This is a genomic window from Algoriphagus vanfongensis DSM 17529 (assembly GCF_000429465.1).
Taxonomy (GTDB): domain Bacteria; phylum Bacteroidota; class Bacteroidia; order Cytophagales; family Cyclobacteriaceae; genus Algoriphagus; species Algoriphagus vanfongensis.
This window is the reverse complement of sequence record NZ_AUBX01000010.1, coordinates 1-57,671: the sequence shown is the minus strand read 5'-3', so window position 1 is coordinate 57,671 and position 57,671 is coordinate 1. Positions and strand designations below refer to the sequence as shown.

The 57,671-nt window shown below is 42.6% G+C and carries 43 protein-coding genes (1 of these 43 running past the window's edge); 21 read left to right on the top strand and 22 right to left on the bottom strand.

The genetic code is table 11. From position 1 onward, the window contains the following. The 7 genes from sbnA to G460_RS0105405 all read left to right on the top strand — a co-directional run. Nucleotides 1-483: the final stretch of a 2,3-diaminopropionate biosynthesis protein SbnA gene (gene sbnA / locus G460_RS0105435; RefSeq protein WP_026954408.1), read on the top strand. Its footprint begins 504 nt before the window's first position; 483 of the gene's 987 nt are visible here — the last part of the coding sequence; its start codon lies beyond the left edge, outside the window; the stop codon is at nt 481-483. Further along, nucleotides 480-2,285, top strand: coding sequence for an FAD/NAD(P)-binding protein (locus G460_RS0105430; protein WP_026954407.1), 1,806 nt, complete (start codon nt 480-482; stop codon nt 2,283-2,285). The genes sbnA and G460_RS0105430 overlap by 4 nt, the downstream gene beginning before the upstream one ends. 102 nt (nt 2,286-2,387) lie before the next feature. Then, entirely contained in the window at nt 2,388-3,818 is a 1,431-nt protein-coding gene (locus G460_RS0105425; protein WP_084421162.1) for a type III PLP-dependent enzyme domain-containing protein, read from the top strand. 368 nt (nt 3,819-4,186) lie between these two features. Further along, nucleotides 4,187-4,384 carry a CsbD family protein gene (locus tag G460_RS0105420; RefSeq protein ID WP_026954405.1) on the top strand — a complete coding sequence of 66 codons (198 nt, stop codon included), beginning with the start codon at nt 4,187-4,189 and terminating at the stop codon, nt 4,382-4,384. A gap of 193 nt (nt 4,385-4,577) precedes the next feature. Further along, nucleotides 4,578-4,787, top strand: coding sequence for a hypothetical protein (locus G460_RS0105415; protein ID WP_026954404.1), 210 nt, complete (start codon nt 4,578-4,580; stop codon nt 4,785-4,787). A gap of 227 nt (nt 4,788-5,014) precedes the next feature. Then, complete coding sequence (locus G460_RS0105410; protein WP_026954403.1) at nt 5,015-5,524, top strand: lactoylglutathione lyase family protein; 510 nt, start codon at nt 5,015-5,017, stop codon at nt 5,522-5,524. A 140-nt stretch (nt 5,525-5,664) separates the two neighbouring features. Next, a complete protein-coding gene (locus G460_RS0105405) occupies nt 5,665-7,080 on the top strand; it encodes an SDR family oxidoreductase (protein WP_026954402.1) in 1,416 nt (471 codons plus the stop codon). Between the two features lie 227 nt (nt 7,081-7,307). Here the strand turns inward: G460_RS0105405 and G460_RS0105400 are convergent, their stop codons facing one another. The 6 genes from G460_RS0105400 to G460_RS0105375 form a co-directional block, all read right to left on the bottom strand. Next, nucleotides 7,308-8,894, bottom strand: coding sequence for a glucoamylase family protein (locus G460_RS0105400; RefSeq protein WP_051315935.1), 1,587 nt, complete (start codon nt 8,892-8,894; stop codon nt 7,308-7,310). An 88-nt stretch (nt 8,895-8,982) separates the two neighbouring features. Continuing rightward, nucleotides 8,983-10,935 (bottom strand): glucoamylase family protein, encoded by a 1,953-nt coding sequence (locus G460_RS0105395; RefSeq protein ID WP_026954400.1) that lies wholly within the window; start codon nt 10,933-10,935, stop codon nt 8,983-8,985. A gap of 85 nt (nt 10,936-11,020) precedes the next feature. After that, entirely contained in the window at nt 11,021-12,115 is a 1,095-nt protein-coding gene (locus G460_RS0105390; protein ID WP_026954399.1) for a LamG domain-containing protein, read from the bottom strand. Between the two features lie 30 nt (nt 12,116-12,145). Beyond that, nucleotides 12,146-13,678: a RagB/SusD family nutrient uptake outer membrane protein gene (locus G460_RS0105385; protein ID WP_026954398.1), complete on the bottom strand. Its 1,533-nt coding sequence runs from the start codon at nt 13,676-13,678 to the stop codon at nt 12,146-12,148. Nucleotides 13,679-13,696: 18 nt separating this feature from the next. Then, nucleotides 13,697-16,792 (bottom strand): SusC/RagA family TonB-linked outer membrane protein, encoded by a 3,096-nt coding sequence (locus G460_RS0105380; protein WP_026954397.1) that lies wholly within the window; start codon nt 16,790-16,792, stop codon nt 13,697-13,699. Between the two features lie 290 nt (nt 16,793-17,082). Next, nucleotides 17,083-18,966 (bottom strand): 7TM diverse intracellular signaling domain-containing protein, encoded by a 1,884-nt coding sequence (locus G460_RS0105375; RefSeq protein ID WP_026954396.1) that lies wholly within the window; start codon nt 18,964-18,966, stop codon nt 17,083-17,085. 312 nt (nt 18,967-19,278) lie between these two features. Here G460_RS0105375 and G460_RS0105370 point away from each other — a divergent pair, with 312 nt between their 5' ends. Both G460_RS0105370 and G460_RS0105365 read left to right on the top strand, forming a co-directional pair. Next, entirely contained in the window at nt 19,279-19,590 is a 312-nt protein-coding gene (locus G460_RS0105370) for a GNAT family N-acetyltransferase (protein ID WP_245578704.1), read from the top strand. Nucleotides 19,591-19,667: 77 nt separating this feature from the next. Further along, nucleotides 19,668-21,041, top strand: coding sequence for a glycoside hydrolase family 140 protein (locus tag G460_RS0105365; RefSeq protein ID WP_026954394.1), 1,374 nt, complete (start codon nt 19,668-19,670; stop codon nt 21,039-21,041). A gap of 127 nt (nt 21,042-21,168) precedes the next feature. Here the strand turns inward: G460_RS0105365 and G460_RS0105360 are convergent, their stop codons facing one another. The 7 genes from G460_RS0105360 to G460_RS22590 all read right to left on the bottom strand — a co-directional run bounded on the left by G460_RS0105360 (nt 21,169) and on the right by G460_RS22590 (nt 31,022). Continuing rightward, the gene (locus tag G460_RS0105360) at nt 21,169-22,602 is read right to left on the bottom strand and encodes a SusD/RagB family nutrient-binding outer membrane lipoprotein (RefSeq protein WP_026954393.1); all 1,434 of its coding nucleotides are present in this window, start codon (nt 22,600-22,602) and stop codon (nt 21,169-21,171) included. A 12-nt stretch (nt 22,603-22,614) separates the two neighbouring features. Continuing rightward, nucleotides 22,615-26,100 carry a SusC/RagA family TonB-linked outer membrane protein gene (locus G460_RS0105355; RefSeq protein ID WP_026954392.1) on the bottom strand — a complete coding sequence of 1,162 codons (3,486 nt, stop codon included), beginning with the start codon at nt 26,098-26,100 and terminating at the stop codon, nt 22,615-22,617. 83 nt (nt 26,101-26,183) lie between these two features. After that, entirely contained in the window at nt 26,184-27,149 is a 966-nt protein-coding gene (locus G460_RS0105350) for a FecR family protein (RefSeq protein WP_026954391.1), read from the bottom strand. Nucleotides 27,150-27,258: 109 nt separating this feature from the next. Then, the gene (locus G460_RS0105345; protein ID WP_026954390.1) at nt 27,259-27,783 is read right to left on the bottom strand and encodes a sigma-70 family RNA polymerase sigma factor; all 525 of its coding nucleotides are present in this window, start codon (nt 27,781-27,783) and stop codon (nt 27,259-27,261) included. Nucleotides 27,784-28,116: 333 nt separating this feature from the next. After that, nucleotides 28,117-29,082: a metallophosphoesterase family protein gene (locus G460_RS0105335; protein WP_026954389.1), complete on the bottom strand. Its 966-nt coding sequence runs from the start codon at nt 29,080-29,082 to the stop codon at nt 28,117-28,119. 264 nt (nt 29,083-29,346) lie between these two features. Next, entirely contained in the window at nt 29,347-30,540 is a 1,194-nt protein-coding gene (locus G460_RS0105330; RefSeq protein WP_026954388.1) for a GTP-binding protein, read from the bottom strand. Continuing rightward, the gene (locus G460_RS22590) at nt 30,510-31,022 is read right to left on the bottom strand and encodes a MerC domain-containing protein (RefSeq protein ID WP_051315934.1); all 513 of its coding nucleotides are present in this window, start codon (nt 31,020-31,022) and stop codon (nt 30,510-30,512) included. Before G460_RS22590 ends, G460_RS0105330 begins: the two co-directional genes overlap by 31 nt. 116 nt (nt 31,023-31,138) lie before the next feature. Between G460_RS22590 and G460_RS0105320 the strand changes: the two genes are divergently transcribed. From G460_RS0105320 to G460_RS0105310, 3 genes are read left to right on the top strand one after another with little or no spacing between them, the layout of a single operon-like run. Further along, a complete protein-coding gene (locus G460_RS0105320; protein ID WP_026954387.1) occupies nt 31,139-31,795 on the top strand; it encodes an ABC transporter ATP-binding protein in 657 nt (218 codons plus the stop codon). Between the two features lie 5 nt (nt 31,796-31,800). Next, nucleotides 31,801-33,075 carry an ABC transporter permease gene (locus G460_RS0105315; protein WP_026954386.1) on the top strand — a complete coding sequence of 425 codons (1,275 nt, stop codon included), beginning with the start codon at nt 31,801-31,803 and terminating at the stop codon, nt 33,073-33,075. Next, nucleotides 33,068-33,502: a hypothetical protein gene (locus G460_RS0105310; RefSeq protein WP_026954385.1), complete on the top strand. Its 435-nt coding sequence runs from the start codon at nt 33,068-33,070 to the stop codon at nt 33,500-33,502. Before G460_RS0105315 ends, G460_RS0105310 begins: the two co-directional genes overlap by 8 nt. A 207-nt stretch (nt 33,503-33,709) precedes the next feature. On the opposite strand, the gene G460_RS0105305 is transcribed toward G460_RS0105310, so the two are convergent. After that, nucleotides 33,710-34,918 carry a hypothetical protein gene (locus tag G460_RS0105305; protein WP_026954384.1) on the bottom strand — a complete coding sequence of 403 codons (1,209 nt, stop codon included), beginning with the start codon at nt 34,916-34,918 and terminating at the stop codon, nt 33,710-33,712. Nucleotides 34,919-35,373: 455 nt separating this feature from the next. On the opposite strand from G460_RS0105305, the gene G460_RS0105300 reads away from it, so the two are divergent. The 4 genes from G460_RS0105300 (at nt 35,374) to G460_RS0105285 (ending at nt 41,523) form a co-directional block, all read left to right on the top strand. Next, nucleotides 35,374-36,252, top strand: coding sequence for a PD40 domain-containing protein (locus G460_RS0105300; protein ID WP_026954383.1), 879 nt, complete (start codon nt 35,374-35,376; stop codon nt 36,250-36,252). 450 nt (nt 36,253-36,702) lie between these two features. Further along, nucleotides 36,703-38,775: a catalase gene (locus G460_RS0105295; RefSeq protein ID WP_026954382.1), complete on the top strand. Its 2,073-nt coding sequence runs from the start codon at nt 36,703-36,705 to the stop codon at nt 38,773-38,775. A 109-nt stretch (nt 38,776-38,884) separates the two neighbouring features. Continuing rightward, entirely contained in the window at nt 38,885-39,916 is a 1,032-nt protein-coding gene (locus G460_RS0105290) for a ligase-associated DNA damage response exonuclease (protein WP_026954381.1), read from the top strand. Next, the gene (locus tag G460_RS0105285) at nt 39,913-41,523 is read left to right on the top strand and encodes an ATP-dependent DNA ligase (protein ID WP_026954380.1); all 1,611 of its coding nucleotides are present in this window, start codon (nt 39,913-39,915) and stop codon (nt 41,521-41,523) included. Before G460_RS0105290 ends, G460_RS0105285 begins: the two co-directional genes overlap by 4 nt. Before the next feature lie 156 nt (nt 41,524-41,679). Here the strand turns inward: G460_RS0105285 and G460_RS0105280 are convergent, their stop codons facing one another. After that, nucleotides 41,680-43,161, bottom strand: a complete 1,482-nt coding sequence (locus tag G460_RS0105280) for an alpha-amylase (protein ID WP_026954379.1) — start codon at nt 43,159-43,161, stop codon at nt 41,680-41,682. 596 nt (nt 43,162-43,757) lie between these two features. Between G460_RS0105280 and G460_RS0105275 the strand changes: the two genes are divergently transcribed. The 3 genes from G460_RS0105275 to G460_RS0105265 all read left to right on the top strand — a co-directional run bounded on the left by G460_RS0105275 (nt 43,758) and on the right by G460_RS0105265 (nt 47,731). Then, entirely contained in the window at nt 43,758-45,095 is a 1,338-nt protein-coding gene (locus G460_RS0105275; RefSeq protein ID WP_026954378.1) for a cytochrome ubiquinol oxidase subunit I, read from the top strand. A 2-nt stretch (nt 45,096-45,097) separates the two neighbouring features. Then, nucleotides 45,098-46,114 carry a cytochrome d ubiquinol oxidase subunit II gene (locus tag G460_RS0105270; RefSeq protein ID WP_026954377.1) on the top strand — a complete coding sequence of 339 codons (1,017 nt, stop codon included), beginning with the start codon at nt 45,098-45,100 and terminating at the stop codon, nt 46,112-46,114. A 99-nt stretch (nt 46,115-46,213) separates the two neighbouring features. Further along, entirely contained in the window at nt 46,214-47,731 is a 1,518-nt protein-coding gene (locus G460_RS0105265) for a DUF4394 domain-containing protein (RefSeq protein WP_026954376.1), read from the top strand. A gap of 114 nt (nt 47,732-47,845) precedes the next feature. Here G460_RS0105265 and G460_RS0105260 read toward each other — a convergent pair whose 3' ends face one another. After that, nucleotides 47,846-50,155: a type IA DNA topoisomerase gene (locus G460_RS0105260; RefSeq protein ID WP_026954375.1), complete on the bottom strand. Its 2,310-nt coding sequence runs from the start codon at nt 50,153-50,155 to the stop codon at nt 47,846-47,848. A gap of 423 nt (nt 50,156-50,578) precedes the next feature. On the opposite strand from G460_RS0105260, the gene G460_RS0105255 reads away from it, so the two are divergent. Further along, nucleotides 50,579-51,172, top strand: a complete 594-nt coding sequence (locus G460_RS0105255) for a hypothetical protein (protein WP_026954374.1) — start codon at nt 50,579-50,581, stop codon at nt 51,170-51,172. Nucleotides 51,173-51,307: 135 nt separating this feature from the next. On the opposite strand, the gene G460_RS0105250 is transcribed toward G460_RS0105255, so the two are convergent. The 6 genes from G460_RS0105250 to G460_RS21460 form a co-directional block, all read right to left on the bottom strand. Then, nucleotides 51,308-51,655 carry a hypothetical protein gene (locus G460_RS0105250; protein ID WP_026954373.1) on the bottom strand — a complete coding sequence of 116 codons (348 nt, stop codon included), beginning with the start codon at nt 51,653-51,655 and terminating at the stop codon, nt 51,308-51,310. Nucleotides 51,656-51,878: 223 nt separating this feature from the next. Further along, complete coding sequence (locus G460_RS21470; protein ID WP_035464016.1) at nt 51,879-52,274, bottom strand: response regulator; 396 nt, start codon at nt 52,272-52,274, stop codon at nt 51,879-51,881. A 192-nt stretch (nt 52,275-52,466) separates the two neighbouring features. Beyond that, nucleotides 52,467-52,997: a PRC-barrel domain-containing protein gene (locus G460_RS22585; protein ID WP_051315933.1), complete on the bottom strand. Its 531-nt coding sequence runs from the start codon at nt 52,995-52,997 to the stop codon at nt 52,467-52,469. A 240-nt stretch (nt 52,998-53,237) separates the two neighbouring features. Continuing rightward, the gene (locus G460_RS0105230; RefSeq protein ID WP_084421158.1) at nt 53,238-54,536 is read right to left on the bottom strand and encodes a peptidoglycan DD-metalloendopeptidase family protein; all 1,299 of its coding nucleotides are present in this window, start codon (nt 54,534-54,536) and stop codon (nt 53,238-53,240) included. Nucleotides 54,537-54,823: 287 nt separating this feature from the next. Then, the gene (locus tag G460_RS0105225; RefSeq protein ID WP_157366873.1) at nt 54,824-55,198 is read right to left on the bottom strand and encodes a hypothetical protein; all 375 of its coding nucleotides are present in this window, start codon (nt 55,196-55,198) and stop codon (nt 54,824-54,826) included. Between the two features lie 378 nt (nt 55,199-55,576). Further along, nucleotides 55,577-56,746 carry an AI-2E family transporter gene (locus tag G460_RS21460; RefSeq protein WP_084421156.1) on the bottom strand — a complete coding sequence of 390 codons (1,170 nt, stop codon included), beginning with the start codon at nt 56,744-56,746 and terminating at the stop codon, nt 55,577-55,579. A gap of 57 nt (nt 56,747-56,803) precedes the next feature. On the opposite strand from G460_RS21460, the gene G460_RS22575 reads away from it, so the two are divergent. Further along, nucleotides 56,804-56,980 (top strand): hypothetical protein, encoded by a 177-nt coding sequence (locus G460_RS22575; protein ID WP_157366872.1) that lies wholly within the window; start codon nt 56,804-56,806, stop codon nt 56,978-56,980. The last annotated feature ends 691 nt before the right edge of the window (nt 56,981-57,671 follow it).

Genomic DNA, 57,671 nt, shown 5'->3' with positions numbered 1-57,671 from the left:
AAAGAAATAGAAATGGCATTGGGAGAAGCTCCTGATTTCCTTTTTGCTGCTACGAGCACCTGTGGTACGCTGATGGGCTGTATCCAGTACATCCAGGAGAAAGAATTGCCTACTCAGGTAGTTGCGGTGGATGCCATGGGAAGCGTGATTTTTGGTTCAGCTCCTGGAGAAAGAAAAATTCCTGGGCATGGAGCAAGTAGAAAATCCCAGTTTCTCAATCCTGAATTGATCGCTGACGTCGTGCATGTGGACGATAGAGACTGCGTGCGTGGATGTAGGAAATTGTTAGATAGAGAATCTTTGTTGTGTGGAGGCTCTTCTGGAGCAGTAGTAGCTGCTTTGGAAAACTATTTGCCCCTTATTCCCAATGATTCCACTATAGCGATGATTCTCTGCGACAGAGGAGAGAGATATTTGGACACCATTTACAATGACGAATGGGTAGAGCGTGAATTGTATCAGGAGAAAGCTTTAGCTCTATGATTTCCAAAATGGAAATAAAGCTGCGTATCGCTATCGTAGGTTTTGGTCCAAAGGGTCTCTATGGATTGGAGCGCTTATTAGCTCATTATAGGCATTTGGACCTTGACCAACAGGTAGAAATTCACCTATTCAACAAAACCTCCAATTTTGCTACTGGAGACAATTATGATCCCAATCAGCCGGCTTATTTGCTGATGAATTATGAAAATAGCAAAATATCGATGTGGCCTACTTATTCAGTAAGCCCCATAGTCTCACATCCTCAAACATATGAAGAATGGCTTCAGACTCATTCAGAATTTTGCTCAGATACTGATATTTCACCCAGAGCCAAAGTAGGAGAATACCTATTGGATGGGTTTGATCAATTACTGGATTCCTGTCCAGTTTCTATCAACTTATCCTATCATCAAGGCGAAGTGATAGACATCAGGCAAACTGATAAGACTTACTCAATAAGTTATAGAAATAAGGATGGCTACCCCTTGGAGGTAGAAAATATCGACAATCTCTTGATCACAACGGGCCACCCTTGGGGAAAGAGCAATTCTAAACATGAATCGGCTACTAGTATTCATGAAATTTATCCAGTAGAGCAATGTCTGCAACCAGTCAAATCAGGAAGTCAAGTGTTGATAAAAGGGATGGGATTGACTTTCATCGATGCTGTGTTGGCATTGACAGAAGGGCGGGGCGGAACTTTTGACGTGCAAGATGGGCAATGGAGATATCTGGCCTCGGGTCATGAACCTCTCAGAATTACACCTTTCTCCAGGTCCGGCTTAGTACCTTTCCCAAAAAGTCCCGGCGCTAGAGAAAGCGAACTCATACTACATTATTGTACTTCTGAAAAACTTCGTGAAATACAGGCGGAAAACTTAAAAATTAGCTTTGAATCCACAGTTTTACCCTTTCTAGAACAGGAGTACAAATGGCAATATTATGCAGTGCTTTTCTCAACATGCGGAGAACACCTGAGCTATCATGAGGATTTTGAAGCAGTGCAATGGCAGATTGATCAGTTTCATGAGAGGCACCCTCAGCTTAATAAGTTTGATCTAATCCGCTTTTTGAAAGAGCCTTTTGTGAGCGAGGGAGAAGTCAAATCTCAATTTGAGCTTTTGTCCATTTACTTACGGGAATCAGCAAAAGGGATCGGAAATAGTGCCCTTGCTACTGTGGCGGCACTATGGAGGAGGTTAGCTTTTGACTTTGGAGTGCTTTATCGATTTGGAGGACTTGACCCGGAGTCTCATCGGCTGTTTGATACACAATTTTTCGGGGCGTTCAATCGGGTTTCTTATGGTCCTCCGGTAATCAACCTGAAAAAATTACAGGCAATCGCTGAGTGTGGAATTTTGGATTTGACCCGTGGATGGGATGAAGATAAAAACTCTGCATGCAATACTGGAGAAGCTCTGGAAAAGCAATGTGAATGGATGATTCATGCACAGGTTCCCAGATATGAGATAGCTAGCTGTCCGGGGGAATTGTATGGAAACATGATTCAAAATGGGTTGATTGTGCCCTTCCAAAACAGTGACAGTCTTGGAAATACCTATTCACCTGGCTGCCCTTGGATCAATCACCAAGGTCATCCGATCAATCCAAATGAAGAGGTGAATTCTCAGATTACTTTTATGGGAACGCCAACGGAGGGAATCACACTGGACAACGACACGCTATCTCGAGATAAGAATGATTTTCTAGATGACTGGGCTAAGAATGTTTGTGATCAATTGAAAATGATGGATGGGATTCCTACTGAAAGTATTTCGGTCAATGCGACTAGCTTGCTTTAGAAGGTGATACACTTGAGTCGATCCAGTTCGTCCAAAAGTCCTGCTGACACTTTTCATGAATTTGATGTTCACACTTAAGCTTTAACTCTGATACTACTGACAATGAATAAACTACCTAGCCTTACACCAATTACATCCCAATGGATGAAGCAGATCAAAGATGATTTTCACTTATTGAATGATCTGGTTGCAAACTATGGCTCGCCGATTAATCTGATCAATCCTTCGCTCATGAAGGATAATTATCAATCGTATCAGGAAGTATTGGAAAGCTTTGGTTTGAAGTATCAGGTTTTTTTTGCTCGAAAAGCAAACAAATGTCAGGCCTATGTTCTGAAAGCACATCAGGAAGGAATGGGGATTGATACCGCTAGTTTGGAAGAATACATTCAGTGTTTGGAACTGGGGCTCCCTGCAAATCAACTCATCATCACGGCTGCTATCAAAAATGAAAACTTGCTCCGAAGAGCTGTGAAAGAGGGCAGCCTGATCATCATTGACAATGAAGATGAATGTGCTCAAATACAGCGTATCGCCAAAGATCAAAATAAAAAAGCTTTGGTAGCTTTTCGTCTCAGCGGTTTTCAAAGTGCCAATGGAGAGAAGTTGTATAGCCGGTTTGGCTTTGATATTTCTGATTTTATCAGATTTGTGGATGATTCATTGCTTCGGTATGACTCACTAGAATATAGAGGGCTTCACTTTCACTTGGACGGTTACAGTATGGATGACAGAGGGGCAGCGCTGGAGAGTTGTTTGGCTGTGGTGGATGTTTTGGAGGCAAAAGGACTAAAAACTGAATTTATAGATATAGGCGGAGGATTATTGACTCAATATCTTGAAAATGAGCAGGAATGGGAGGTTTTTTGGAGCCAGTTGACAAGGGCTTTACAAGGAGAAATACCTCCAATCACCTTCGGCAATAATGGCTTGGGTTTGCGCTTTGAGCATGATCAAGTAGTTGGAAAGCGCCAAACTTATCCCTTCTGGAATACTTGTGCAAAAGGGAAGTTTCTGCAAAATATCCTCTCTTATCAAACCTCCAAAGGAGAAAGAATAGGAGATGCCATCAGCAAACGAGGGATAGAGCTGAGGCTGGAGCCAGGTCGCTCACTTTTGGATCAAACAGGCATGACAGTCGCCAAAGTAGCTTTTCGAAAAAAAGATTCACGAGGGGATTGGCTGATTGGTTTGGAGATGAATATGAGCCAACTCATGAGTGGTAGTGCTGATTTTCTACTGGATCCTTGGGTGGTCTATCGAGAGAAGCAATCTGACTCAAAATCGGTTGGAGTGTATTTTACAGGAGCCTATTGCTTGGAGAGAGATGTGATTTTGAAGCGAAAAATTGAGCTCCATCAGCTGCCAGAAGTAGGCGATATGGTAGTGTTCCCCAATACAGCGGGCTATATGATGCATTTCTTTGAATCTAGCGCGCATTTATTTCCACTTGCCAGCAATCTGATTTATGATGAAAGCAAAGGCTTGCAGCAAGATGCTTTTGTGGAAGATGACAGTCTCGCCCACAAGTAGACTTGACAGGGCAATCCATTGAATCATGCTATATCCTTATTTCACATTTATATCCTTTCCGACTTTACGTCGGATTTTTTTTTGCAAACCCAATATTGTCGGAAGCCCTTTTGCAAATCATCAGTCGCTTTGCGGGGATTCACCACTTTACTTGTTAATCCTAAGAAAAAGATAGTCTACAAGATGTGAAATTTAAGCCTCACAATGAGGCGCTCTTGCTAATCCATGTGCTTTCAATAATCAAGTTTCGTAGGCTTGAATTTTATGTAATTAACTGTAAAACAGTGTTTTGTGGTTTTTGGGGGATCGGAAGCAGGCTCTGGTATAGTGCTTGGATATATAGTAGTACAACCAAACCAAATTTAACCATGGAAAGTACCACAAACAAAATCAAAGGAAACTGGAATGTGATCAAGGGCAAATTGAAACAACAATATGCAGACTTGACAGATGATGACTTGACCTATGTAGAAGGCAAGGAAGACGAGCTTTTGGGACGCATCCAAAAGAAAACTGGCAAGACGCAAGAAGAGTTGGAGAAGTTTATCGACAAGAACAACTTGTAAAAGCCAAAGGATTTAGTCTATGGCTTAGATGATCAGAAAGTCTATTCTGATTAAAAAATGAAGAGGGCTAAGGAGGGTAGATATAAAGGAAATACGCATAACAGATTCTTTATTTCAATCTTTTCTTTGGCCCTTTTCTCTTATCACTCACCTGGGGTAATTATTAGTATCAAGTTTTCTAATTTTAAACGGAATGGAAACGAATTCATATTCTAAATCTATCGAGAATATCGAGCAAGTACTGGGAGAACTAAAAAGAGGGGAACGGGATGGAAAAAAGATTCTTATGATGACCCGACTTGCTAACAGTGAATTGAAAAACTGCTTCTCCAAATTGAAATTGTTGGAGCAGGAATTGATCAATTCAATAGACAACTCACTCGATTTGGGTGGAAAAATGTAGCAAAATCAGCTCCCAAACTATTACAGGTAGTTTGGGTTTTTTGTTTATTCCTTTCTAGAATCAAAATGCATAGAATGCCAATTTTGACTTATTCAGGACAAGGATGGGTTCGGATATTTTTCATTTCAGTATTCTGAAATTTTTGAACCATCTCGGACCTTTTGGGATTGTAAGCTAAAATTATCGCTAGGCAATCTCCAGCGGGACAATAGAAAAATCTCAAGAATATGAAAGCAATGAACTATCCCAAATCCTTTTCCCACATTGGGATCACCGTGCCCGACATCACCAAGGCAGTGGAATTTTATGAAAATGTCATGGGTTGGTATGTAATCATGCCTCCTTCCGTAGTCAAAAAAGAAACGGATACAGCCATTGGTCAAATGTGCATCGATGTATTTGGGGAGGATTGGGAAGAATTTGAAATCGCCCACATGTCTACGTCAGATGGCATCGGGATTGAGTTGTTTTCTTTTCCACATGGTGTGAAAGAAGCTCCTGAATTTAACCCTTTCAATACAGGCTTGTTTCATTTTTGTGTGCAAGATCCAGACATTGAAGGATTGACTCAGAAAATAGTTGCAGCCGGCGGAAAGCAGAGAATGCCAATTAGAGAATACTATCCGGAAGAAAAACCTTATAAAATGGTGTATGTTCAGGATCCTTTCGGGATTGTATTTGAAATCTATACTCATAGCTACGAATTGACCTATTCCTCTGGAGCCTATCAGAAATAGGATGACTCTGGTCTCGTAGTGTGGGACTGATCCATCTAGGATTTCCAAATACTCCAGCTTGCTCCTGAGGTGATACAAACATTCAGGATTATTTCCGGTTTTCTATGTAGCAATCAGGTTTTGGTGCTCAAAGCAAGCCTATGAAAAGAGTCTTTCTGACCGGAGCAACTGGATATATTGGAAAGAGGCTATTGCCGATATTAGTCGAAAATGGCTTCCATGTGATCTGTTGTGTTCGGGACAAAAATAAATTTCATCTAGTAAACGCCCTCAAGGAAAATGTAGAGGTCGTCGAGCTGGACTTGACGAAAAAAGAGACTTTACATACTATTCCGAGAGATATTGACTATGCTTATTATCTGGTTCATTCGATGTCTACAGCCAGTGATTTCAATGAACTGGAAAAACTATCCGCTGTCAATTTCAGAGAAGAAATAAATCAAACAGATGCCAGACAAGTAATCTATCTAAGCGGCATTGTCAATTCTGACACTTTATCGAAGCATCTACAATCCAGAAAAACAGTCGAGCTGGAACTGCAAAAAGGAAATTTTGCACTGACAACTGTCAGGGCTGGAATCATCATCGGCTCGGGGAGTGCTTCCTTTGAAATCATAAGAGATTTGGTAGAAAAACTACCAATCATGATCGCCCCAAAATGGCTGAAGACCAAATGTCAACCTATTGGTGTGTCAGATGTGATGAAAGTTTTGGTAGGAGTTCTGGGCAATGAAGCAACCTTTAAGCAGAGTTATGATATTGCCGGAAAGGAAATATTAACTTATAAGGAGATGCTCTTGGGTTTTGCGCGCCAGCGAGGTCTCAAGAGAAGCATATTGACAGTTCCTGTCATGACGCCAAAGCTTTCTTCGTATTGGTTGTATTTCATTACCTCGACTTCTTATAAACTTGCCATCTCTTTGGTCGATAGTATGAAAGTCGAAGTGATAGCCAAAGACTCTGAAATCAACCAAATCCTTCACCTGGAGCCCTTGTCGTATCAAGAATGTATTCGACGGGCTTTTAGCAAAATTGAGCAAAACGAGATCGTATCCAGTTGGAAAGACTCTACGATTAGTGGGAGGATGGATTATAGAATTTCCGATTTTATAAAGGTTCCAGCTTATGGCTGCTTCAAAGACGCCCGGAAAGCAAAAGTTGCCAATGTGGCTGAGTCTATAGAAAAGATATGGATGATAGGCGGGGAGCAGGGATGGTATTATGGCAGTTGGCTTTGGAAGCTCAGGGGTTTTCTGGACAAGCTTGTAGGCGGAGTGGGCCTGCGGAGAGGTAGAACGAGCAGCATTCACATTCAAGCTGGAGATACGCTGGACTTTTGGAGAGTTTTGTATGCCAATAAATCTGATGGTCGATTGCTTTTGTTTGCTGAAATGAAGCTTCCGGGAGAGGCCTGGTTGGAGTTTCAGGTGAAAGATGGTTTACTGCATCAGACAGCTACATTTCGGCCCAAAGGCTTATTTGGGAGACTCTACTGGTACATGGTGTATCCATTTCATGGATTTATTTTTTCTGGACTGATACGGAAATTGAGCTGAATTTAATCCTGAGGTGAACTGAAAATCTTGCTCTCGAACCGGAATGAATTGGAGCTTTCAAAAGAAGTTTTTCATGGAAAATAGATGGTTCCAGATTAACAAACTAAAAACCCCTTCCAAAGGACTATGGAAGGGGTTTTGATTGAGAACCGAGCTTGTTTTTCAGAGGTCAGCTCATAATTAGGCTTTTGGCTATTGAAATAACCTTGACCTTTGAAAGGACTGCATCAGTCTACCCGAAAATCTAATTTGGCCAGTCCATCTTGGATCTCCTGAGCTCCCATGAATAGTTCCCAGCCTAATCCTGTTCTATGATTTTCGATCATGGCGACGATGGGACCTTGGTCGATGGCTAGGTATCTCTTAGGATAGTAGTTGGCTTCCGGACTCATGGCGTCGTAGAAGCCATATCTACCAAATACTTTTTCTCCATAATTATAGTAGAGATTTTTGAGCACTTTTAGGCTTTCCTCAGGTGTATATGGCATGGATGAAAGGGCCGCTGTGGGGGAGATGACCCCAAGATCTTCTCCCGGACGATGGGCTGAGTAGCCATTGACAGAATAGCTGGCAGTGAGTCCCCAGAGATCTTCACCATACCCTTTGTGCTCCTCTTTGTTGGCAATGCACCAGGCTCGGTTGATCAGCGTATGATTTGTGTTTTCTTGCCAGTAATCTGCATAGCGGTCTTTTAGGCCTTTGGGATTGAGTCCTAAATAAGAATAGTGAGACCAAAACAGCGGTCCTCCCATGGCTTCCGAACCATTATGCTTGAGTTTTAGGGGATATCCAAAAGCTTTGATGTCCGTATTGATTCCACCATTTCTCGCCCACCCCTTGTGATAGACATCCGGCGATATCGTGTGGGTAGGGGAGGATGCTGCAAGAATATAGGTGATCAGGCACTCATTGTAACCTTCCAATGCAAAATTCATCACCCATTCCTTGTCTGGTGACCAATGCCAATAGAGCACCTCTTGCCCGCCTTGCGTGTACCAGTCCCATTCCATTTCTTTCCAGAGTTGATCGATCTTGGAGGCTATACTCCTTTCCTGCTCTGAACCATCTTTGTAATATTCTCTTACAGCCAATAGGCCCTGCATCAGGAAGGCAGATTCTACCAAATCTCCTCCGTTGTCATTCGTGCCAAAAGGCTTTACTTTTCCTGTCTGACCATCCAGCCAGTGCGGCCATACTCCATGGAATCGATCTGCTTTTTCGAGAAAATTGACCATCTTTTCGAAATGATCTGCGCCTTCCTGTCGAGTGATCCAGCCGCGATCTATTCCTGCCAAAAGTCCGAATATCCCGAACCCTGTACCACCTGTGGTGACTACATGTTGATCATTTTGAGGATAGTCTCCGTCGATATGTATTCGCTCTGGGGCCATACCCGAATTAGTTTCGGCACCTTGATAGAAATATCTAAAAGTATAATACTCGACCATATTGATTAACTCCTCATCCGAAAAGTCCCGAGTAGTAGCTGGGCTTGTCCCTAGGTCTTGAGAGCCACCTGTTTCGTCTATTCCGACCACCTTGTATTTCAGGTTTAGGTTTTTACCCAAGTCATTGACAAAATCCATGTAGATCGTGTCTTGAACAGTGGCTCTTTTCGCAAACTTATTGTTTTCGGTACTCACCCAAATCTCATAGGTGGAGACTCCGGTTTGCTTTGGCCAATGTAGCTCCACATGTCGATCGTAGCCTTTGGCTATCACAGGACTTGGCTCCGATGGCTCCTTGGTTCCGCAGCCCGAGCCCATGAGAGCTAAGAAGCAGTAGCTAATAGATAGTTTCAAATATGTTTTCATAATATTCAAAGTTTATAGTTCGGTGATAAGCTGAAACTGCAGCGATGAAACATAAATTTTTCAGGAGGATAGCTTGAGAATTTTCCATTTAGTATGAGAACCCAAGCTTATCCAGACCGGATAGTACCTCAGGTTGTTGCATGAAAAGATCCCAGATTTTCCCGGTTCGGTGATTTTCTAGCATGATGATAATCGGCCCTTGATCGATGGCGAGATAGGAATCTGCGTACCAGTTTTCTGTGATATTAAATGCATCGTGGAATCCATATTCTCCCCAGATACGCTCACCCAATGAATAATAGAAAAACTTCAATGCCTTCATGGATTGGTTAGGAGTGTATGGAAAAGAAGACATTGCCGCACTTGGAGTGATCACGCCTAAATCATTGGTAGGAGAGTGGGCACTATAGCCCGTAGGATTGTCACTAGCAGTAAAACCCCAATTTTCCTCCGAATAGGCTATAAAACTCTTGGGATTGGCTTCAGCATGCGCTTGGTTGATCAGGCTGTGCTGCACGTTTTGCTCCCAATAGTCAGCATATTGATCTTGGAGATTTCTTGGGTCAAGCCCTAGGAAAGAGTAGTGGGAGAAGAACAGTGGACCACCATAATCGTCTCCCAGAGGTAGCAGCTCTCCATAAAAACTAGATCCGTTTTGAATGGCTCCATTTCGCGCCCATCCTTCTTCATAGGTGGTTTTTGAGATAGAATGGGTGGGGGAGCTAGCAGCTAAGACATAGACGATGAGAGATTCATTGTATCCACTTATGGGGAGGTTCATTTCCCACGTGTAGTCCGGTGACCAATGCCAGTAGAGTACGCCACTATCATTTTTGGTATACCAGTCCCACTCGACATCATGCCACAGTTTTGTTATTTGATCGATGAGTTGCTTTTCAGCCACTTCAGCAGGATTGAGATATTGCTGGACAGTCAGTAGCCCTTGGACCAAAAGTGCAGTTTCTACCAAATCTCCTCCATTATCCTTGGTGCTGAATGGGATAGTCGTGCCCGTCTCTCCATGTAGCCAATGAGGCCATGCTCCGTGAAAGCGGTCGGCAGTCTCCAAGAAGCTGATCACTTTGGTCCAGCGCTCGACTGCTTGTGTTCTACTGATGAACCCTCGTTCTACTCCGACGATGAGGGCCATAAGACCAAATCCACTTCCTCCTGTGGTCACGGTATTGCCTGAAGTATATCGCTCTCGTGCCATGCCACTACTAGGATGGGCAAAGTCCCAGAAATAGCGAAAAGTGTGCTCCTGAACTGTGGTCAAAAGCTCCTCGTCTGAAATCATGGGAAATTTGGGAGTGGGATCTACGACAGTATAAAACTCCTGCTGCCAACCAGAAAACGTCTCTCCATTGGCTCCTTTTAAGGTATTAGCCAAGGAAAGCTCAAATGGGTAGAGATCCAACAAAGGCTCCGTGGAATTCAGTTTCAATAGTTTACCATCAGTGGATAGCTCAAAAGCAAGGGAGGAAGCCTCTGGTCCAGCTAAGAGGATGGCGGATTCGATTGTGCTTGGATCTAGTGCAAAGTTGAATTTGATTTGGGCGTCAAGGTCTAATGAGACGTTTTGGATTCTTCCATTCGGGAGCTTTTCTGCTCCTTCGAAATTGAAGGATTCTACAGTCAAATCACCAGCTTGGGTGGAAAATGAAAGTATCTTACCCATGTATGACTTTCCGGCAGTGGTTTGTAGGGTGCTCTTAATTTCCAGTTGATGAACTTGACCGCTGAGAAAACCACCCAAAGCCTGAACGGTAAGAGTTTTGGGAGAAGCAAGGTTCAAGTTGCTGGAAATAGCCTGCCCATTTGCAGTGAGAAGTATCGAACCATTGACGCTGGATGGATCCAGATTTTCTGAAAAATTTAAGCTGATCGTTCTGTCAAGCGGTACATTTTCTACTACCGAACCATCAAGAGGGATCACCAATGAGCCTACTTTAGCTTCCAAAAGCATGAGGTCTGGGCTTTCCTCTTCTCTGCAAGAAATAAGCAGCAGAAAAATACCCAGCAGGAGAAATAGTTGTTTCATGTAGTAAAAAGCAAAGAGCCGAAATCGGCTTGCCCGAATTTCAAAGTTGAAAGCTAGGCAAGCGCGACTTCGGCTGATGAGGTGATTAAGGTTGTTCTTCTGCCATGATTGTGACGATTTCTTCTTGGCTGAGTGCCTTGTTGAAAATCCTCAATTCATCCATGTAGCTCTGGTCGGAAAGGTGGTTCCAACCTGAAAACCTAGGAGCTCCGGACATAATGGATAGTATATCGCATCCAGACCAGTCTACACCCGAAAATTCACCTTGTTTGGCTACTGCCCCATTGATATAGACTACCGCTTCGGTATTGGAAATGGTAAAGGCAATATGAACCCAACCATTGTTGACAGTAGGATCGATAGCTGCGTCATCTCCTCCGTCAAACCAGGAATCTGCAGTGCCATTTCCTACGTTGAGTTTGAAAACCTGGCGGGTCGCAGACCCTTCTCTGAAAAGACGGAAACCTGAAACCCGATTATTTTGGGCAGATGGATTTGCTTCATCTGGAGGTCCGATTACCATGATTCCTGCCCGATCTGGATTTGCGTTGATTTTGTACCAGAAGGCAGCACTGAATTCCTCATTGAGTAGACCAGTGGTAGGGAATGTCAAATAGGCTCCAGTTGCTCCTGCATAGGCATTGGTGCCCGCGACACGGTCTGTCGTGAATCCAGGTGCTCCTGTGACTTCTGCTTCTGTAAGAGTGATCAGTTCCAGGTTTTCACCATCAAATGGAGCATAAAATACCTCGCCCTCATAAACAGGTTGGTAAGGTTCTGCTTTTTGGAAAGCAATGGATTCAGAACTGTTTTTACCAGAAAGGTCAGTTGCAGTGATGCTCAAAGTATGCTCTCCATTACCCAAGGTTTCATAAGGCAGGGTAATGATAGCATTTCTATAATCTCTAAAGTCTGAGTAAGAACCTATCTCAGTCCCGTCCATTTGTACTTTGATATCTCCGATTTCGATGTCATCTGAAACCGAGAATTTGATATCGATGGAGGTGATATCTTCAGTCACTCGTATCATGGTGCCCTCTGAAGGGAAATCCACTGAAATAACTGGTGCTGCCTCATCCGTACCAGCGGCCACGGGTTCAATATCATCTATGTAGCTATCCTTGCAGGCAAAGCTGACTGCCAGTAGTCCTGCAACAATGTACTTGCTGTTGAATTTCATGTTTTTTGGGTTATCTGTTAGGAAATGGCATTAAGGGTTTTCGAATTCTGCCAATTGCGGAAGAATATCCAGCTGCTCCAATGGATAGGGCAGGTATCTGTCACTTTCTGAGAAAGTCCTTCCTTCATAGCTTAAAGCCGAAGTTTTGCCGTGGCGGACCAAGTCAAAAAACCGGATGCCCCATTCCGTACCGAATTCTGCATATTTTTCATCTAAAACCTGATCCAGAGTCACTCCGGAAAGGGCGTTCATACCAGCTCTACTTCTTACCAGATTGACAGCTTCATCTGCGCTCATCACGGAGCTAGCTGCACCGCTAGTCAATGCTTCCGCATGCATCAGGAGGATTTCAGAATATCGGATCACGGAGAAGTTTTTATTTTCTCCATAAGTAAATCTCCCCTCAGTCAATTGATTCGAAGGCAAGTAAAATTTACCACTGAGGAATTTATACCTAGGGTGGTTGTTGAATACATCTCCATCGGGAGAGGTATTGCTCACCCATGAAGGCAAAGTCGCATAATCTGGGTCAGATTGGATGGCGACTATCCCATCTGGAGTGAATAAAACGGTGGTTTCCAGTCGTTCTCTTTCTCCTCTATCCAGCATGAATTTCACATAGGTACTGGACGGTTCCCAGAATCCCCAGCCACCTCCAGCTCCACTGACTGCAGGTGCCCAGCTGGCAGGACCAAAGAAGTCCCATAGGTATCTATTGACCGTACCAGTGGCAGTGCCATAATCTGAATATTGCAATTCCAGCAGGCTTTCATTGCTCAACTTGCCGGGTATTTTGAAAAGCTGATAGTAATCATCCATTAAAGCGAAATTACCATTCGCAATGATCTCTCCGGTAGCATCGGCTACTGCTTGGTAGTTGCCTAGCTCCAGATTGGCCATCGCCTTCACAGCCAGCGCGGTATAGCGGCTGATACCTCCGGGAATATCTGTCCGTTGATTGGGACGGACGGTGGCCAAGTTGGGGATGGCCTCGTCCATTTGCTCGGAAATATGCTGCATGACCTCTTCAAAGCTGGAGACTTCCACATTGTAAAGATCTCTAGGCTGAGAACTCGTCGGAATTAGGATGTTTTCCCAAAGTCTCGCCAAGATGAGAAGTTCGAAAGAGCGCATGACTTTCAATTCAGCGATGTATTGGTTGGTTTGTGCCAAATCAGCTCCTGCTTCTTGGTATTTTAGAATTTCCTCCATCGCTCCATGCCAATAGATGATATCAGAATAGAGATTGAGCCAGGTAGAATTGTACAGCCAGAAATTGCGGTCATATTCGAATAGATCAGTTCGAGTCAACGCTTCCTGATCTCCTGCAGGATTGACATCGTCACCCCTGACAGAGATGGTAGGGAAGCTTTCCCACTGTAGTTCATTCAGTTCTGCATAGGCTCCATAGACGAGGAGCATCATGTTTTCAGTTTGCGTATAGTCCGTTTCCTCTACCCGTTGGACATTCTGTAGAGGTTCGTCCAATAAGTCGGTACAGCCTGTCGGAAGAATGAAAGCCGTGGCTAGTCCCAGTATCGTTAGTTTTTGATGAATTTTCATTTTCTGATTCTTTTGGGTTTAAAACTTCACATTCAGGCCGAAAGTGTAGACAGCTGGAATCGGATAAACCTGGCGGTCAATTCCGTTGGCAACTTCAGGATTGAAGCCATTGTAGCTGAATATCGTCAAGGGACGCTCTGCAGTGAAAGTCATGCGAGTCGCCGGGATATTTCCTCCGAGTATATTTCTGAGAGTATATGCTACTTGGACGTTTTGTACCCGGAAATAGGAGCCGTCCTCTACGAAGTAGGTGCTGAAGTTTTGATTCCAACCTTTGCGGAGTCCGGCAGCTGACGGATACTTGTCCGAAGTGCCTTCACCCCTCCAGAGATTGGTTGCTAGATCCGCATCGATATTGGTATCATTGGTGAAAATGATCTCTCCGCGCTTTCTGTTGAGGATTTTATGACCTGTCTGACCTTGAATCAAAGCTGAAAACTCGAGGTCTTTCCATGAAAACCCAAGGTTGGCGCCATAGGTCAATTTGGGCAGAAAAGATCCCAATACGACTCGGTCCTGATCATTGATGACGCCATCTCCATTTTGATCTTTGAACATCAGATCACCCGGGACAAGATTGTTTTCAGCGATAAATTCAGCTGTATAGCCGCTGTTTGTGATCATCTCCTCATTTTGGAAGACTCCTGTGCTTTCATAGCCGAAAAATGCCTGATAAGGCTGGCCGATAATGGATCTCTGTCTGAATTCAGCCGACCCTGCATCCAGTCCTTCAGGACCACCGAGGCTTTGCACAGTGTTTTTCAGCGTAGCTATATTTCCTCCGATGTAGTAGGAGAAATCTTCAGTGATATTGTCTGCCCAAGTGATATTCAATTCAAGACCTTGATTTCTGATTTCACCGACACTTCGTCTTTCAGTCGATCGGAATACCGGAGGAATGATGCTAACAGCCAGATTTTTGGTGTCTCGGATAAAATAATCAGCGTCTATAGAGAGTCTATTTTCCAATAGTTTGGCATTGATTCCAAAGTTTTTCTCGACGGTAGTTTCCCATTTGTCGATGAGGTCATAGGTCGGGTTCAATACTCGACCGATGTAGCGGACATCTCCCAGTGCAGTGTTGGATTCTTCTAGGGAAGGAGCGCCGATCGAAGGCCTGATTCCATCATTTCCCAGTTGCCCCCATGAAGCTCTAAGTTTCAAAAAGTTGATGGCATCTACCCCAAAGAAGTCTTCTTCAGTGATCACCCATCCACCGCCAATGGTGAAGAAGTCCCCCCATTTTTGCTGAAACTTGTTATTGCCATCCCGACGGTAAGTACCGTAGAGAAGGTATCTTTCATCAAAGTTATAAGCTACTCTTCCAAAGAATGACAAGTAGTAAAGGTTGGAATTGATGGTGTTTCCATTGGCATCTCCTATGCCGTCCAAGTCAAAATTTTGAGAATTGGAAAGGTACCAGTATTGCTCATTTTCCCAAGTAGGATTAGGGCTGAGTCCTGTTCCCCGTGCAAAAAGCACTTCAGCATATTCACTTCTGAAAGACTGGCCAGCAGTGACCGTCAGCATGTGATCACCCCAGATATTAGTATAAGTGAAATAGTTGTCAATGATCTGATTGAAACCAGATTCACTCTGTCTTCTCAAGGCAGATTGAGATTCGGTAATGCCGTCGTTGTAGGCAAAATTCACATTTCTGGAATTGAGCTGGTATAGGCTGTAATTGTAGGAAGTTCTGAAATCCAATCTGTCCGGAATCAAATTCATGTCTGCATAGAAATTCCCCGTCACCTTAGCCACATTGTTTCTATTATCAGTGTACATCAGCGGGTAGAAAGGGTTTTGACTACTTCTGTAGCCTAATTGCTGCGCATTGGATAGATTCAGAGGATTAGCAGCTGTATTCATTTCATCGTAAACCGGGATAGTCGGTACTGCGAAATAGGCTCTAAACCAAGCCGCATCTTCACCGACATACTGTCTTGCGACTGAGAAATTGAAGTTACCACCTACAGTCAGCCAATCTTTGACATCGGTATCGATTTTTGCCCTAAGATTGATTCGTTTGTATTCATTTCTGATCTCCTTCTGTAATCCTTGCTGGTCAAAAAAGCTACCACCGATGGAATATCTGGTTTTGGCAGATCCTCCATTGAATGTAAGGCTATGATTTTGAATCGATGCAGGACTCATGATTTCAGAGTACCAGTCAGTATTGACGTCTGGGATGGTTGGGTCCACACGGCTTCTGCCGTAACGCTGGATGGCATTTTCCAAAAATGCTATGTCAGGCGCGGAGCCGGTTTCACGGATATATTGAGCAAACTGCTGCGTGTTTGCCATTTTCAAAACATTCTGTGGGACCTGGACACCATAATAGCCATCATACACTACCTCCGGCGCCTGCTCATAAGAGCCAGACTTGGTGGTGACCAAGATCACCCCGTTGGAAGCTCTTACACCATAAATAGCTGATGCAGAGGCGTCTTTCAGTACGGAAATGTTTTCGATGTCATTGGGATTGAGGAAGTCTATATTGTCAAAAAACATCCCGTCTACCACGTAGAGTGGAGCGGCATTTCCCTCGAATGATCCCACGCCTCTCACTCTCACAGTCGGAGAAGAACCTGGCGCTCCGTTACTTACGATCTGCACACCTGCTACTCGTCCTTGCAGAGATTGCATTGCATTAGGTGTGGGAGTCTTGGTAATGTCCTCGGTTTTGATCGTGGAGATGGCCGAAGTCAGATCTTTTTCCTTTTGTGTACCATATCCGATGACCAGCACTTCGTCTAGAGAGCCGATGGCTTCTGCGAGTGTCAAATCGATGGTAGTCTGATTTCCGATGAGAATTTCCTGAGTTTCATATCCGACAAATGAGAATACCAGAGTCGACTCAGTAGAAGAGACACTGATGGTGTATTGACCATCGATGTCAGTGATAGTTCCGTTGCTGGTGCCCTTTTCGAGTACGGTGACTCCGGGAAGGGGAAAGCCAGTCGGATCCACAATCGTCCCGGTGATGGGAACAGATTGGGCAAATGCTGGAAGCGTAGCGGCCCATAGCAGCAGAGCCATAATCATGGATAATTTTCCCAGACTCAATGTCTGGTACTTCCATGCCTCCTTACTTTCAAGTAAAGGCATCTTCATACGAAAGGAATTTTGGGTTTAACTAAAGAATTGTGATAGTATGCCGGCTTGTCCGAGATACCCAATATGAAGGTAGAAAGACTAAAAAATCTTGTGATGGTAGTTTTAATTTTAAAGTGAAAATCTACCTAATTCTATTAACAAAATTTAAGGAGTTTGTTCCAGTTTAATCTCAGTAAAAATCTGACCTATGATTAAATGGGGCCATATTTTTTCATCTTTGTCCCCTTTGAATACTAATGCAAAAAAATGCTCGATTTTCATCGTATTAACGCCTGAATGAAGCGAGATTAATCGATTCTCGATGGTTCATGCAGGACCCACAAATCATTCCAGGTTGGTTGGCTGATTCCAGAATCTGCTAGGTTCTGACTTAGTTTTTTGCGAAAGGTCCAGACAGTATTTTTTCTAAGATCTAGTAGCTCTGCCAGTTGATTCAGAGTTTGCTTTTCATGTGAGGTGATGAGATTGTATGCGATGTAAAATGCCTTTTCCAAAGGGAATTTGACACCATGAAAAATAGTGCCTGCTGTCACAGAATCTATATGCCCGCATTTGCTACACCTTCTGGTGAAGGTTTTAGGTCCTTTGGAACTTTTGGTGTTGCCACACTGTCGGCATTCAAAGCCACCGGACCACTTGACCTCCTCGAGATATCTCAGACAAGCAGATTGATCTGGGAATATTTTTCTGAACTCTTCGAAAGTCAGCAATTTATTATTCAATCGTGCTTGAAAAGATTCTCGGATACTACTTTTTAGCTTGTAGTTATCCTTATCCAAAAGTGAATTGATTCGCTTGATCTCTTCATCTCTCTCACTGACTTGCTTTGCAAAATCCTCCAACAACTGATTTTTTTCGGAGAGCTCCCGAGTTCTTTCACTCACTTTGTTTTCGAGTTCGCGATTTACTTTTTCTTTTAGTTCTGCATTGGTCTCCATCTGCCGTATAGTTCGCTGGAAAGCCCTGTCCCGGTTGTCCTTGAGGATCCTGACACGATCTGCAAGTGCGAAAGTCAGCAGCAGCATTTCTAGTAAAAAAGCTATGTGGAGGCTGTAATACAAGAGCGTCTGATGGGGGATAATGGCCGAATTGACGAGGGTTTTGATCGTCACTCCTAGAAACAATACCCCATAGGCAATTACAAAAAAACGGGCGACCTTGTAGCCTTTGCTCCAGATATGAATGCTGGCGGCAAAGATGAAAAAGAAGGGGATAATGTCGTAAAACTTGATTTCGAGAAGTTTGGGGTCTTTGGTCAAGCCTCCGAGAAATAGGATGGTTTTCAGAACCAACATCCCCAAAAGGATCACATGTATCGTATAAGAGCGGTTTTTGGTATTGAGGAATTTGATAGAAAAGAGAATCGCCCACAGGACAATTGAGTAACTGAACACTCCATTTGCCACTTGGTTTAATCCGGGCTGATCAGGCCAGAGATATTGAAATGCGATCCCATCCACGCACATCGCATAGATTCCCACACTCGCTAGATAAAATGTATAATAGAGGTATTTGATCTCGCGGATGGCGGAGTAGATCAGAAGATTATAGAGACCTATGATCAGAATCATCCCATAAAATATCCCATACGCAAAGTATTCGCTGAGTGCATAATGCACGAATCGATTGATCGATCTTACGGCAATCCGGATATCTGCTTTTTGGGAAGATCTGATTTTGAAATAGTAATTGGAGATCCCTTCTGTTTCATTGGCGATCACAATTTCAAAATTTTTGTGTTTGATAGAGCGGACCTCGAACGGGAGTGCGTCGCCAAAGAAGGTTTCATGATAGTGCCCATCCCTATCAGGAGAATAAGCGGTCAGGATATCGATACTTTGATCATAAAATTCGATCAGCCACTTCCTAGTGCTCAAAGGATCATTATCGATGGATAATTTGACCCAGTAAGTATGCTCGATGTCAAAATTACTTTTGTCAAAATCAGGTCGAATTTTGAAATTACCCTGAAAAGAGGGGCGGATGATATCTTCAAATTCCAGAAGATTACTCGTGTCCTCAAAAAACTCCAACTGATCAATGGCAAAGATTCTTTCTTCCAGATCATCTTCAATCCGAAAGGTGGAAGAGCCTGATATCCGCTGGGCAGAGACAATGGCGATAGGTGCAAAAAGCAGGAAAAGCACTATAATGGAAAGCTTTCTGCTCATGGTATTTGGGTTTGTTGGTCTAGTGGACGCTAAGTTACCAAAAAATGAATCAAGACATTGAGCAGAAAGGTGATGGAGTATATCGTGAAGTTGTTTGGAATCTACCTTAATTAGTTGCAGCTGCTGATTTTTTAACTGGAATTGGCGTATTTCAGCTGCTAGAAACGAATACCACAAATCGAAGAAATGTACCAAATATAGTCAATAGCAAAACAGGACTATCAAGAAGTAGTAGAGCTGTGGGAGGCATCTGTCAGAGCGACCCATCATTTTCTAAAAGAAGAGGATATTGAATATTTTAAACCGCTGATTTTGAACACCTATTTAGATGCGGTAGAGTTGAGATGCATTAAAAATGAAACAGGGAAGCTTATTGGTTTTTTGGGAGTTGCTGATCAAAATCTGGAAATGTTATTTATTCATCCTGATTTCAGAGGAATTGGAATAGGAAAAACTCTTTTGGAATATTCTATTGATACTATGGGAGTGAAAAAGGTGGATGTGAATGAGCAAAATGGACAAGCGTTGGAATTTTACCAACATTGCGGGTTTGAAGTCAAAAAGCGTTCTGAATCGGATTCCTCTGGGAAACCTTATCCGATTTTGCATATGGAGTTGAAATAAGTATCCTTAGCATAGCAAATAATTTGATCCAATCCTCGTTCCAAATCAGGCTTTTATATCCTTACTTCATAGTATCCATGAGAAAATTACTAGTGATTTTTGTCCTCTTTCTGATGTGCCAGATGGCTTTTGGACAAGATTTGGCATTGCTGAAAATCAGCAAAGACAGCAGCTACCTCGTGACAGGAGATGATCAGCCATTTTTTTGGCTTGGGGATACAGCGTGGGAATTGATTCATCGCTTGGACAAGCATCAAATTGATGAATATTTGACTGATAGAGCAAATAAGGGTTTCACTGTGATTCAAACGGTGGTTTTGGCTGAACTTGACGGTTTGAATTCCCCGAATGCTTATGGAGAAAGGCCTCTTGTCGACAACGACCCAAATAAATTGAATGAGCAATATTTCACGCTGGTGGACTATGTTTTGCAGAAAGCAAATGAGCTGGGACTCTATGTAGCACTATTGCCAACATGGGGTGATAAATTCAATAAAAAATGGGGTGTTGGACCAGAGATTTTTCAAAAGGAAAATGCAAGAGACTATGGAAAGCTTCTGGCTGAAAGATATCTGAATACGAACAATCTCATATGGATTTTAGGTGGTGATAGAGCATTGGAAACAGATAGCCATTTTGGAGTGATTCATGGAATGGCGACGGGGATTCGGGACGTTGACAAAAGGCATTTGATCAGTTTTCACCCAGTGGGAGCAAAAAAGGCAACGGATTTCATCAATGAGGAATGGCTTGATTTTGATATGTTTCAGAGCGGTCATAGCAGTACTACAAAGGAATATGCTTATGTGAGCGAGAGTAAAATGCTACCAATCAAACGGCCGGTAATCAATGGAGAAGCGAGATATGAAAATATTCCGGATAGATTTTGGGAAGAGAAGGCTTATGGATGGCTGGATGATAGCGATGTCAGAGTTTCGGCCTATTGGACTATGATAGCTGGAGCGGCAGGGTATACCTATGGCTGCAATGATATCTGGCAAATGTATGATGTGAGCAGAATACCTGTCATCAATGCGAGAACTGGCTGGCAAGCCGCACTTGATCTACCGGGGTCCGCACAGATGGGCTATATGAGGCACCTGTTTGAGAAACTGCCTTGGCAAAAAATGAAACTCAATCAGAGTTTAGTTAGGAATACTAATCTGGAGGACGAGTCTTACATTCTTAGCTCAATTGATTCTGAAAAGAAGATAGTCATCGCATATACGCCTGTTGGAAAACCATTTACCATTGATTTGCAAAAGATGGTCGCTGATAGGTTAAATGCTTATTGGTTTAATCCCAGAAGTGGAGCAGTGAAGTTTATTGGCAAATTTGAGACGGACAAAGCTCAGGAGTTCAAACCTTGGGCTAGTGGTAAGGGGAGTGATTTTCTATTGATTCTATCTGATGAAAATCTTCCAGTTGATTTTAGCTCGATGGATCAGTGACACTGTGAAGAGCTTCCCTAGGAACCCATTTTCCAGAATGTTTATAAGGTTGATCACAGTTTGTAAGATAGGTTTATAAAAAAAGGAGACCAACTACTTGGTCTCCTTTTTAGATTTTGAGGATGGGTTATTTTTCCCACCATACTTGTGTATTGATATCATCTGCTCCCATTCGAGCGATTGCTTCTTGGTAATTGTCCGGATTATTGATCATAACAGATACAGGATATCTAAATCTCACCGGAACCTGCTGGTTGTTTTCCATTCCTTCATTTTTTGGAAGAATTGGGAAGCCGGTTCGTCTATATTCATACCATTGTTGGTAGTCATTGAAGTACAGAGCTAAGTATTTCTGCAGGTAAATTTGCTCCAAACTACCATTGAATTTAGCTGATTCATTGTTGAAATAATCCTCCGTGATTGCTACATCCCATTGTTCCATCGCAGCTTTCACACCATTTTCATAATGAAGCTGAGCATCCGATGAAATCACTCCTTTCGCTGCCAGCTCTGCTTTGATAAATTCTACCTCTGCATAGGTCAGAACCAATGAAATCATCGGTGCCTGTACCAAGGCAATGTTGTGATTGCTTGGGATAAACTGAAACTGTGTCTCGGCACCGGCATAGCCACTCGGGACTCCTTTGTACCCAAGTGTTGTCACGCCGTCTAGATCTCTCGCTTGGGTCATAAAGGTGCTTCTTCTGGGGTCGTTGAGTTCATTGAGCTGATTTACAAAAAATTCAGAAATTGACCGGAAGGTGGTAAAATCAATTGCTCTTCCCCATGGAGAAAGGTTGGGTGTCACTCCAGTTATGTCCAAAATTGCAGATTCAGCTGTATTTTCAAAAACAGGATATTGATCTGCATTGGATAGAATGGCTGCCATCTTCTGATCAGCATTCATTTCAGAGCGCTTGGAAACTCGCAACAATAGTCTTAAGTGAAGTGAATTGGTGAATTTTTGCCATTTTTCAACGTCATTTTGAAACAGGATATCTTCTCCATACACCATTGCCATAGTCGGATCGTAGAGTGTATTTGCCTTTTCCAAATCACTGAAGATCTGTGTATATACCTCTTCTTGCGTATTAAATTTGGGTTGGAATATCCCATCTTCTCCTCGGCTCGCTTCATCCATAGGAATATCTCCAAAGCTATCGGTCAATTGGCTGAGCGCATATGCTTTGAGTGTTAAGGCTATTGCCTGGTAGTTTGTAGCGGATGCTTCGATACTTGCATCTTCCATTTCCTTGAGATTGACTAACCATCTATAATAGGTACTCCAGGTGCTATTCCCTGCAGATTCGCTGACATCATAGCGATGCAAGCCACCATTGGGACTCGGAAAAGGAAGTGCCACTTGCATGACCTGGAAGGTAAAAGCATCGGCACGATCAGTCCCAAAGCTGAACATTCCGTAAATCGTAGGATTTAATAGCGTACCGGGACTGATTTGATCTATTCTGTTGGGGTCGGTGTTGACTTCCTGAAAATCCTCAGTACACGCAGATCCAAAAATGATCACCAAGAGGAAAGTATATATGATTGATTTTTTCATGATTTCTGAATGTTAGAATTGAAGAGTCAAATTTGCTCCGAAAGAACGAGGAGTCGGTAACTGTCCGATTTCCACTCCTGGTAGTAGACTGCCTCCGTTTAGTGCGGCTGTTTCCGGGTCAAACATTGGAAACTTAGTCCACATGGCGAGATCTCTTCCATATAGAGATATGGAGGCCCTGCGGATAGCAGACTTTTGGAGTATACTAGCGGGAATGTTGTATTCAATAGATAGCTCTCTCAGCTTGATAAAGGATGCGTCGAACGAATTGGACTCTACATTGGCTCTTCTATAATAGTCTGCATAGTAGGAGGGAAGGGCTACTTCCGTAGTATTTGGAGAGTAGGTGCCGTCAGCATTGAGTATCACTCCATCCCCGATGATATATCCATCCTCTCTGCCCATCAAGGTGTGTTTTAGCTTGCCTTGCTCTGACATTTTATGGTGTGTTTGGGAATATACAATCCCTCCATATTGGCCATCAAACAAAATCCCCAATCTGAAATTCTTATATAGGAATTCATTTCTAAATCCACCTTTCCAGTCCGCATAGGCATTTCCGATATATTGAATCTCATCAGGTCTGGCAGGTAGTCCATTGCTTCCATAGACGATTTCGCCTTCTGGAGATCTCACAAATCCAAATCCGTAAATATCTCCAGTTGTACCTCCTACTTTGGCAATGATGGAGGCGGTACCACCTGTACCGATAGTTTGACTACCATCAAGCTCATCCGGCAAAGAAATCACCTCGTTTGTGTTTTTTGCCCAGGTGATAAAGCTGTTCCACTGAAAGTCCTTGGTTTTGATAGGACTTCCATTGATTACTAGTTCCACCCCCTTGTTTTGCACCAAGCCAGCGTTTAGGATAGCTCTAGAAAAACCTGTAGAAATTTCAACAGGCACTTCCAAAATCTGGTTTTTGGTTTCGGTATGATAATATGTCAGATCAAAACCCAAGCGTCGGTTGAAAAAAATCATTTCTAAGCCTGCTTCATAACTTGTGGTGATTTCTGGTTTGAAATCTACGTTGTAAAGAGTGGTGGGAACGGACGCTGATCCGGGAAAATCACTTTGACCATAGTATTTGGAAGTACGGTAAGGCTCGGTGTCATTTCCTACTTGGGCAGCTGAGAGTCTTGCCTTTGCAAAAGAGATCGGAGTAGGCAAGTTCCAAATGTCGCTCAGGACAAAGCTGGTGCTGATGGCAGGATAGAAGAAACTATTGTTTTGCTCAGGTAGTGTACTAGACCAATCATTTCTTCCGGTGATGTCCACAAAAATCTTTTCATCGTAATCAAAACTTGCCAATGCATAAAGTGAATTGATGATACGATTGTTGTCATTAGTAGCCACAGCCGGGTTATTGATCCCATTAGAAAGTTTAAAAACTCCGGGAATCACCAATCCTTCGACCTCAGCACTGATTGCTCTATACTTTCTGATCATCTGATTCCCACCAGCAGAAGCGGATAGATTGATTTTGTCACTTAGTTTTCCTTTGTAGGTAAATAGGAAGTCAGTATTGGATTCGTAGTTGCTGATGTCTTGCTCCTTGTAGTAGCCTCTTTGATAATTAGCAGAACTAAAAGGTCTTTGAATAGCTCTTTCTTCCTGACTCATGGTCAAGCCGGATCGTAGCATCAATTCAAAGTGCTCATCAAAAGTATAGGTTGCTGAAATGTTGCCAAGGAACGAGTTGTTATTCACAGAGTTCGTCATTTCATAGGCTATCAGGAAAGGGTTGTCTATAAAGCTGGAAAACGGATGTACTTGCTCTACATTCTCCAAGCCTTTTTTCCATATAGGTCTGTACCAATCCAGATCAATACTCGGGTTTTGGAAAATCATGAAATAGGAGATTGACTGGTTGTTATAACCAGTGGCAGGCAGGTTGTCGCTGTTTTTATTCGTGTAGTTTACTTTGGCATTCAATCTCAATTTGCTATTGATGTTTTGAGCTACTGACAAGGCTGCTACGGTTCTTTCAAATCCCGTATTGGGCATGATCCACTCATTTTTTGTATGGGTCAGGGACGCCCGGACAGAACCATTTTCATGACTTCCTTCTAATGAGACTGAGTTGGTCCAAGTGTGACCTGTTCTCCAGAAGTCCTTTACATTGTTTTCGTAAGGTCTCCATAGTTCTCTGTCCAGAGATTGACCTTCCAATTCCGGATCATATTGGTAGTAGTATTGACCATCGAATCGTGGACCGAAAGCAGAGCTAGTACCGCCTGTACTTGCGCCGTCTTCGGATGCGCCATAGGAATAATAGAGATCTCCGTCTGCATTAAAAGCACGTCCGGTGCCTTGTCCATATTCATATTGGGAGTCTGGCCATTGGAGTATATCGTTGAAATTGACATTAGAATTGATGGTCACTCCCAAGCCTTTTTCACGTCTTTTTCCACTTTTTGTGGTAATGATCAATGCTCCGTTTGCTGCTCTACTGCCGTACAATGCCGTAGCACTAGCCCCTTTGAGTACGGAGATACTTTCTATGTCATTGGGGTTGATGTCTGCGATTCCATTTCCAAAATCAACAGGCACATCATTTCCAGATCCTGCGCCATAAGCACTACTTACCCCAGATGAAGTCAGTCCTGAATTCATCGGTACGCCGTCCAAGACGATCAATGCAAAATTGCCATTAGGATTGAGGGAATTGTCCCCGCGCAAGCTGATCTGGGAAGAGTTGAGTGGCCCGGACCCAGAAGAAAGTATATTCAATCCAGCTACTTTACCACGAAGTGCATCTGACCAGTTGTTGGGTCTGGCTTCCACCAATTGTTCAGATTCCACCTTTTGAGTAGCATAGCCCAATGCTTTTTCTTCTCTTTTAATACCCAATGCTGTCACCAAGACCTCACCTAATACTTCGCTGTCATAGGCAAGCTGAATATTCAGTTCGGTTTGGTTTGCTATCGTGACTACTTGGCTGTCATATCCGACATAGGAGAAGACGAGCTTTTCGCCGACGTCTACCATCAAAGTGAAGTTCCCTTGTAGGTCAGTAGTAGTTCCTTGGTTTTTCCCTTCAATGATAATATTCACACCAGGCAAGGTCTCACCGGTTTCGGCATCGGTGACAGTTCCGGTGATTTTCACTTTTTCATCCAAGGATACGACCTCGTTTTTTCCAGGAGTTTTGGCGATGGCAATGGAGTTGTTGACCTGTTTAAAAGATAAACCACTCTGATTGGAAACTTCCTGTAAAAGACTGAGTAAGTCCATGTCTTTAGCAGAAAGCGTGATCCGCTGACTCAGGTCCAAATCGCTTTGGAAAGAAAAGCGAAATGGAGTTTGATTTTGGATCTGCTTAAAGGTGGAGTTGAGGGACAATTCACGAGTAGCAAGCTGTACTTTTGAATCTTCCAGCTTTTGGGCGTGGCTGCTCTCTGCCCACACCATACTTTGCAAAAATGATCCTAAAAGGAGGACAAGAAATAGTCTCATTGCCAGTTTTTTAAAAGGCGGTGGTAATTTTTTTTTCATAATTTTGAATTGTTCTGGTAAAACTTGTTTTGCGATAGGAATTGCTTGAACTATGAGGGTCTGTTGCAGCAGACCCTTTTTTGTTAGAGACAATTTGGGAATTGGATACTTACATTTTTTTCATGGATTTGATAGTGAATTGGAATGGAATAGGAGATGACTTCCAATGTGTTTTCTAAGCTTAATGCTTCATAGATTCCAGAGATTTTGCATGGGCTTGTTTGATTTTGGACTTCAATTGTCACTCCGTACCAGTTTTCCAACTGACTGACCAATATCTGCATGCTGGCAGATTTGAAGACAAGCTTGTTTTCCGTCCAGGCAAAAGTTTCTTCCGGTTTTGTGATGATCGCCTGATTTAACTTGCCTTCAGGGTCTATGTATGCTTTTTCATTGGGCTGAATGTGAGCAGAGATCCCTTCACCTTTGCTGACTTTTACAAATCCTGTTTTGACATAGACGCTTTCAGTGCCTTCAGACTGAGTGTCTATCAGAAAAGAGGTTCCCAACACTCGGGTCTCTAATTGGGCTGTTTTGACGGTGAATGGATGAAGACTGTCTTTTTCTACTTCAAAAAATGCCTGTCCGTCCAAGAGGAGCGTACGGTTTGTTGAGAAATTCTCAGCGAGCTGAATTTTGGTGCGGTGATAAAGTGAAACCAAGGATCCGTCAGAGAGCTTGATTTTTTTGATCATTCCGGTTTCATTTTCGAAAGTGATCCACTTTTCAGTAGCAGGAGATTCGGGTTGAGGTAGTAGCTGGAGATAATATAAGGAACCTAATGACAAGAAAAGGATGATACTTGCTGCTATTTTCCAGTTGGCGTACAGAGATGATTTGGGTTCCTTTTTGAATCCAGCTTTTTCCTTTATCTGAACTAGCAGTTCCTTTTCTTTTAGCTTTGCTCTCTTCTCAGATATGCCTGCAGTAGCAGGGGATACTTCGGCTTGATTGTCATGCCAGGAGTTGATTTTTTTGATTTCCTCTGGATGAGCGAGTCCTCTCAGAAGATTTTTGATTGATTTTACGAGTTGATTTCTGGAATTCATACCATGGGGTTTCATAGATAAGTCCCCAAAGTGACGAGCTTTTACTGCTTCAGCGGATTAACAAAAAGTGAAATAAAAATGTACTTGAATAACGGTTTGGTAACAGGGACTAGGAAAGGCAAAAAATCAATACAGCACCCAGAGAACCCAACTCTCTTCGTAGTATTTTCAGAGAACTGGAGAGAGAATTATGCACAGTTTGAGGGGAAATCTGAAGTCCTTGAGCTATTTCATCTACGGATTTTCCTTCAAATTTGCTCAGCTTGAAGATTTCAGCCGATCTCTGACTGAGCTTATCTACGGCCACCTCTATTTTTTCGAAAACCTCATCCAAACTCAAAATATCTGCTTCCTCGGAGATCTGACCGCATTCTGAATTATCGGTAAGCGAAGCAAATGAAATGCTTCTATCCAAATGTTTCAGAACTTGATACTTGACCGCTGTCAAGAGATATATTTTGGGGTCTTTATCAAAGTGAATTTCTTCCCTTCTCTTCCAGATATCGATAAAAATCTCCTGAATCATATCTTCAACAATCTGATGATCAGGAAGTCTCGTGTATCCTGCTAGATACATCTGTTGCCAGTTTTCTTTGAACAAGGCCTCAAACTGTTTTTCTGTGGTCAGTTTCATGAAGGGGGACGAAAACAAACAAATGTATTTGAAAAGAACCCTTGGAAACTCAGAATCTGTTTTAAGCTTTTATTATCAATTGTATCCAAAATGGAGATGATACATCAAGAAGCAATTGGTTTTAGTGCTTTCTGTTTCGATAGGTGGATTTGAAATGTAGTTGGAGTTTTGGCTATATCAATGAGCCAGTCAATAATAAAAAATCGATTTTTCTTTTCTGGAATTAGACAACCTCACAGACTTTCTTGTATTCCAAAAGAAGAACTGGTGATTTTCTCGAGGAAGGCTAAGTGATTTGGTAGTATGTGTAATTCTAATGTGATTTTAAGAAAACTAAGGGGTTGTACTTTGCTGGATTTTTAACCGTTCATCCTCCCAACCGTGGTCGATATAAGACCATGAAAATTCCTCTCCCTGTACTTTAATCTGAACAAAGCCTTCCTTGGTATTGTGTCGTCTTCCTTTCCACCCGTTTCCGGCGATCGAACCGCCTGTTAGAAAGTCAAAACGGTCATTGACCATACCATATTCTTTCCAGTGAATATGACCTTGTAGGATGAGTTTTAGATTGTGACCTTCCAACATTCGAAGTGCTTCATCGGAGTTTTCTACACCCACTTTTCCACCTTGACCTTTCAGTTGCCAATGACTACTAAGTATGGGAATATGTGTGGTCACTACTATTGGGGTGCTGGGGTCGGTGTTTTTAAGATCGGCAGCCAGCCAATTCAGTTGATCCTGCTGAAAGATCGCCCTATATCTTTGATCCTCTGTTACGTCCAGTGAGTTGAGTACTATAAAATGCCAGCCTTTATGGTCAAAAGAATAGTAGGTCTTCCCAAAGTATCTTTCCCACATGCCATACTTGTAATCTGGATGATCTGAGCCTTCTGGACTCTCTGCATAAATTGCAAATAGATCATGGTTTCCGATACAGTTGTATACTGGCATTTGAAAACCAGCACTCATTTTTCTATAAAGATCAAATAAAAGTTCGCTTCGTGCATAATCACCACGCATGACATCATATACTAGATCTCCTCCGGTGAGTACAAAATCAGGTTTCAGCTGATTGACCTTGTCGATGGCCATTTGGAAACCCAAAGGGGCATTCATTTCCGGTTTGAGGTGAATGTCCGTGAGAAAGGAAAATTCAAATGATTCCTCTGCAGATGCCTTTTGCTGAGTTTTCTTACTAGTTAATGAGGGGATATGGATAAATGGAATAGCCGCCATGGCCATTCCTGAGTTTTGTAGAAACTTCCTCCGATTCAGAAACTGTCCCTTTTCCTTTGTCATGATGATGTGAATAGGTCTTCACATGTAATACTTCCACACAGATAGAAAAGGACCAATTCTTAAATGGTTTTTTAAAGACTGAAATTGATTTTGGTATTTCGATTCTCTTGAATTCTGCTGCTTTCGCACTTTTCTGAGACTGATGTAAGAGCAAGTGTGGCAATAGGAAACTGCTTACAAGCTTGTTTACAGAGCAATTGACACGCTGAAAAATGGCTTGAAAGTGTAAAGGAGGGCAATTATTCTAAATTACTGAACCGAGCTTTACAATGGCCATTCATCTTTCAATTGTCTTGTAAAAGAGAAATTTGAAGTTTCCTCTTCTTTTATCAGACATGCATTGAGTTCTCTGGTGATTTCTTTTTCATCCAAGTCTTGACCGATGATGACCAGCTCATTCATGCGATCTCCATACATCGGATTCCATTTTTCCATGATGAGGTTTTTGTTTGCTACATAGCTAGGATTTCTAAGACGCTCTTTTTCAGAATAGGCAGCCCACCAAGTACCAAATGGCTCTGCCTTGAGAGAACCTCCGGCCTGACTCCAAAGTAAGGCATGATGAGGTCTGGATGCCAACCAGAATAATCCTTTACTTCTGACTACATTAGCTGGCCAGGAATTGCTGATGTAGTTCCAGAATCTGCCCGGATGAAAAGGCCTTCGATTTCTGTAAACAAAGCTGCTAATTCCGTATTCCTCTGTTTCGGGAACATGTTCTTGGTTGAGTTCTTTGAGCCAACCTGCGGATTTTTCGGCTTTGTCATAGTCAAAAAGGCCGGTGTTCATGATCTCCTGAATAGGCACGTTTCCATATGAAGTTCGAATGATTTTGGCCTCAGGATTTAGCTTGATAAGTAGTCCCTCAAGCAATTTTAGATCGCCTTCCGAAACCAAATCTGTCTTGTTCAGAACGATCACATTGGCAAACTCTACCTGATCTGTCAGTAAGTTTACGATGGATTGTATGTCCTCAGGATCATCGGTCATGTCTCTATCCAGAATAGTTTCTGCAGACCCAAAATCCTTAAAGAAATTATAGGCATCGACGACAGTTACCATCGTGTCCAATTGACTGATATGACAAAGGTCCAATAAGCTATCGCCTGTCTCGAATGAAAAAGTTTGGGCCACTGGAATTGGCTCTGAGATTCCTGTACTTTCGATCAGTAGGTAGTCAAATTTTCTCTGCTTGGCTAGTTTTTGTACCTCCTCTATCAGATCCTCCCGCAGTGTACAGCAGATGCAGCCATTGGACATTTCGATGAGTTTTTCTTCTGTCCGGGAGAGTTTGATTTCGTTTTGTATTAGCATGGAGTCTACGTTCACTTCACTCATGTCATTGACGATGACGGCCACTTTGTAGCCTTCGCGATTTTGGAGGACATGGTTGAGCAAGGTGGTTTTACCAGCTCCCAAGAAGCCACTCAGTACGGTGACTGGGATTTTGTTATGCATGTGTTATAGGTTTTTGGTTTCAGGCAAGAGGCAGCCTGTTTTTGATTTTTGATAAAATACCAATTGACATAGTGAGCCAAGGCTACAATCAGTGCTCCTATCGGGGTGATGAAATGTTCCAGAGAATTGTGTTTTTCTTGCAAATGGCCAATGAGAAATGGCCCGGCAGTCTCAATCAAGCCATATGCATGATCATGTCCCCAGGTGAGTCCTATCAGAATGATACTGAAGCCAAGAATGACCAATAGGATCGGGAGAAATCTCTGATGGTGTCTTGTGAAGCCATGGGAGAGGGCAACTACTGCCAGAAGTAAACTCAGGATTATCACTGAATATTCGATCCAATGATTGGCTAAAACTTCCAAACCAAGAAGCGGTAAGGCCGAAATCAAAAAGGGTAGGGCCAAGCAATGAATGGCACATGCTACTGATGCGCTGATACCGATCCAATCCAAATTGATTCCCAAAGAGTGGCTTTTCATTAAAAACAGAGTTTATTGCAATACTGTTGCAAATTTATAATTGCTAAATATTATATGCAACATTATTGCAAATAAAGAGCGCTATTCTTAGGTTTGTGCTTTCTAAATCGATGATTATGTTGATTTCACGCGCAGTTACTTTCGAGTACGATAAGTCCAATCAATTTCATTTTCCGGATATAAACCTGCCTGAAGGAACGAACCTACTAGTCTTAGGCGATTCGGGCATAGGTAAGACGACACTACTTCACTTGACTGCTGGACTCTTAAAACCAAAGTCTGGCTCAATAGAAATTGATAGAACGGACATCATGCAACTGGAAGGGAAGGACCTAGACCGTTTTCGTGGTGCTCACATTGGGATCATTTTTCAAAAGCCCTATTTCATCCAATCACTGACTCTCAGAGAAAATTTGGAGCTGATCCAATACCTGGGAAATAGAGCCAAAGATGGCCATCGTATCAAGTTGGTTTTGGATGATTTAGGGTTGTTGGGTAAAATGAATACCAAACCTCAGTATTTGTCCCAAGGGGAGCAGCAGCGGGCTGGTATTGCCTTGGCAGTGATCAATCAGCCTAAGCTTATTCTTGCTGATGAGCCAACTTCTGCCCTGGATGATAAAAACTGCAGAAGAGTGATTGAGCTCCTGAAGAATCAGACTAAAAAGAATAAATGTAGTCTGATGATCATCACGCATGATCAGCGATTGAAAACTGAGTTTGAGAATTCAATCAAGCTGGCATCCACCAATCAAACGAACAACTTACCCTGAGATTCATGACTATTTTCAAGTTGAGTTTCAAAAATATACTGTCTAAGCCACTTTCTACTGGCTTGAGTTTGCTGTTGTTATCCTTGGGGGTGGGTTTGATCTCTCTCATGCTACAGATGGATAAACATCTAAAAGATCAGATGAGCGCTAACGTTCGAGGGATTGATATGGTAGTGGGAGCAAAGGGCAGTCCGCTTCAATTGATTCTATCTGCTGTATTTCAGGTAGATGTGCCTACTGGGAATATTAAACTTTCTGAAGCAAATAAGCTACTCAGAAACCGACTGATTGACTATGGTATCCCGCTTTCCTATGGGGATTCTTACAATGGCTTTCGCATTGTGGGGACTGATGAACGCTATCCCGAGAATTTTCAGATGAAATTGGCAGAGGGAAGCATTTGGTCCAAGTCTATGGAAGTGACTATCGGTGCGGCGGTAGCCAAGAAGACAGGTTTGAAGTTGGGGGATCAGTTTCAGGGATCCCATGGCTTAAGTGACGGCGGGCATGTCCATGAGGGACAGGATTATACTGTGGTTGGAATTTTCAAAGCTTCGGGATCTGTGGTTGACCAGCTGATTTTGTCCAATATTCAAAGCGTCTGGGATATCCACGATACCCACGCCCATGAAGAGGAAGAGCATGAGTACGAAGAAGGAGAGGTTCACGAACACGAACATGAACATGAAGCTTATGAGCATGCCGAGGGAGAAGGGCACAGGTATGAGGAAGATAATCGAGAGATTACAGCTCTTTTGATCAAGTTCAAAAATCCACTAGGCCTGGTTCAGCTTCCACGTATGGTCAACGAGAATACCAATATGCAGGCAGCCCTTCCAAACTATGAACTGAGCAAACTTTTTTCCCTGATGGGAATAGCCACTACGACCATGAACATCGTAGCCATGATCGTCATCTTGGTCTCAGGTATCAGTGTCTTTATCAGTTTGTATCTCAGTCTGCGGGAGCGTACATATGAAATGGCTCTGCTCCGAACCTATGGAGCTTCTAGAAGGCAATTGCTGGCAATGATCTTTCAGGAAGGGCTCGTGATTTCATTTTTTGGATTTGTGTTGGGCTTTGTCCTTAGCAGAGTGGGTTTGCTGTTGATTTCTGTTTTTGTAAAGTCTGAATATCACTACAATTTCCTCGAAGCTGGACTGATCCCCGAAGAAGGGATATTACTCGTGATTACACTATTGATTGGGTTCTTTTCAGCTTTGATCCCCGCTGTCACGGTTTATAAAATCGATATTTCAAAAAGTCTATCCAATGCTTAGAGTTAGTTTATTAGTTTTCCTGTGCAGTCTTTCCATTTCTTCGTTTTCGCAAACACGAATTACATGGGACACACTTTCGGATGTGAAATTCATTGATAAGTACAGTGAAGAAGTCAAAGCGTATTACTTCTTTCCTGAGTTTGGTCTATCGGTCTTGGCGCTAAACAACAAGGAAGTCATCATCAAAGGATACCTCCTGGAAATAGACCCTGATAAGGATATATTTATTCTTTCTGCCAATCCTTTTTCAGCTTGTTTCTTCTGTGGTGGAGCTGGGCCAGAATCGATCATAGAATTGAAAGTTCCCCGAGATCATCCCAAGTTCAAAATGGATGAAGTTTTGACATTTCGAGGAAGGTTCAAACTCAATGCGGTGGATATCTACCAGTGCAACTATATTCTGGAAAATGCAACTGTGTATAAGTGAGGGATAGTTAGTGTGCCAATTTATCTGATTGATTTTCTCCAAATCAGTTTCCTTTCTTTTATTTCCCATCACCAAAGAGTTCTATCTCATCAAGACAATGTAAGCCTCAAAAGCAAAATGCCCCGTCACAGTGACGGGGCATTTTGTAGTAGAAATTCTAGGCCAAGGAAACTGGGTTAACTTTTTCCTGATACCGAACCATAAATCTTAATCATGACCTTCATCGGTCTCCACACCCAAAATCGTCATTCGATATGGTGTGCTGGAAACTTGGATCTTTTCTATTTTGGTGAAGTCACTGATGCTTACTTTCCACAATTCTCCGGTTTTCGGCTGCGTGATATAAAGGTATTTGCTAGTGGCTTCGATCTGGGGTTTTTGAGTTTCGTCTTTCGCTACACTTTCCAAAATAGAGCCACTTTTGGTTGTTGTATTTGTTGTCAGGTCGTAGATTCTCACCTCACCACTATGAAACAGTGCAATGAGATTATTGCCTGCGTAGTCGATTTTCACTTGGATTAGGTCTGAGCTTTCTACGATTGGAGTTATTGACTTGCTGACTACGTCGATCATGTAGGCGCCCATGGATCCAGTATAGCCCACAAATTTGTTTGTGATGTTTGTTTCATAAATAGAACCAAGCCAAGCTGTTCCGAAGCTGGCAGGGTGAGGGATGAGCGACTGTTGGCCGGAAGGCTCCACCATCAAAACACCATCTATTGAACCAAATAGGGCTACTTTTCCATCACCGGCATTGCCATGGATACCTTGGGTCTGTATCGTGGAGGCAAAAAGTGTCGTACCTGAAGCATCGATTATTTTGACTCTTTCGGGAAGAGTATTGGCAGCCGATCCATCTTTCTCTGTAATAGCATACGACCCGTTGTCAAATTTCGCCATAGCACCATGGTGGGCAACATTTCCAGTGTTGATGGTCTTCATTTTGGCACCTGAAGTGTGGATGTCTGATTCCTTGGCAGAGCTCAATGTCCCATCACCGTCGTTGAACGTTAGGATTTCGTCACCCTTGCTTTTGAAGTGTGTAGGAAGATTGCCTTCACCGACCAGGGAGCCAAATCTTGGTCCTCCCATCACGTCGGCATGATCACCATGTGATTCAAATCCGCTGTCGAAGAACTGAACATTGTTATCTGCGCGGTTCACCAAGCCCGCATATCTACCAGCCTGAGTACCATACAAGGCAGATTTGGGGAAGAGGGCTTGAAATGATTGCGAGCTGAGTTCCACAGGATCGACCAGCGATAGCTCTGTGGTAAGCTCATCATTGACTAAGATTCGAATGTATTCGAATTCATTTTCGGATGGTTGTGGCAAAATTTCATCGTCGTCGTTACAGGAGGCCAATGCCAAGATCGCAACTGGAAAAATGAGTTTTCTAAGTAGGTTTTTTTTCATGGATTTTTGATTGTGCAATAATGTTGCGATTATAGCTAGACTATTTCATTAATTCAATTCCGCTCATCAATTTTTTGCACTAAAGTTGCATTAAGGGGAGCTGAGTATTTAGCCTAGCTTGTATCACCCATAATGGGGTTTCAATTGATCGGGTGATAGGTCTCTAAGAATGGGGCTTTATTCCCCTTAAAGATCTCAGTGAAATTGACGAAGGATGTGTCTAGAGTTGGTGAAAGGTGAGATTGATTGCTGCTCTGGCATCGGTATAAAAAATGAGTTGGAGTGGAAAGCAACTTTTTACACTTTTTTTGGCTAAAAGAAATTATAAGCCATCATCGGCAAGTTCTTAAGCCCTTGCATTAAGAGATGTCTCTTTGACAGGTTATTGTTAAATTACAAAGAGTATTTTCATCTCTAGATAGTTTTACAATCCAAAACCCAATCCCACATTCATCATGCGATATCTGATTGGTCTCATAACTCTTGTAAGCCTCGTAGGGTGTAACAGTAAAGGATATTACCTGGCATTTGCTTCTGATCGAGATGATGCGTTGGATATTTATTTGACTAAAACTGATCATGATGACGTGGTCAATTTGACGAATTCACCGAGTACTGAATACAATATGACGTGGACTAAGGATGGAAGAGAAATATACTATACTAGCTATGAAAAGGATGGGAGAAAGGTCAAACGTGTCAATCTGAAAACAAAAACCGTTGCTACTATTTTAAGTGATTCTACCGTTTTATCCGTCAGTGATGTATCCAAAGACGCTAGAGTACTTATCATATCTACCACGGAAGATCACCCAAAGGGTGAACTCTATCTGTATGATTTGGAGACGGGAATGAAAACGCGTTTGACTCGCAATGAATTTTATGAATCTGGAGCGAAATTTTCAACTAATGAAAAATCAATCATAGCAAGCATTCAGATACAAGCGGGAGACTCCGTCAATCACTCAGGAATAGCAGAGATTTTTGAAATAACCACTTCAAATTTTAATCTGAACAAACTAACAGATCTAAAAGGGTTCAATGCGCTGCCGGAATATTCTCCAAATGGCGAATTTGTAGCTTTCCATCACTGCGACAATGGAATATGCGATATTATGCTGATGAACTCTGATGGTTCGGATCTGATTAATCTGACCAAGGGAATAGATGATAATCGCTGGCCTCGCTGGTCCCCCGACGGGAAATGGATAGCTTTTACAAAAACAATTGAAAAGAATTCAGATATATACTTTATCTCACTTGATGGTGAGGTTTTGATGCCTGTGATTACAAGTGAGTTTAGGGATGAGATAGCAGTTTTTAAACCTAGATAATATATCTCTAGAGAATCTTGATTTTTTAGTCAGTCTACGAATAGATTTTCTTAGAATAGCCTAGTGGCTTTCGGACAGCTGACGCATTTTAAATTCTACGCTTTGAAAAGATCAGCAGACTATCAGGACTCTTAGAGTGTCTTTACCTTCTGTGAATTTTGGCTACAGATATCGGAATAATTTCCACAGGAATTTTTTAAAAAAATGGGACTGATCAGCATTTCAGGCATGGCAGACTTTTGGTTTAGATTTCAGCACTCTCAAAAGTGACAGTCTTGTGTCCTATAGAATAAGGACTCGTCTTCAATCTGAAATATAAATGGATGAGGATTGAGGCCGGAATTAAGTTTCATGTCTGGCTTCCCTATTCGAATAGGGGAAATCAGCAGGAATATTCAAGGACCTCAGCCAAGAAATCATAAAAATTACCACACATAACCAAACTTACAAATGAAACAGTCTGAAAGAAAAACAGCCCCAGGTGGTGAAACACATCAATCAGCGGATCAAGCTCATGCTCAGCTTACGACCAATCATGGTATACCAATTTCTGATAATCAGAATAGTTTAAAGTCTGGAGAGAGAGGACCCGTATTGCTGGAAGATTTTATTCTTAGGGAAAAGATTTTTCATTTTGATCACGAACGTATCCCCGAAAGAATAGTACATGCGCGGGGATCGGCAGCTCATGGTTACTTCGAACTGTATGAGTCTCTTTCGGATATCACGACGGCAGATATCTTCCAACGAAAAGGAGAAAAGACACCAGTATTTGCCAGATTTTCAACTGTAGCTGGAGGTGCAGGTTCAGTGGATACGCCTCGGGATGTTCGAGGTTTTGCGGTGAAGTTTTATACACAGCAGGGTAATTGGGATTTGGTAGGAAACAATATTCCGGTGTTTTTTATTCAGGATGCTATTAAATTCCCCGATTTAATCCATGCTGTAAAAATGGAAGCGAATAGCGGCTATCCCCAAGCTGCCAGCGCGCATGATACTTTCTGGGATTTCATTTCACTCATGCCAGAATCCACGCATATGCTGATGTGGGCAATGAGTGACAGAGCTCTTCCCCGATCTCTACGAATGATGGAAGGTTTTGGCGTACATACGTTTCGATTGGTAAATGCCAAAGGCAAATCCACATTTGTAAAATTTCATTGGAAACCCAAACTAGGCTTGCAATCTACCGTGTGGGATGAAACACTCAAATTGCAAGCAGCGGATAACGATTATCATCGCAGAGATCTCTATGAGGCAATCGAAAGCGGAAAATATCCTGAATGGGAACTTGGGATGCAACTATTTGACCAGAAGACGGCAGATTCATTGCCTTATGATGTATTGGATGCTACCAAATTGATTCCTGAGGAAGTTGTACCTGTTCGAATCGTAGGCCGGATGGTATTGGACAGAAATCCTGATAACTTTTTTGCAGAAACAGAACAGGTCGCATTCCTTCCTTCGAATGTGGTTCCGGGTATAGACTTTACCAATGATCCTCTTTTGCAAGGAAGGCTTTTCAGCTACATGGACACCCAAAAATCAAGATTGGGTACTACCAATTTCCATCAAATTCCTATCAATGCTCCTAAATGTCCATTTGCCAATATGCAGCGGGATGGAATGATGCAAACACAGGTGCCTAAAGGCAGGGCAAATTATGAACCTAATAGCCTTGCGGAAGCTGGTGAAGAAGCGGGCGCAAGAGAAGATAAGGAGGCTGGATTTACCAGTTTCCGAGGTCGGCCAGAGAATGAGGAGCAAGGGGATAAATTACGAATCAGGCCAGAGTCATTTGCTGATCACTATAGTCAGGCAAAACTTTTCTACGAGTCACAAACCGAGAATGAACAGGCTCATATTGCATCAGCGATTGTCTTCGAACTTTCCAAAGTAGAACTGGAGCATATCGCACCTAGAATGCTGGCTAATCTACGCCATGTGTCTGAAGATCTTGCATCTAGGGTGGCGAAAGGATTAGGATTGACCTTGCCGGAAAAATCTAAAACTGCTGCTCCAGTGCAGGAGCTAAAGCCATCTCCGGCGCTGTCCATCCAAAAAAACATGAAAGAAACTCTGGAAGGCAGATGTGTAGGTGTTTTGATCGCAGATGGAACCGATGCCTCAATCCTAGATAAATTAAAAAAGGACATCACCAAAGCTGGTGCTGATTGTCAGTTGGTGTCAACCAAAATTAATGGGATCACACTCAGCGACAAATCCAAGATAAAAGCAGATGGGCAGTTAGCAGGTACTCCTTCTCAGCTATTTGATGCCGTAGCGATAGTACTGTCAGCTGAAGGCACCGAAATGATGTCAAAAGAGGGTGCGGCTGTTCAGTGGGTTATGGATGCTTTTGGACATCTGAAAGCGATAGGCTATACGGAAGAATCAAAATCTCTACTCGAGAAGGCCCATGTGGAGTTTGACGAAGGAGTGGTGAAAGTTGATGATTCCTTTGTCAAAGCCGCCTCTAAGCGTTTCTTTAAAAGAGAGCCATCCGTAAGAGAATTGCCTTAACTACTAGTTTTAGGAGGGTTTTCAAAAGACCGTCAAACCGACGGTCTTTTTAGTATCTATAACTTTTATCCACCTCAGCGGTTAAAAATAGGAATATTTGATTGGTATTATGGGACTTATACAATTTACAGATAAGGGACTGTTTTGTACAAAAGGTGGATTTTACATTGATCCATGGAGACCAGTGGATCATGCGATCATTACACATGGACATAGTGATCATGCTAAGGGAGGAAGCAAGAATTATTTGTGCCATACTTACTCCAAACCCATTCTGCAGCACCGATTGGGAGAGGCCAATTATCAGACAGTAGTGTGGGATCAAAAATTAACCATCAATGGGGTGACAGTCTCACTACATCCTGCAGGCCATGTCATCGGCTCTTCCCAAGTAAGAGTTGAGTATAAGGGGGAAGTGTATGTTTTTTCCGGAGATTATAAAACGGAAGATGATGGCATCAGTGGCGCATTCGCTCCTGTCCGATGTCATACATTCATTACGGAAAGTACCTTTGGTTTGCCTATCTACAAATGGAAACCACAGCAGCATATTTATAATGATATGCAGCAATGGATTTTGCAGAATAAACAGGAGGGCAAAGCATCAGTTCTCCTAGCCTATAGCCTTGGAAAAGCGCAGAGAATACTTGGTGCTATCAGTCAAGTAACAGATGAGATTTATGTGCATGGAGCTATCTATAACATGCAGGAGGTCTTGCTGGCTCACCAGCTGCATCATGTGAAAGTGATACGTATTTCCAACGAATTACCTAAGGAAAAGTATAGAAATGCCGTAATCGTAGCTCCACCGGGAGCTGATGGTACTTCTTGGATGAAGAAGTTTACTCCCTATCGTACAGCTATTTGCAGTGGATGGATGCAGGTAAGAGGAAATCAAAGAAGAAGAAACGCAGACAAAGGTTTTGTCCTCAGTGATCACTGTGATTTCGAGGGATTGCTTTCCAGTATCAAAGCGACAGGTTGCGAAAAGGCTTTTGTCACACATGGCTTTCAATCCGTGTTTACCAAGTATTTGAATGAAATAGGGATAGATGCCTCTGAAGTAAAAACTGCCTATGGTAATGAAGCCGAAGAGGAGACAGAAAAAGAAGCAGACCAACTCAATCACCCATCCTCATGAAATTTTTTGCGAGTCTTGTAGATAGGTTGATGGCGACTACTAAAACGAACGAGAAGATAGGAGCGCTAGAAGAATATTTTCACAATGCCTCCGACAGGGATAAAGTATGGGTGATAGCCTTATTTACAGGTAGAAGGCCCAAACGAACCATATCTTCTACGCTATTGAGAGTATGGTGCGCAGAGTATTGTCAGCTTCCACTATGGCTCGTAGAAGAATGCTATCATACTGTAGGAGATCTTTCAGAAACGATAGCCTTGCTGATAGATGCCTACTACACTCCAGATACTCATCCTGCTGACCATTCATTGACTCATTATATAGAAGCATTTCATCAAGTAGAGAAAGCAACAGAAGCAGAGCGTAAACAAGTCATGCTACAGGGATGGAAAGAGCTACAAACGGTCACCGAGCGTTTTATTTTCAATAAACTATTGAGTGGTTCCTTTCGGATTGGTGTTTCCCAGCAGCTGATGGTGAAAGCGTTGGCAAAAGTGACTCAGCTAGAGCCCGCAGTGATCGCCCACCGGATCAGTGGAAAATGGGATCCCGGCAAAATTACATTTGATGAACTGCTGAACGATGCGGGAAGCTTAGCGGATGATTCAAGACCGTATCCATTTTATTTGGCTTATCCATTAGAAGCAGAACCGGAATCACTTGGGAGCATTGAAGATTGGCAAGCGGAATGGAAATGGGATGGCATCCGAGGACAACTGATTAAGCGTAACAACGAGTTTTTTGTATGGAGTCGTGGCGAAGAGTTGATGACAGATAAGTTTCCAGAATATGACCCGATTTGTAAGCTACTGCCAGATGGCACTGTCCTAGATGGAGAGATCATTGTCGCTAACGGAAATGAACCCCTTCCTTTTTCTTTGATGCAAAAAAGAATCGGCAGAAAGAACCTATCAAACAAAATCATGCAGGAGGCTCCGGTGAGTTTCTTTGCTTACGATCTATTGGAGTTAAACTTTGAGGATTATAGAAGTAGGCCTTTGGCAGAAAGAAGACTCGCGTTGGAACAAGTCGTCAAGCTGGTAAATCACGAAAAGTTACAGCTGTCCTCTGTGGTGACTTGTGCTACCTGGCAGGAGCTAAGAGAATTGCGAGAGGAGAGCAGGCAGCATTATGCCGAAGGTTTTATGCTAAAGCGAAAAGACAGTGTGTATCAAACGGGGCGTAAAAGAGGGGACTGGTGGAAGTGGAAACTAGATCCTATGACCATAGATTGTGTCATGATCTACGCGCAAAAGGGAAGCGGCAGAAGAAGCAACTTATATACTGACTACACTTTTGCTGTAAGGGATGGCGATAGTCTAGTGCCATTTGCAAAAGCTTACAGCGGTTTGACAGATAAAGAGTTTGCGCAGGTAGATGCATTTGTCAAGCGAAATGCGATTGAAAAATTTGGGCCTGTGAGGACTGTAAAGCCAGACTTGGTTTTCGAGCTGGCTTTCGAAGGAATTGCAGAAAGTAATAGACATAAAAGTGGCGTGGCAGTGAGATTCCCTAGAATAAAAAGATGGAGGCATGATAAAAAACCAGATGAAATAAATACGCTGGATGATCTGAGACAACTCTTGGAACTGTATGGGACAAACTAGCGTCTCTCATCTTGCTTTTGTAGATAAGAAAAACATGTAACCTTCTTAAGGTAAGTTATATAGGGTGGTAGAAAAGCGGAGTGTTTGGCTCCGCTTTTTTGTAGATTATAAAAGAGGCTATTGATTAGTTTGTACTTAGGAGAACTTTTGGGCCATTTATAGACTAGATTCTGGAATCCAAACGGAAACAGAACCCGGAGCGCATTTGAAATCAGCCCAACCGTCGTCTCTGATAGCAATCCGCTCATCGACTTTTCCCAATGTGTCAACAAAGGTGACTCCCGCATACAGCGTTCCGATTTCCATTGGTTTAAACCCTGAATCCCCGTTGCTAAGAACCACTGCGCAAGCAGGATGTTCCTCATCTCCGGTCCTTACCCAACCAAGACAATTGGGATGATCGAAATAGTCCCGTTGTTCTCCATAGGCATGGTCTCTTCTGAGTTGCAGGAGCTTTTCTATCTCTTCGACTTTATTGAGAAAAATCTCGTAATCGTTTCCATCACTTCCTTTATCCCAATAGCTCGCACCGAATAAGTCCGGATAAAAGACGCAAGGATATCCTTCAGCTCTAAGGAGAATCAGGGCGTAGGCCAATGGCTTAAACCAATGCTCTACAGGTGCTTCCAGAGCTTGCATTGGCTGTGTGTCGTGATTGTCGGTTACTGTTACAGCCAGGTGTGGGGAGACTTGTACCAACGTTCCATCAAAAATTTTTCGCATATCGAAGCCATTTCCCAGTGTAGATGCATGGTGAAAATTGTGATGCAAAGACGAATCAAAAAGAGACATTTCCCCATCCGTGGTATCCAAGTAGCGCTGCAGAAGATGCAAGAGTCCCGGAGCCCAATATTCACCTACAGCGAAAATATCCTTTCCAGTATGTTCTCTCAATCTCAACAACCACTCTTTCATAAAATGAGGTGAAATATGCTTCACTGCATCTAGTCGTACGCCATCGAAGCCTAAAGTGTCGTGCAGCCAAATGCCCCAGCGAAATAGCTCTTCCCTTACCGCTGGATTGCGAAACTCTATATCCGCATACATCAGGAAATCATAGTTCCCTTTTTCGTCATCAATCACCTCATCCCAGCCATCCCCATATTCGCTTAAAAAACTAAAAATCCCATGATCTCCATTTTTTGCATTGTGATCGACCCCGGTAAAGCATTGGTGATCCCAGATGAATTCGGAGTATTTCCCATTTCTTCCTGGAAAGGTGAATTTGGTATAGGCTTCCATTTCAAAAGGTTCACTGACGATTTCGTTTCGGTTTTCCTCATCAACTCTAATCGCCATGACTTTTTCTTTTTCATCACCTCCTGCTTTGTGATTCAGCACGATATCTACAATGATCTTCAGGTCTTTCTCTTTCAAAGCCTTAACGGCTGCCAATAGCTCCTCCTTGGTCCCATATCGAGTCGGAATAGAGCCCTGCTGGTCAAATTCACCTAAATCATACAGGTCATACGCATCATAGCCCACACTGAGTCCTCCAGTGGAAGCTTTGGATGCCGGCGGAAGCCACACACTGGTAATCCCAAGATCCTTGAGAAAACCTGCTTGCTCTTTCAATTGATTCCACAAACTCCCTTCAGGAGTATACCAGTGGAAATACTGGATCATTGTACCATTCATTTGGAAAAGGTTTAAAGGATTCGAAGGATTGGGTTATAAAATGTATGCCATGTGGATTGGCCAACGAGAATGATCCGGAGCGAAAAAGATTCACTGTAATGCAGTACTATTCTTTAGCAAGTATTTTGAAATAGAACTCTTAGACTAGGGGGTAAAAAGGAGACTTTTGTTTAACGATCTTCTACAGATTAGAGTGAAAAGTTCAACAAAAACCTATAAGTCAAGTTTGATGTTGGGGATTTTGCATTTTGCCGAAGAGAAAGTCTTACAAATATATTTTTCGTGTTGGGGATAGATGGACTTTGAAAGGGGGAAGAGGATTAAAATCCAATTGAAATTGTAATACACTTTGAGGAAAAATGGATACACTTTTTCACCAGAAAAAACCGTTGAGTATCAGGTCGTATCTATTAAGATATGTGCATTGCGATTTTTCAAGTATGGGGAAGCGGCAAACCCTCGGGTATTTTCATCTAGTTTATTTCTAATTAATAGAGCTTATTGGGAACAATAGTCCATGCTACTTCGTCAATGATAGAGAACTGTCACATATCTCTCGATTATGAAGATCTGGAGATTTAATCGCCTATTTTTCTATGGATGATCTTTTCGCAGCCAGATCCCAAATGGCTCTTTCGCTAGGGTTTCATATCATTTTTGCATGCATCGGGATGGTGATGCCTTTCTTTATGGCGACGTCGCATTACAAGTATCTTAAATCTGGTAATCCACTGTATAAAGATCTGACCAAAGCATGGAGTAAGGGTGTGGCAATATTTTTTGTCACAGGGGCTGTATCTGGGACCATGCTTTCATTTGAGTTGGGACTTTTGTGGCCTGAGTTTATGCTCCATGCAGGGCCAATTTTTGGAATGCCCTTCTCATTGGAGGGAACCGCTTTTTTTATTGAAGCGATAGCTTTGGGATTTTTTCTCTATGGATGGGGGAGATTTAAGCCTTGGTTTCACTGGTTTACGGGTGTGGTAGTAGGCATCAGTGGTTTAGCTTCCGGAATATTAGTAGTCGCTGCCAATGGCTGGATGAATAGTCCGAGTGGTTTTGACTTTGTCGATGGGAAGTATTTAAATATTGACCCCGTTCAAGCTTTGTTTAATGATGCTTGGTTTACTCAGTCCCTACATATGACCTTGGCAGCCTTCACAGCTACCGGATTTGCAGTAGCAGGAATTCACGCTTACATGATGATGAAAGGCAAGCATGTGGATTTTCATCGAAAAGCATTCACCATTGCTATCGTATTTGGAGCAGTGGCAGCGGTACTTCAGCCTATTTCTGGTGATATCTCAGCCAAGGATATCGCAGTGAGGCAACCTGCGAAACTAGCCGCGATGGAGGCTCATTTCGAGACTGAAAAGGGTGCGCCGCTCATCCTAGGAGGTATTCCTGATGAAGAGACGAAGGAAGTGAATTATGCGATCAAGATTCCCGGAGCTTTGAGCTTCCTTGCCCATGGTGATTTCGAAGCTGAAGTTAAGGGCTTGGACCAATTTCCAGAAGAACACCATCCTCCCGTTTTGGTGACGCATTTTGCATTTCAGATCATGGTGGGATTGGGGATGATGCTGGTAGGATTAAGTTTGTTGTATTTTTTTTCTAACTGGAAAAAGAAACAATGGCAATCAGAACGATGGTTTCTCTGGCTTTTCGTGGCAGCAACTCCCCTTGGATTTTTAGCTTTGGAAGCAGGCTGGACCGTCACGGAGGTAGGCAGGCAGCCGTGGATTATCTATGAGATCATGCTCACCAAAGATGCCGTGACGCCTATTCCTGGTATTAAGTATTCCTTCTTCATTTTTACCGCAATTTACATTTCTCTGGCAGCTATCGTAGCGTTTTTGCTGTATCGCCAGATCAAGGCTGTTCCGGACATTTTAGAAGGAGAGAAAGAACCATTGATAGACTCTAAATCCTAAACATGCTGTACGTAGTTATCATATTTTTGGGCTTGTCCGTGTTGCTGTATGTGATCTTGGGGGGAGCTGATTTCGGAGCTGGTATAGTGGAGATGTTCACCAGCTCATCGAAGCGGGATCAACTTCGGTCCACCACCTATAAGACGATAGGGCCGATATGGGAAGCGAATCATATGTGGTTGATCATCACAATAGTTATTCTATTCGTGGGATTTCCGCCGATTTATACCTTGCTTTCTGTCCACCTGCATATTCCCCTTGCTTTGATGCTTATCGGGATCATTGGCAGGGGTACGGCATTTGTATTCAGACACTACGATGCTTACCAAGATGAAATGCAAAAGGTCTACAATCTGATATTTGTTTATTCTAGCTTCGTGACACCCTTTTTTCTGGGATTACTATTTGGAGCTACAGTCGGAGGGCAAATAGATCCAGAAGCAGTAGGGTTTTATGAGGCATACATTCACCCTTGGTTCAATTTTTTCAGTGTTTCAGTAGGGATTTTCACCATCGCCATTTGTGGATTTCTGGCTTCTGTTTTCTTGGTAGGAGAAGCAAAAAGACCAGCGGATAAGCAAGGAATGGTGAGAAAGGCCAAAGGTTTTATACTTTTTACCGTGCTCTCAGGAGGATTGGTTTTTGGTGCCAGCGTTGTGGATGAAGTGCCACTAGTGGGTTTGTTGCTACGAGAATCGATTACCATAGGGATTTTAGTTTTAGCTAGTATAGCAATGGGATTGCTATGGATTAATCTAGGTAAAAGCAATAAAGCCTTCCCCAGATTACTGGGTGGTTTTGTGGTGGTCTCCATCTTGTCAGCATTTGGGTACCACTACTTTCCGGATATTGTCATCACCAAGTCAGGAGACAATTTATCAGTATTCAATTCAGCGGCTACAGGAAAGCCTATCACCACACTCGCTTGGGCATTGCTTATAGGAAGTGTTTTTATTTTACCTTCTTTGTACTATTTACTATACAGTTTTCAGAAGGATAAGTCCTTTTCCAAAGAGTGATCAAAGACTGTATCTTTTCTAAAGCCCATTAGTACTTCTCTTTTTGGGTCAATCCAGGTAGGGGTTCTACCTCGTAGATGTGTTTAAAATTTTGAACCTATGAAAAAGAATTCCATTAACTCATCGATCCTAGCCTTGATTTTTTTGGCTATCGGCACCTTTTCTTGTCAAGAGAGCAATGATCCCCCAGTAGTAAATCCGGGAAATCCACCAGCCATTGATTTCACAGCTTTGGCAGAGGGCAATCAACTTTACTTCTATCAAGAAGGAGATTTAGACTTCCCCGTTGACTCCAAGATGATCTCGGGACTCGAGTCAGGCGAATCCATCATCTCCATTGACTATCGCCCTGCAACAGGTCAACTGTATGGCCTGAGTTCGGCGAGCAAACTGTATTTAATCAATGAAAACTCCGGGATGGCCACAGCTCTCAGTGAGATGGCCTTTTCTCCAGCTATAGAAGGGACCAGTGCTTCGCTAGATTTTAACCCCACCGTAGATCGTGTAAGGGTAGTCTCTGAGTCAGGGCAAAACCTGAGGCTTCATCCCGAAACCGGGATGGTAGTAGCTATTGATGGGAGTATCAATGGAGGAATGAATCCCATGATTGGTGCGGTTGCTTATTCCAACAGCGTGTCTGGAGCGACTTCCACCACCTTGTTTGATATAGATATCAATCAGGATAAACTTTACAAACAGGTGCCGCCAAACGATGGGGGACTGGAAGAAGTTGGTGACTTGGGGGAAGACTTTGACGGAGCCACAGATATGGACATCAACCCGGACAATACCTATGCTCTTGCAGTCAGCAGGACCACTTCCAATCAAGCTAGACTTTATTTGATTGATCTTGCTTCTGGAAATGCCTCTTGGATCGGCATATTCCAAGAAGACGTAATCAGCGTGGCTTTCAAAACAGACCCAATTGCCTATGCAACGGATGCTGAAGGTATGTTTTATCGCTTCAATCCAATGATGCCACAACCGACTATGGTCGCTTTACAAGGATTGGGTGAGGGTGAAGAAATAGTTGGGCTGGACTTTAGACCTGCAAAAGGTCAGCTTTTGGCAGTATCCAACTGGAGTCAATTGTATTCCGTGAATCCATCCAATGGGATGTTGATGAAGATCGGAGATCCTTTTACGCCTATGATTGAAGGGACTTGGGTCGGTTTTGATTTTAACCCTACTGTAGATAGAATTCGCTTGGTGACTGATGCTGGTCAGAATTTGAGGTTACATCCGGATCTAGGCACAGTCGTAGCTATCGATGGAGATTTGAATCCGGGCATGCCGATGGTTTCTGCAGCGGCCTATTCAGATAATTTTGCTGGTACGACCCAAACCACCTTGTTTGTGTTGGATCACATGGATCATATGCTGTACAAGCAGATTCCTCCAAATGATGGTGTACTGGTAGCCGTGGGAGATCTTGGACTTGAGTTTAGCGAGGAAAATGGATTTGATATAGGTGGAACGTCAGGAATGGCCTATGCTCTGCTTCAGGTTTCCGGTGTCACCGGAGTATATCAGATCGACCTCATGACCGGCGAAGCGATGAAAGTAAGTGACGTAAGTTTTAGCCCTAATGCCATGGCCGTCGGATTAGGGTTTTGATAAATTGGTTGAATAGTTGTGAAAAGGCGGATCACTAGGGTCCGCTTTTTTTGTTTGCTGTCAAACAAACTGAAACCGTTCCGATAGGTCTTTATAGGTCTAATAGTTTACTATTTATCCACTCACACTTTCCTTTAGCAGAGAAATCACCAGTTCTTCAGTGAGTGGTTTATTATTCGCATTTTTTCGAAGGCTGTCAAATGCATATCTAAAGTCACATCCATCTTTGTAGGCACTGCATCCGTAAGCTTTTTTGCCTTTGATGACCGTTCCTTGTAGACATAGGGGGCAAGGAATTACCCGAGGAGTTTTTTCAGAACCTGAAGAGGCACTTCCTTTCTTTTCCTCAAAAACAAGTTGAAAACCTTCTTTGAATCGGATCAGACCTTCTTTATCTCCCGTGGAGGTTTTAAATCCTTTTAAGTTGACGGTAGATCCTTTTTGTACTAATCGTAAATACTGCTTTTCGGAGATTTTCTTTCCTTCGAAAGAAAAAGGTAATAAAAAGTCACATCCACTTTTGTAGCTACTACACCCGAAGCTCGATTTTCCCTTGAGCAGAGTTCCTTTTTGGCATTTAGGACATTCAAATCCTACCAGAGCCGTAGTGCTTTTCGGTTTTGGCTCGCTTTGGGCTTGGGCTTCGGCTTGATGGGAAATGATTGCGTGACTTTGCGCTCGAATCACTTCATGCACTAGCTGGTGAACCATTTTTTTCATGTTTTGCACGAATGCTCCCGCATGAAAATTCCCCTTCTCTATCTCTTTCAATTGCTTTTCCCACTGGCCGGTCAGTTCAGCCGAGGTCAGGAGATTGTTTTGGATGATATCGATCAATTGAATGCCTGTAGCAGTAGGCAAAATCTGTTTTTTGTTCCGCTCTATGTACTGCCTTCTGAATAAGGTCTCTATGATGCTTGCCCGAGTTGAGGGGCGGCCTATCCCGTTTTCTTTCATCAATTCCCGCAACTCATCGTCGTCTACCTGTTTGCCGGCTGTTTCCATAGCCCTCAAAAGACTCGCTTCCGTGAAATGCTTTGGAGCTTTGGTTTCTTTCTCTACAAAGGAAGGTTCGTGAGGACCTTTTTCCCCCTTCTTAAAGAGCGGGAGCTCATCTTTCTCTTTTTTCGGTTTGCTTTCAGCACTTTCAAAGACTACTCTCCAGCCTTTTTCCAAAATGACCTTTCCGGTAGCTTTGAATGAAACGCTGTCTACTTTTCCAAAAACAGTAGTGTTGGCTACCGAGCAATCGTCATAAAATATAGCGATGAAGCGCCTGGCAATGATATCATATACTTTGCGCTGATTCCCATGCAGATTGGCCTGGACACCTGTAGGAATGATGGCGTGATGATCAGTTACCTTTTTGTCATTGAATACCTTGGACGACTTCTTTAATTTCTTGCCCAATAAGGGTTGGGTCAAGGATTGGAAATCAGTGAGTTTTTCCAAAATGCCATGAGCTTTTGGGTAAATATCGTTTGGTAAAAAGGTGGTATCTACTCTCGGGTAGGTGATTATCTTTTGTTCATAAAGTTGCTGTGCAATTTTAAGAGTTTCATCGGCTGAGAGGCCGAACTTGTTGTTGCAGTACACCTGTAAGCCTGTCAGATCAAAGAGTTTGGGGGCATATTCTTTCCCCTTTTTCTTTTCGATGGACACTACTTCAAAATCATGTTCCTTTACTACTTTGGCAAAGGCTTCCCCATCTGCTTTTTGCAGGAACTTGCCCTCCTCGCAGTTGAAAGTAGTCTCCCGATAGACCGTTTGCAGTTCCCAGTAAGGCTGTGGCTGAAAATTCTGAATTTCTTTGAAGCGATTGACAATCATCGCCAGGGTAGGAGTTTGCACCCTTCCTATGGACAGGACTTGCTTGTACCCTCCATGCTTGACTGTGTATAGCCGCGTGGCATTGATACCTAGCAGCCAATCTCCAATGGCTCTCGAAAATCCTGCATAATATAGGTTATCATACTTCGCGGAGGGTTGGAGCTTTTCGAAACCTTCTTGAATAGCTTCGGAGGTCAGGGAAGAAATCCAGAGACGCTTGACTTCACCTTTGTACCCTGCCTGCTCGATGACCCATCGCTGGATCAGTTCTCCCTCTTGGCCGGCATCCCCACAGTTGATTACCAAATCTGCAGAATCAAACAGTTTTTTTACAATGTCAAATTGCTTTTTGACTCCGGGATTGTCTACTACTTTGGTTTTGAATTTGCCTGGTAGCATCGGCAAATAGCTGAGGTTCCAGCTTTTCCAGCGGGATTCGTAATCGTTTGGCTCGAATAAGGTGCAAAAGTGTCCAAACGTATAGGTCACTCGATAACCATTCCCTTCAAAATACCCATCATGCTTATGATTCGCTCCTAATACGGCGGCGATTTCACGGGCGACACTTGGTTTTTCAGCAATACAAACAATCATCCAAAGCAAAAATAGGTAAAATAGGATAGGCTCAGAAGGCTTATCGGGAAGTAATACAAGGAGAAATGCTTTGATGTCTGTGAATCAATCAGCTAGTAATTTATAAGTCAAATAGGATTCTCCACACTGTCTTTTTCTGAATTTTCAGGAGAAAATAAACCCATCCATTTTTGCTGCCAGTGCTTTCTTAGTCCTTCAGAATAAGCACTCTGAAATTTTCTAGGAACTTCATAGCTCTAAGCGATTTATAGTTAGAGTTTTATGTTCTAAGCTGTAGGTAAATATGATTTTTTATCCAGAAATCCTGACTTGAAATAGTTTGAATGTTGGAAAAAAAAGAGAATTTCGAGTTTGCCTGAAAGGCGTACTGCTAATGCTTTTTGAAGGCAGGATTCGTGTATTTCTAATTTTAAAAATTACTAAATGAAAACCTGGTTTATTTCATGTTTTGCCTTTTTAGGGGTAGTATCTCTTGGTTTTTCCCAAGACATCATCATTACAAAAAAGGGAGAAGATATAGAGTCAAAAGTGTTGGAAGTGACTGAGACGGAAGTGACGTACAAGAAATTTGACAATCAAGAAGGGCCTAGCTATACCCTGAGAAAATCCATGATTGTAATGATTCGCTATGAAAATGGGACCAAAGATATTTTTGGGTCGGAATCGGATAATTCTGTAGCATTTTACTCAGATAGCCAAAATCAAGATCTATATGTACAAGGTCAGATGGATGCCGGGAAGTATTACAAAGGCTACAAAGGCGCGGGGACAGGAACATTGATAGCTAGTTTGGTATCGCCGATTGTCGGCTTGGTGCCTGCTATTGCCACCTCTTCTACCCAGCCAAAAGACGAGAACTTGGATTATCCAAATTCTGAGTTGATGAAAAAGGCTGACTATTACAATGGGTACTCTAAAAAGGCCAAAAAAGTAAAACAAGGCAAGGTTTGGACTAACTGGGCGATAGGGTTCGGTGTCAATTTGGTTGCCATATTGATTTTGACCAGCGGAGATTAAATCAAGCTTATGAAATTAGGGGCAGCGGTTTACTTCTTGTAGAAAGGAAGCAAACCGCTGTTTTTTTTAGTTAAGGAGCTTGTGCCTTGCAAGCATCGACACTTTTTTCAAGGGAATTAGTAGAAATGAGCAAGCCTATAGGGATGGATGACTTTGCTTACTAAGCTCATTTTTTTTGAGGTATGAGATCAGTTTGTAGAATTTTCCTCGACGTGATCTTGCGTAAATTTTCTTCCATTTTCCAGACTTGAGCTGCATATTGACGGCGTATAATTTACCCCACCAGAGTAATTTCATTCTCTGTACATTCCAACTGATCAGGTCGGTTTCTAAGTCTATGACTTCCTTTTTCAGCGGATGCCAGACAGTTAATTTGCTTCCTTTTCTTTCAATATTGTTGCTTGTTTTTGTCTCCGCCAGCAAGATGATCAGAAAGAAGAAAATAATACCACAGGAGATTAGAACTATATAAAGTAAATCCATGTCTTTTGAGTTTGATGTTTTGCAGCGGTATAAAAAATCCAACTTTAATGCCATAGAAAGGCGTCGGGGGACATTTGCTTTCTAGCGGCAAATGAGATGCTTAAAATGCAGGAAATGGATAAAACGGAAATCCATTTTATTGAAAATTCTTGTTTTTCCAGAGCAAAGTTGTGGCGTGTGAATACTACTTCTGGGGAATTTCTTCCCAGTTTCTGGATGAGTTTTAATTTTTGGTCGCAAGAATAGCTCCGACCTGACTGACCCAATCGCAGAGTGCAAAAGGTTTGGTGATGAATGAATTTGCTCCCAAATCAATACTTTCCTGCCTGTCTTGTGGGTCAGATGAGGTGGAAAATATGTAAACAGGAATATGCTTTAGGCGAAAGTCTCTTTTAAGATCTGTGAGTACGGATTTTCCATTTTTTCGAGGCATGTTCAGATCTAAAAAAATGTAATCAGGTAGTTTTTGTAGCGAATTCTTAAGTAAGCTTAATGCAATCTCGCCGTCCTCTGCCTCCATGACTTCAACATCTGGGCTAGACTGAGCGATTGCTTCGATGAAAAAACTACGATCATCAGAATCGTCATCTACTATCAGAATAGATTTTAGTTTCACCATGTTGCTACTACTTTTTCAGAGGTCATAGAATGGAGTATCTCTAGCTATGGAGCTGTTGTGGGAAGATCTCCAATCATATAAAATTAGCAGATTTCTTGGTTTCACCCGATTTCACATTTATGATTTTAGTCCTTACGAAAGAAAGGCTAACCTGCAATAGATTAGCCTTTAGTAGTTAGAAGTTAGCGAAGCTTATAAAATCGGCTCTCCGCCTCTTCTGCGTTCTGATTGCCTGGAGCCACGATGATCTCTTTCTAGGAAGCCATCTCCATATTTGGCATCTCTGATTCGCTCGTTGCCTTCAGACAAAACCTCCTCTTCGGTGAAGAAGATTCTATTTTGATGATCGTATTTTCCATACAGACTTCGTGGCTCTTGGCTGAAATAAGTCCTCATGGTATGAAGGAATTCTGCTTGTGGACCGGATGGCCAATTGTCACTGTCAAAACCCGGAGCGTTTTCCAGAGTTTCTTTCGTTTCCTTTACAATGAATATATCCTCCTGAGCCGGATGGAATTCAAAGGATTCAAATGGAAGAGCCAATAGTTTTGAGCCGAGGTTTAGGAAGCCTTCATCGACTTTCAAAACCACATAGTCAATTTTTTTAGTGGACGTGTTAATCACTAGGTCTTTGATCGACCCGACGTTTTGATCTCTTGCGGTTTTTACTTTCCGGTCTACTGCCTTTGAGGCTCTGATTTGTGAATTTAATGTAGTGTTCATGGTGTTGTTGGTTAGTTAAACTTTACTTATAATATATAAGTCAAGTCCTATGCCACTGCCCTGATCGTACATTTTAGCGTTTTAGGCCTGTTGTACTGCTGAATGAAAGTGAGAAGATTCCACAGTTTGAGGGAAATATTGGGACGGGGTGCATCACCTTTTATCGGATGGTACTTAGAGACTTGCATTCATCCGTGGAATCTGATTACTGGAGCTCTATGAATAAAATATGGGGTTTTGCTATTCCTTAGCCTTGAAGTAGACGTTTTCGTCTTTATCCGTAATGACCTCAAATGATTCCAATTCAGCGACTTTAGTGAAATCAGCGAAATCTACTGACAGGCCATAGCTTAAATTTTCAAAAGAGGGATAAACTACACCAGATGCTTCGGTGATTCTCTCCTGCATAGGTTCGCTTAGCAATTGCTGGTAAATAAAGCCGCTTTTGCCCTCCAAAGTTTTGATCTGATACCAATCGGCAGTGCTTGCAGTAATCAGTACAGGAGTGGATTTGGTCAGTTGGAACAGTAAGTCAGCGTCAGTTTTAGGGCCTGATCGTACATTGGCCTGATCCACGCTGATCAGCAATAGAGTAGGGGTTTCTTTGAGTGGAAAAGGATCGGCATTCTTATGATCAGTATTTATGACTGGAAATGGATCAAAGGCTCCGTTTTCATAAATCCCAAAATGAAGATGCGGAGCCGTAGTTCTTGCATTTCCCGTATTACCTACTAGCCCCAATGTGTCCCCTGGCATTACTCGTTGCAAATTGCTGACTAATTGACTGTCCAGATGGGCAAAATACAAACTCCAGTTCCTCTCACTATCTCTGAGCCACACTTGTTTGCCTCCTAACCCTCGATCACGCACAGAAGTGACTACACCCTTCACTGGGGCTAGCACAGGCGTACCTCTGCTGGCAAAAATATCCACTCCCTCATGGGATCGGGCACCACCGTCCCGTGCAGCACCCCAAAAACTCTGGATTGAAGCTGTGTTTTTTCCCTGAACAGGAAATACAGCGTAGGTCTGGACAGAACTGATTAAAATTTGGAAATTCCCTTCTCCAAGTAATTCAGGCTGTATTCTGAGTAAATACGGTCCTGTTTTGTCTGCTTCGAGCTGCAAAGAGTCTTTGGTAATGGCATGTGATTCCAATTCCTCATTAGAAGTGGCATCCAGCAAATCAACTATCAACATGCTACTATCAGTCGCTGACCAGCTGATCTCAATAGTGACGGTAGTCCCTTTCTCCAGATAAATTTTCCAAGCATTGGCATCCACCGTTTTGGATTTGAATGAGCCACTTATGGCGGTGGGCAATGTGAGCTCACTAGCTGTATTCAAAGATTCATTTGCTTTGTAGATCCAATTTTGGCCGATTTTTGAATCGGATAGCCCTGAATTGTTCAAGGTAGTTAGGTAAGTTTCGCGAGCAGAGGAAGACTTGAATATTCCTAGCCCCGGTTTGGAACAAGATGCAGTGAGTAGTAGGATTAATAAACTCAGAAAATAGGAGAAGCGAAAGAATTTCATCATCACAGGAGTAGAGATTATAGGATGGAGACTATTGTTTAGACAGAATCTCCAGTTTCAGCTTTTCTCAAACCAAAAAATTGCCCTTTCCAATTTTATTGTTATCAGGTTGTTGGCTTGATTTCTTGTTGATTAGGAATGTGTAGCTTGTTGAATTTGAGCTAGGGTCTGGATAGAAACTTTTTTTTCCGTATATGTCTGCTCTATTTACATTCATAGAACTGCTTCATTTCTGAGTAGAGGAGGTCGGGAAGTCGGCCGTAGGAGGCATCAAGGTTCAGGTAGTTGGATTACATTTCTTGAATTCTATCACCATTTTCATCGAATACCACCTTCTTGGTTGATTCATCTTGTAGCCTAAACTCGACTTCATAAATAGTTTTGGAATCCTCGGTTTTACTACTTGTGTTTACAATGTCGGATATGGAGAGATTTGCATCTTTTTCAATCGTACTGATCACTTGAGGTGGAAGCATCAAGCTGTCGAGTCCTTCAAAAGACTCCGTAATCAGGGTGCCATCCCGCTTTACCACCATGGTATCTTGCTCGTAGGATTCCGCGCTCAATTCCTGAGCTTCCATGTTTTCTTCCTTGTATTCGCTATTGCCGCAGCCAGTTGACAGTGCCGCTATCATCGCGGGATATATGATATATTGAGTTTTCATAAAATTCGGATTTAGTGAGCAGAATTGTTGTTTCATTTGACAGAGGTAGGTCAAAAACCAGTCCCTTTCAGAAAGCAGTAGTATTTCTCATACTTTGTAAATGCGGTAGTGCCCAAAAACCGAAGTGACGCTTTGCTTGAATGGTTTAATATTCTGAAATTAAAGCGTTTATAGCTTGTTTTTTATGGGTGGATGGAGCCGGTGAAATCGTTTTTCTTGATTGGAATTTTCATCTTTTTACCAGGTTTAGTTGAGGTTTGATCTGAATATCCTATACCCAGATAGGTAGAATTTTTTCCCAAACTGTGGTGCAGAAACCCTATTCAACCCACGGCTATTTTGCTCAGTGTAAGAAAGATCTTTCATGATAGTCAGACTTTAATCTGATTTTCCTTTCAGCTTATTCCATATTTTTTCTCCCCATTTGGAGAGAAACCCTTGTTCGTCCTGACCTTCGATATCCTCTTCTCCCAATGCATATCCTAAAGGCTTCAAGCCTTCTGTAGCGTCAAAAATTATTTTTAATATGCCAGCCAATGGAATACTCAATATCATTCCGGATATTCCCCAGATAGAGCTTCCCAAGACCACTATGACTATGGTCACCAAAGGATTTAAATCGACTTTTTCTCCCACGACATAAGGTTCGAGAATGTAGGACTCTATGAATTGCGCCAAGCCGTAGGTCGTAGTGACCACAATCAATGACCACGTATCAGCGCCACCAAATACGGACAGGCTGATCGCCAGTGCATACCCGATTATATTGCCTAAATAGGGGAGTAGGGACAAGACAGCTGCGATGATAGCAATCAAAACCGCATTTTCTAATCCGGCTATGGACATGCCGACACTGTAGATGATGGCTAGAAATAGAATAAGTGTGAGTCGTCCTACCAAGAAATTCACTGAAAGCTGGATCGCCTTCGCCATGACCTCCTTCGCCATTTCTTGATTGGTTGGTTTGAAAAATTTAAGAATGGAAAGCTTGACTTTGCGCCGATAAAACAGCAGAAAAAACAGATAGATAAAGCTGAGAGTGGCATTGCCTAAAAATCCAAAAAAGTCCATGACGAGTAGTCCTACCTTCTTTTTTGCATCTGGGCTGATCATTTCAGAAGGTTCCTCCAGATTGGGGCTGGATGAAGTCTTTGTGCTGTCTGGAGATGAGCCATAGAGCATCTGCATCTGCTCTTGAGTACTTATGCCTGTTTTTTCACGGATGAAAGTTTGGGCATTTTCCAGTTTGGGTTTTAAAGTTTCTTTGGCTTCAGGCCATCGCTCGGCTACATTGCTGATTTGTGCAGATACCAAAACGAAAATGGATAAAAAAGCAACTATGCTTCCTATGACACAGAGGAATGAAGCAAAGCCTCTAGACAGGCCAATATGCTCTAGTTTCCTAGACAAGGGAATGCATATCAGGGCAAGTACCCCCGCAAAAACCAAAGGGATAAGGAAAGTAGCAGCTGCCGTCACGCCCTTGATCAGGAAGTACGTTCCCAGTACAAGTAATGCGAAACTGAGTACTATTTCCTTTGTCTTCATGGGATAGGTTTTTTAATGATTGAATAAAGCTATGTGCGCTAGTTGCATACAAAAAGAGTGACTAAACGACTGACAAGGGAGATTTTGATCACTCATGATGACAGCGCTTATGGTATAGGTATTTTGGAATTGGCGTACGCAGGGTCAGAATTCGGCGAAATTAGAATTTTGGACCCAGAAGCGGAGGAGTCTTCCATGGGGGAGGTGGTCACTGCTACTAGGCCACTTTCGTAAAAGAAAATCCTCATCAGAAAATTTGATGCATTTCCTTATAAATGGTAATTCGACGGATGGTGTTTCGATTGGGAAAATTAGAGATCGAGCTGTCTGAAACCTATCTCTGACTAAACTTTGGGAAGTCGATGTGGCACTTCGGAACTCTGGCAAATGCCTAGCAAGCTGTTTTATTGGGAATCAAAGGAATAGCTTACATTAAGTCCGTCCAATCAGGAAAATATGATTTTTCTAAAATTCGAGACTACATCCGGAAATCCATAGACAATCTGATCTTAGAGTAATCTCCTACACAGGGCATGAATAGTTGCCGTACAGGGCCGAAGGTATGGTATGATCAAGGCAGAGTCCTAGACAATATGACACCCTGGTAAATCAACTAAGGAGAAAAAATGTGTGGTCTATTGAGAACCTTCTTGAAAACCCAAAAGAAGGATTGACCGCTTGGCGATTGGAAGTGATCTGGTCTTTGTGATCCCTCTCAGACTTGATTTGACTGATAAAGAACAATTGAAAAAAAATCTAGAGTTGGATGTTTTAACTGAGATTCCTTTGTAATCAATTGAAAATCTTGTGGATAAGATTCCTCATGTGTAGGGAAGTTTCTACAGGGGTAATTGACAGAAAAGAAGAGAAACATTATGGGGAGATGAAAGCGCGATGAACTTTCATCTCCATTTGGATGGAAGAT

Bases quoted from the DNA above. Each gene is read 5' to 3' on its own strand.
- G460_RS0105420 (WP_026954405.1), top strand. From the start codon at position 4,187: ATGGAAAGTACCACAAACAAAATCAAAGGAAACTGGAATGTGATCAAG.
- G460_RS0105275 (WP_026954378.1), top strand. From the start codon at position 43,758: ATGGATGATCTTTTCGCAGCCAGATCCCAAATGGCTCTTTCGCTAGGG.
- G460_RS0105405 (WP_026954402.1), top strand. From the start codon at position 5,665: ATGAAAAGAGTCTTTCTGACCGGAGCAACTGGATATATTGGAAAGAGG.
- G460_RS0105265 (WP_026954376.1), top strand. From the start codon at position 46,214: ATGAAAAAGAATTCCATTAACTCATCGATCCTAGCCTTGATTTTTTTG.
- G460_RS0105395 (WP_026954400.1), bottom strand. From the start codon at position 10,935: ATGAAACAACTATTTCTCCTGCTGGGTATTTTTCTGCTGCTTATTTCT.
- G460_RS0105390 (WP_026954399.1), bottom strand. From the start codon at position 12,115: ATGAAATTCAACAGCAAGTACATTGTTGCAGGACTACTGGCAGTCAGC.
- G460_RS0105315 (WP_026954386.1), top strand. From the start codon at position 31,801: ATGACTATTTTCAAGTTGAGTTTCAAAAATATACTGTCTAAGCCACTT.
- G460_RS0105345 (WP_026954390.1), bottom strand. From the start codon at position 27,783: ATGAAACTGACCACAGAAAAACAGTTTGAGGCCTTGTTCAAAGAAAAC.
- G460_RS0105400 (WP_051315935.1), bottom strand. From the start codon at position 8,894: ATGAAAACATATTTGAAACTATCTATTAGCTACTGCTTCTTAGCTCTC.
- G460_RS0105225 (WP_157366873.1), bottom strand. From the start codon at position 55,198: ATGAAAACTCAATATATCATATATCCCGCGATGATAGCGGCACTGTCA.
- G460_RS0105320 (WP_026954387.1), top strand. From the start codon at position 31,139: ATGTTGATTTCACGCGCAGTTACTTTCGAGTACGATAAGTCCAATCAA.
- G460_RS0105385 (WP_026954398.1), bottom strand. From the start codon at position 13,678: ATGAAAATTCATCAAAAACTAACGATACTGGGACTAGCCACGGCTTTC.
- G460_RS0105255 (WP_026954374.1), top strand. From the start codon at position 50,579: ATGAAAACCTGGTTTATTTCATGTTTTGCCTTTTTAGGGGTAGTATCT.
- G460_RS0105270 (WP_026954377.1), top strand. From the start codon at position 45,098: ATGCTGTACGTAGTTATCATATTTTTGGGCTTGTCCGTGTTGCTGTAT.
- G460_RS0105260 (WP_026954375.1), bottom strand. From the start codon at position 50,155: ATGATTGTTTGTATTGCTGAAAAACCAAGTGTCGCCCGTGAAATCGCC.
- G460_RS22590 (WP_051315934.1), bottom strand. From the start codon at position 31,022: ATGAAAAGCCACTCTTTGGGAATCAATTTGGATTGGATCGGTATCAGC.
- G460_RS0105285 (WP_026954380.1), top strand. From the start codon at position 39,913: ATGAAATTTTTTGCGAGTCTTGTAGATAGGTTGATGGCGACTACTAAA.
- G460_RS0105280 (WP_026954379.1), bottom strand. From the start codon at position 43,161: ATGAATGGTACAATGATCCAGTATTTCCACTGGTATACTCCTGAAGGG.
- G460_RS0105430 (WP_026954407.1), top strand. From the start codon at position 480: ATGATTTCCAAAATGGAAATAAAGCTGCGTATCGCTATCGTAGGTTTT.
- G460_RS0105360 (WP_026954393.1), bottom strand. From the start codon at position 22,602: ATGAAAAAATCAATCATATATACTTTCCTCTTGGTGATCATTTTTGGA.
- G460_RS0105300 (WP_026954383.1), top strand. From the start codon at position 35,374: ATGCGATATCTGATTGGTCTCATAACTCTTGTAAGCCTCGTAGGGTGT.
- G460_RS0105425 (WP_084421162.1), top strand. From the start codon at position 2,388: ATGAATAAACTACCTAGCCTTACACCAATTACATCCCAATGGATGAAG.
- G460_RS0105355 (WP_026954392.1), bottom strand. From the start codon at position 26,100: ATGAAAAAAAAATTACCACCGCCTTTTAAAAAACTGGCAATGAGACTA.
- G460_RS0105305 (WP_026954384.1), bottom strand. From the start codon at position 34,918: ATGAAAAAAAACCTACTTAGAAAACTCATTTTTCCAGTTGCGATCTTG.
- G460_RS0105310 (WP_026954385.1), top strand. From the start codon at position 33,068: ATGCTTAGAGTTAGTTTATTAGTTTTCCTGTGCAGTCTTTCCATTTCT.
- G460_RS21460 (WP_084421156.1), bottom strand. From the start codon at position 56,746: ATGAAGACAAAGGAAATAGTACTCAGTTTCGCATTACTTGTACTGGGA.
- G460_RS0105365 (WP_026954394.1), top strand. From the start codon at position 19,668: ATGAGAAAATTACTAGTGATTTTTGTCCTCTTTCTGATGTGCCAGATG.
- G460_RS0105330 (WP_026954388.1), bottom strand. From the start codon at position 30,540: ATGCATAACAAAATCCCAGTCACCGTACTGAGTGGCTTCTTGGGAGCT.
- G460_RS0105415 (WP_026954404.1), top strand. From the start codon at position 4,578: ATGGAAACGAATTCATATTCTAAATCTATCGAGAATATCGAGCAAGTA.
- G460_RS0105250 (WP_026954373.1), bottom strand. From the start codon at position 51,655: ATGGATTTACTTTATATAGTTCTAATCTCCTGTGGTATTATTTTCTTC.
- G460_RS0105335 (WP_026954389.1), bottom strand. From the start codon at position 29,082: ATGACAAAGGAAAAGGGACAGTTTCTGAATCGGAGGAAGTTTCTACAA.
- G460_RS0105230 (WP_084421158.1), bottom strand. From the start codon at position 54,536: ATGATGAAATTCTTTCGCTTCTCCTATTTTCTGAGTTTATTAATCCTA.
- G460_RS0105375 (WP_026954396.1), bottom strand. From the start codon at position 18,966: ATGAGCAGAAAGCTTTCCATTATAGTGCTTTTCCTGCTTTTTGCACCT.
- G460_RS22585 (WP_051315933.1), bottom strand. From the start codon at position 52,997: ATGAACACTACATTAAATTCACAAATCAGAGCCTCAAAGGCAGTAGAC.
- G460_RS21470 (WP_035464016.1), bottom strand. From the start codon at position 52,274: ATGGTGAAACTAAAATCTATTCTGATAGTAGATGACGATTCTGATGAT.
- G460_RS0105350 (WP_026954391.1), bottom strand. From the start codon at position 27,149: ATGAATTCCAGAAATCAACTCGTAAAATCAATCAAAAATCTTCTGAGA.
- G460_RS0105290 (WP_026954381.1), top strand. From the start codon at position 38,885: ATGGGACTTATACAATTTACAGATAAGGGACTGTTTTGTACAAAAGGT.
- G460_RS0105295 (WP_026954382.1), top strand. From the start codon at position 36,703: ATGAAACAGTCTGAAAGAAAAACAGCCCCAGGTGGTGAAACACATCAA.
- G460_RS0105410 (WP_026954403.1), top strand. From the start codon at position 5,015: ATGAAAGCAATGAACTATCCCAAATCCTTTTCCCACATTGGGATCACC.
- G460_RS0105380 (WP_026954397.1), bottom strand. From the start codon at position 16,792: ATGAAGATGCCTTTACTTGAAAGTAAGGAGGCATGGAAGTACCAGACA.